The organism is Maribacter sp. UBA3344 (genome assembly GCF_002362375.1).
In the GTDB taxonomy this organism is placed as follows: domain Bacteria; phylum Bacteroidota; class Bacteroidia; order Flavobacteriales; family Flavobacteriaceae; genus Maribacter; species Maribacter dokdonensis.
Window position 1 is genome coordinate 29,138 of sequence record NZ_DERI01000029.1, and the last position, 57,671, is coordinate 86,808.

Consider the following 57,671-nt stretch of genomic DNA (forward strand, 5'->3'; position numbering starts at 1 on the left):
AGGAATTACAATAGTCTGAGTATTTGAATTTGTTCCACCAAATGTCAAGGTCTGGGTATCTTGAGGAACACTTGTATAATCGCTACCTTCTATGGTAGTCCCATCAACGGTATAATACTCTACCGTGAACTCGTCTTGAACATCTGCATTTAGTATGACATCAAGAGATACGGTACCTGCATCCTCGTTCACGTCAATAGAAGTGATATCGAATTGTACTCCATATAAGGAAGGATCGGCATCGTTATCAATAATGTTTACCGTAGCCGTATCATTGGCAAGAATACCTACGATAGGCGAAGAAATATCTTCAAGGATTACCTGGAAGTTCTCCGTAAACTCGATTAAGGTATCATCTATAATAGGAATAACAATAGTCTGAGTATTTGAATTTGTTCCACCAAATGTCAATGTCTGGGTATCTTGAGGAACACCTGTATAATCGCTACCTTCTATGGTAGTCCCATCAACGGTATAATACTCAACCGTGAATTCGTCTTGAACATCGGCATTTAATACAACGTCAAGAGATACGGTACCGGCGCCTTCGTTTACATCAATTGAAGTAACATCAAATTGTACTCCGTATAAAGAAGGATCGGCATCGTTATCAGTGATATTGATAGTACCTTGATTATCATTAATAGCGATCAAAGTAGTCGATAGATCAGAAAGGTCGACAAATAAACTTTCAGTAAATTCAATTAGCGTGTCGTCAATAATACTTACGGTTATAGGGTGAACTTCACCATCTGTACCGGTAAAAGTCAACTGACCAGCATTGGCGGTATAATCTCCAGGTTCAACTGCTGAATCATTATTAGTTGTGTAATCTAAAGTAAATCCGTCTTGAACGTTACCTGTCAATAAAACATTGATCGTTGCAGTACCTGCAGCTTCATCAACCGTAATATTGTCATTCTCAAATGAGATACCTGTAACACCTGGTATATTATCGTTATCGGTGATATTGATATTACCTTGGTGATCATTTATAGCAATTAGTGTAGTAGAAAGGTTAGACAAGTCAATAAACAATCTTTCAGTTGCTTCAATTAAATTATCATCAATGATACTTACGGTAATTGGCTGTGTTTCTCCATCTGTACCGGCAAAGGTCAACTGACCGGCAATAGCAGTATAATCTCCAGGTTCAACCGCTGAATCATTGTTGGTAGTATAGTCTAAAGTAAATCCGCCTTGTACATTACCCGTCAATAATACATTGATCGTAGCAGTACCTGCAGCTTCATCTACCGTAATGTCATCATTTTCAAATGAGATACCTGTAACGCCAGGTATATTGTCATTATCTGTGATATTGATATTACCTTGATTGTCGTTTATACCGATCAACGTAGTAGAAAGGTTAGACAAATTGACTAATAACGTTTCAGTAGCTTCAATGAAATTATCATCAATAATAGTAACCGTTATAGGTTGTAATTCGCCATCTGTACCAACGAAAGTAAGTTGACCGGAATTACTAGTATAATCACCAGGTTCAATTGCGGAACCATCGGCAGTGGCATAGTCAATAGTAAATCCGCCAGGTACATTTCCTGTCAATTGAACATTGATCGTTGCGGTACCAGCAGCTTCGTCTACGGTAATATTGTCGTTTTCAAAATCGATACCAGTGGTGCCAGGTATATTATCATTGTCTGTAATACTGATATTTCCTTGATTGTCATTGATAGTAATAAGTGTCGTAGATAGATTAGAAAGGTCAACCAACAATCTTTCAGTTGCTTCAATTAAATTATCATCTATGATACTTACGGTAATTGACTGTGTTTCGCCATCTGTACCAACAAACGTTAATTGACCGGCAGTTGAGGTGTAATCACCAGGAGCTTCCGAGGTATCGTCATTAGTGGTATAATCTACCGTAAATCCGCCTTGAACATTACCTGTTAACAATACATTTATAGTTGCGGTGCCAGCAGCTTCATCAACTATAATATTATCATTTTCAAATGAGATTCCGGTGCCGGGCACATGGTCATTATCTGTAATGTTAATATTACCTTGATTGTCATTGATTGCAATCAATGTGGTAGATAAGTTTGACAGATCTACAAATAACCTTTCCGTAGCTTCAATGATGTTATCATCTATAATGCTTACCGTTAGAGGATGGAATTCACCATCTGTACCTACAAAAGTTAATTGTCCTGCATTGGTAGTATAGTCACCTGGTTGTACTGCAGAATCATTGTTCGTAGTATAATCTAGGGTGAAACCACCTTGAACATTACCAGTAAGCAATACATTGATCGTTGCAGTGCCGGCAGCTTCATCAACTGTGATATCGTCATTTTGGAAAGAGATACCCGTAGTTCCCGGTATATTATCATTATCCGTGATATTGATGTTACCTTGATTGTCATTAATAACAATAAGGGATGTCGATAAATTTGAAAGGTCAACAAATAGTCTCTCGGTAGCCTCTATGATATTGTCATCGATTATGGTCACCGTAACTGGCTGAATTTCTCCATCTGTACCGGTGAAAGTCAATTGACCGCTTATAGGAGTATAATCTCCTGGTTGTATAGCCGTATCGTTGTTGGTTGTATAATCTACCGTAAATCCGCCAGGAACATTACCTGTTAATTGCACATTTATAGTTGCCGTACCTGCGGCTTCATCAACGGTAATATCATCATTTTCAAATGCGATACCCGTAGTACCCGGTATATTATCGTTGTCGGTAATATTAATGTTTGCTTGATTGTCATTGATGGCAATCAAATTAGTAGATAGGTTAGATAGGTTAACAAATAATCTTTCTAACGTCTCAATGGCACTATCATCAATAATTGTAACGGTAATTGGCTGTAGCTCACCGTCAGTACCTAGAAAGGTCAATTGACCTGAACTTGTAGTATAATCATCTGGTTGAACAGCAGAGTCGTCACTGGTGGTATAATCCAATGTAAAACCACCTTGTACGTTACCGGTTAAGAGTACATTTACGGTAACCGTACCAACAGCTTCATCTACGGTAATATCATCATTTTGAAAAGAGATACCCGTGGTTCCAGGAATGTTGTCATTATCGGTAATATTGATATTCCCCTGGTTGTCATTGATAGCAATTAAGGTTGTAGATAGGTTAGATAGGTCTACGAACAGTCTTTCAGTAGCTTCAATGATGTTGTCATCTATGATGTTGACCGTTACAGGGTGAATTTCTCCGTTGGTGCCGGTAAAAGTTAATTGACCAGAAGTTGAGGTATAATCACCAGGTTCAATGGCAGAATCATTGTTGGTGGTATAGTCTACCGTAAAGCCGCCTTGAACATTACCTGTCAATAGAACGTTTATAGTGGCTGTACCAGCATCTTCATCTACGGTAATATCGTCATTTTCAAATGAAATACCGGTAGTTCCAGGTATGTTGTCATTATCGGTAATATTTATATTCCCTTGACTGTCATTAATGGCAATTAAGGTTGTAGATAAGTTAGATAAGTCTACAAACAATCTTTCTGTAGTCTCAATAATATTGTCGTCAATAATAGCAACTGTAATTGGTTGTAGTTCACCGTTAGTACCGGCAAAGGTCAATTGACCTGAACTTGTAGTATAATCCCCTGGTTGAAAGGCAGAGTCATCATTAGTAGTATAATCTATAGTAAAACCGCCTTGAACATTACCTGTTAACAGTACATTTATTGTAGCTGTACCATCAGCTTCATTAACAGTGATATCATCATTTTGGAATGAAATACCTGTACCGGCGCCACCATCATTATCGGTAATATTGATAACTCCCTGGTTGTCATTTATTGCAATTAATGAAGTTGAAAGGTTTGAAAGGTCTATAAATAAACTTTCAGTTACCTCTATAAGCGAGTCATCATTAATGGTAACGGTTATGGACTGGGTTTCACCATCTGTACCGGTAAAGGTCAATTGCCCCGAGTTAGTAATATAATCACCAGGTTGGGTGGCCGTATTATCATTGGTTGTAAAGTCTAAGGTAAATCCTCCTTGAACATTACCTGTTAATAGAACATTAATGGTGGCAGTACCTGCAGCTTCATCTACGGTAATATTGTCATTTTCAAAGGAAATACCCGTAGTGCCCGGTATATTATCGTTGTCGTTAATGGTACCAATAGCAGAATTAGTTGGCTGTTGATCTAAGAACCCAACATTAATATTAGATTGAATATTGGATAATGTTATAGTGAAATCTTCCGACGGTTCAATAATGCTATCGTCTATGATCGGTACGTCTATATTAACTGAATTTGTAGTACTGTTGAATGAAATTGTACCCGTAGAAGACGTATAATCACCTGGTTCAATAGCAGTATCGTTACCTGTTGCATAATCAACGGTAACTGTTTCTCCAGGAGTAATACTACCTGTAAAAGTAGCTGTGAATCTCGCAAAAGTGTTAGTGCCTTCGGTGACGATTACATTGTTATTGGCGAAAGAAATACCGGTGCTACCAGGAATATTGTCATTATCGGTAATTTGAATAGTACCTTCACCATCATTTATGGTTGGGGTATTGGTTCCATTGGTAAGTTGCACTAAGAACTGCTCGGTAGTTTCAATAATAGTATCATCATTAACGGTAATGGTTACCTGTTTAATTTCGTTGTTGGTGCCATTAAATGAAATGGTATTGGATGCTGATACATAATCACCAGATTCAACCGCGGTATCATCTGCGGTGGTATAGGTTACCGTGAATCCGCCAGATACAGAACCGGTATGTGTAATTTCAAGAACAGCGGTACCTGCATCTTCATTTATAACAACATCATTAATGCTCAACCCAATTGGGTTTCCATTTTCACTAACATATATATACTGTGTATGGCTTGTTGAATTACCCGCACAATCATTGGTGGTCCAGGTTCTAATAATAGTGTAAGACGTACTTGTATTGTCACCGTCATAAGTTTCGTTGAATGTCACTGTAGAGTTAGAGTCACAATTGTCATTGGCAGAAAGTATCGGTGCCGTAGGTATATTGTCATGAGCGGCATAAGAATCTTGTGGTAAAGTTTCATTAAATGTAGGCGCCTCATTATCTTCAATAGTGATAACCTGGGTAAAAGTATCACTTACTCGACCACAAGCATCTGTAAATGTCCATGTATTAGTATACGTACCTTCAGTAGGGCAAGCTCCAGATTGTACAAAACTACCTGCTGTTTTATTCAAAGTAAAATCACAAGAAGCCGTTGCAGGTACCAAAGAATTAGCATTGTTAAGTGCTGCAATATTATCACAGGCAATAGTTCTGTCCAATGCATTAGGAGCCGTTGACCAATTTACCTGTGGGGGTTGTTGTACATCTATGATTGTAGGGGTATGTGTACCTATACCACAAGAATTTGTTGAAGATGAACTGTTAGTGGTAATAGGGTCACCACTAATAACTCCACTATATGTAGCCGTTGCCTGTAATTCAAAACTAGCAACACAGGCAGTTTCCAAAAAGTAACATGCTTCTATAATTTCAATATCGAAATCAATATCATAATTATCACCCATATTGGTAGTGCCATTTTGAGCCGTAAAGGTCAATGTTTTAGTAGACGGGTCATAAGAATGGGTAATTCCTGGAGGTAAAGTTCCTACCCCGGAGAAATCTGCTTCAACAGGAAGAACCGTGGTAATAACAAGATCTTGAATATCGTCATTGCCAACATTGGCAACGTTTAAAGTTAATGGTACAACATCACCAGCATTAAAAGGACCACTGGTTTTTGTATTTAAACTTAAGGCCCCTAGACTTGGTTTGTAAACATCTACACTTAATCCCATTAAATATAGACCGTAAGACTCTTGATCTGTAGTAATTTTAAATCGGGCAAAGGTTTGATCGTTATCAATATATCTATTGGCCGTATTGTCTAAAGGAAATACGGTAGCATCAAAACCTAAGGTATTTGTACTAGCAGCATTTCTGTCCTCGTAATTCAGACCGTCAATGGTAATACGACTGTTAAAGAAGTTGTCTTCATCTCTTAACGTAGTCGATAATTTTGACCAGTTATTAGAAGTATCAAATATTAATAATTGGTCACCTGAAAGATCACGGTCACCTTCTAACGCACCTAACATTACATTGGCATTGATATTACCGTTAGGTATGGTTTCAAAGCCGCTAAAGTTAAATTCTGTTTCACCCGCACCATTAGATGCAAAGGTGTGTACATAACCATCATAAAGGGTAATGTTTTTAGGGTCTAATGATACGTTTTCATAAACGAATACAATTTGCCATCCACCAGAGGTTCCGGTCACATTTGCAATACCGTGAGAACGTAAATCCATTTCAGTAGCCTTTACGTTTCCTACTTGATAGGTTCCAAAAGGGGTAGAAAGAGCATTGATGTCATCGGTAATATCCTTTATACATACATATGGGTCGTTTTGAAAATGATTATCACGACCTCTATAAATTACCTCATCTGCAGAAACCGTTGTATATGAAGATTGGCCTGGTAGCATTAATTTAACCTGGTTGTAATTCCAAGAAGGTTCTGTAGCACCACCACCAGTAGTACCATCGTATTCTTTATCTGCTGCAGCCCAATATAGATAAGCCTTTTTAATATTTAAACAGCTCAAAGAAGGCTCTGGGTTTGCTAAGTTCGCATTGGTAGAGTTGAACGTTGTTGGGTCTGAGTCTATATCTACAAAAACGTTGTTGTTGAAATCATGGTTACCATCTTCTCCATTGTAATTTCCTGTTGCATTTCTTGAAAGTACATTGTTTGCGATCATGGTAAAGTCTCCGTTGATACTTCCGGAATAGCGAATTTCAAAATCTTTTTTAAGGTTGGTGTCGTTTACAAATATGTTAACAACAGCTTCATCTTCAGATCCGTTAGAATCTACTATTTTATATCTAAAAGAATCGTTTCCGTTAAAAGATGGACTAGGTTGGTATTCAAAATAATCATCTGTAGCGTCACCAGGTGTACCATTGTCCCTAAGCGTTACCGTACCATTAATAGGGTTGTTTACCACTTGTAGAGGGTTTACGGCTGCAGGTCCGTCAAACCCATAATCATCATTATCTAGCACCGTAATATTTGCGGAAGCTTGGTTTTGGAATACAACAAAAGAATCATCTACTGCACTTGGTAAATGATTAATATCCCTAATAGTACCAATAGCTGTAGGGTTAGAAGCTGTAATTAAATTTGGGGAAATTGAGGTTATTGTCAATCTCAAGGTCTCATCACCTTCAATTATAGCATCTTGGATAATATCCACAGGAACTTGTAGTACTTCATCTGAAGTACCGGTAAAGTTAAGGGTACCTGTTGCCGAAGCGGTATAGTCACTACCATATGTGGTGGTATTGTCCGTAATTTCATAGGATGCTGTAAAACCTCCATTTATTGGTTTTCCGGTATACGTAACTTCAAAATTGGCGGTTACATTGAATTCGTCTACAGAAAAACCTGTAGCAGCCACTGTACCCGTATCATCATTGGTTATCGTACCAATTGCATCCGCATTGGATATACTGATTTTAGATGAAGATGGATTAGAAATCGTAATTCTCAAATCTTCATTGTTTTCAATGAAATCATCACCAACAACATTGATTTGAACTGAACGTACTTCGTTATTTACACCGGTAAAAGTTAAGGTTCCAGTTGTTTGTGGATCTGTGGTTAAAGTATAGTCAACACCAGAAGTTGTGCTAATATCGGTAATAGAATATGCCAGGGTAAACCCACCGTTTAATCTGTCTCCGGTATACGTAACATCAAAATTGATACCGTTGGTCTGTTCAACGATACTAAAACCAGCTACAGCAACAGAACCTCCGTCGTCATCAAGTATAATTCCTCTAGCTTGGTTGTTTAATAAGTTGATACCAACATTTGAACGTATGGCAACAAGATCAACAAAGAAATCCTCTTCGTTCTCAATGGTGTCATCGCTAATTATGGGCACAACTATATTTTGTGTTTTTGTTGTACTGGTAAATGTTAAGGTTTGTATGGTAGCGTGAGGAGTAAAATCTGTGGCATTTGCCGCACTACCGTTAGTTACAAAATAATCTACTTCAATAGTTTCGCCAGTGTCCACATCACCAATGAATTCAACGACGAATGTGGCATTTACATTATCACCAGTATCACCTTCTGTAACGGTAACCGTTAAATTCTGAAAATCAATTCCTTTAGTAGCGGTGTTATCGTTATCGGTAATAGCGCCCGTACCTGTTGGATCTACGATGTTAATTAAAGTAGTGGACAGATTAGAAAGTTGAATGTTCAAATCTTCCGTAGCTTCTATGAATGCATCTTCCAGTATGGTAACTTCAATTGACTGTTGATCGTTATTAGATGTGCCGGCTGGGAAAGTTAACTGTCCTGAAGCAAGTGTTGTGGTATAGTCTTTTCCGTCTGAAGCAGTACCGTCCGTAATATTGTATTCTACGGTAAAGGAATCTTGTACGGTATTTCCGTTATAAGTGATGATGAAGTTAGTACTTCCTGCGGATTCGTTAACCGAAAAGTCAGATGCACTTAAACCTGTGGTTGCCGTTTTTAAATCATTATCGGTAATAGTACCAATAGCATTTGCATCTACTAAATTAATAAGGCTAGTAGATAAATTCGTTAATTGAAAATTGATGGTTTCATCAGATTCAATGATGGTATCGTCATTAATGTTGATACTCACATTTTGTGAGTCACCATCATTGGTCCCTGCCGGGAATGTCAATTGACCTGTTAATGTAGGGTTTCCACTAAAATCTGTACCAGCTATAGCTGAACCATCCGTTATAGCGTAATCTACAGTAAAAGAATTTTGCAGTTCACTACCATTATAAGTAACCACAAAATTAGCAGTGCCATCATCCTCATCAACATTGATGTCAGCAACCGTTAAACCTGTGGTAGGTGTTTTAGAATCATTATCTATAATGGTACCGATCGCATTTGGGTCCACTAGGTTGATAAGATTGGTAGAAAGATTTGATAGTTCAATATTTAAATTCTCGTCACCTTCAATGATGAGGTCATTAATTATGGTAACATTTACAAGTTGAGTTGCACCGTCCGTAGTGTTGTTTGGAAAAGAAACCTGACCTGTTAATGTAGCGGTATAGTCATCTCCTTCTATTGCAGATCCATTGGTAATAGTATAATCTGCCGTAAAGCCAGTTTTAACGTTACCACCATTATAGGTAACTACAAAGTTTGCCGATGCAGTTGCCTCGTTGAAATCTACGTCTGCAATAGATAGTCCTGTCGTTGGGGTAGTATCATTATCTATGATTGTACCTGTAGCATCTGCCTTGATAATATTCAAAAGACTGTTTGAGATATTTGATATTTGAATACTAAGACTTTCATCACCTTCAATTACGGTATCATCTGTAATTGCTACTAAAAGTGATTGGGTGTTACCATCAGAAGTACCGGCAGGAAAAGTAACCTGACCAGTAAGGTTTACATTATAATCTGAGCCATGAGTTGTACTAATATCTGTAATGGCATAGTCTACGGTAAAGGAATCTTGTACTGTAGGTCCGGTGTAGATCAATATAAAATTAACGGTACCCACATTTTCATCAACGGAAAAATCAGCTATGGAAACACCTTCACCCGCAGCAGGGGCATTTATATTAGTAATGGTTCCCAACGCAGTATCGGTAATATCGCCTACATTGGTTGAGCCATTGGTCATGCCCAAGGTAAAAGTTTCATCACTTTCAATGATATTATCATCTATGGCCGGAATAAGGATATTTGTATTCAATGTATTACTAGGTACTGAAAAACCTGACAGGGCAGTATAGTCCGATGCTATTGTAGTAATATCTGTATACGTAAGGTCAAACGTCACTACTTCATTTACCGCATGAGATAAGCTAACGGAGAAATCCAGATCATTACCTTCTGCAACACTCGCGTCTGCAATGGTAACAACAGGTCTTATAAAAAGGTCTGCGGCATTAGAGTAGGTATAAGGAGTACATAGATTTTCACTATCATACGCGCTAAATCTATATTGATTTCCACTTTCAGAGCTTGTGATATTTGTCAAGGTCAATGTGGTAGTCGTGGAACCTGAATAAATACCGCTATCCGAAATAGGGTTCCAAGTGGTACCATTGTCCGTACTAACTTCCCATTGATAGGTAAGTCCGGTTCCGTTAACACCTGTTGTATAGGTAATAGTGTCGCCAAGGTTGGCAACTCTATCGTTTGGCTGTAATGTTATACTAACGGTTTGGAACGCTGTGGTAACCTTACTATCCGTACCTGTATAGCCACCTTGTGCTAAAACACGCCCTGTAGAAGGGTCTACTGTACCGTTGCTTACGGTTAGAGGACCGTTACCTAAATAACCATCGCCGTCAGGATCTGTATGTCCAGCCTCTACAGCATCGGGGCAACCGTCATTGTCAGAATCATTATCTAAGCTGTCAATAATGGAGTCGCCATCGGCATCACCGTTACCTTCGTTAATATCCGTAATACCGTCATTATCATCATCTTCATCCACTAAGTCATTTACGCCATCAAAATCAGTATCCAAGTCATCATCTGTAATTGTAATTTCACCTTCACCGGTTACAAAAACTATGTTTTGGGGAACATAGTTGGTCATGGTGTTGGCATCCGGGGAATAAGAAGGTATTACCGTGAAATATTCTGTGGATTCAATTACGGTATCATCGTTAATTTTAAAATTTCTATTAAAACTTTGATTATTAGACCCATTAAAATTAAGAAAGCCGATAGTTTCATCATAATCAGAAGGTTGTGTTGCCGTATTATCTGATGTAGCATAGTCAATTCTGAAATTATCTTGAACTTCGCCATTTAATGTAAAACTAATTCTGGCATTACCGACAGATTCTAATTCTGTAGTATTACTTAAATTTATGGTAGCGGTATCATTATCATGAATGCGAAGTGCAGAGCGTTCTGTATTTATGCTAACCCTTGAAGGACTAGAGCCATATTTGGTAGTCTCCGCTGCATTTCTAGATTTTACACCGTTGAACTCTTCAGAAGGTTCTACTATAGCGTTGTCTATGGTTGGTATGGGTATAATTATTTCAGAACCTGAAATAGAACCTGCAGGAAAAGTAGCCGTAGTGGTAAATGCGTTGAAATCACTACCATCACTGGCAAGACTCGTTGAACTTGGATTAGCCTCAACAGAAAAATCAACTGTATAAGCATCTTCAATACCTACGTATTGTTGACCGCTGGTATTAGTGCCATTTGATAATCGAAGAACATACTGTATTTCTCCGCCTTCCGTGATGTCATAGTTTCCACCAGTTATATAAGCAACATCAGTGTCTATTATTGTACCGGTACCCGTATCATCGGAAAAAGAATATGAGCCAGAGGGATCACTTAGCGTAAGTGTAAATTCTTGTTGGGTTGTTTCTACCCAATCATCGTTTAAAGCGGCAACGGTAAAAGTTGAGGTGGTACCAAAAAAACCTAGGGTTACTGAATTTGGACCGGAATAATCTAAAGGTAGTGCAGTATCTGCTACGTCACCATATGTAATATCAAATGTTCGGTTACCTATTATAAAGCTACTGGAAGTAACCGTAAAGGTCATGTTAGACCCCTCATTTGCACTTGCGTCTGAAACCGAAAAAGTTTGTGCCAAGCCATCTATTGATCCTATAAAGAACCACATGACAAATAAAAAAAATGTCGGTTTTATGAAAGTTGATCTTTCCATTATAAATTTTTATTATTTGTTAGAAGAATACCGTGCTTGAACACGTAAAAATTTTTAGCCGTATTTTGAGTGTTGGAGCTGCCGTTGGTCAACGGGATATCCATCGCTAGAAAAGAATTATTGTTTACCTTATAAACAGCATCACTATCTGCCTTTGTATTGGACAGATTGTTGACCCTTGAAAAAGATGTAAAGAGATGTTGTATTCCATATATTGGAAATACAGTTTTTTCAAAACAGCATTTGGGGGAGATGATGTTAGAAGTGTAAATAGACTTCATATTAATGGTTAAGTTTAATTCTTTATAGTTTACTTAACCAACATCAAAATAGATTACGAAGAATCGCAATCAATTGCTAAATAGAAGGTTAAGTTTTTTTATTAGAACAGATTTGGGATCTAATTCTGTTACAAAATTAGGACCTACCCGTCTAATAACTCAATTTTATAGTTTACCCGATGTTATTCGTCGACGAACCTACATTGACAAATTAACGGTGGTAGTTTTGGGATATTTAATTGTTGTTGTGAAGCAAGGTGATTTTGTGGTAAATAATATGTAGTCCTTTTCTTATTTTTTTTAAAAATATAAATTGCAAATTTTCTATTTGAATTTGTAGTTGTTTGATAATTAGTATTTTAGATTGAATTTTATTTAATAATCATCGTTGTGTTTTATGTAAGAATTGACTTGAATTACGATTTGAAATTGTTGTAGAGTGTTAAAATTGTTGTTAAAGATTTTATGATTATGTGATTGTGCATTTGGTCGATGAAATCAATGGGTTCAACCGATTGGAGTTAAAGTAGGGCAAGAATTTAGATGGGTAATTTTGGTGATTTAGGAAGATTTTCAAAAAACTTCTTAAATGCAAAAACACCTTTTCAAAAATGTTAAAAAGGTGTTTTTATTTATATAGGCGCTCTCGCGGAAAGTTAAATTTAACTACACAACAAAAATATAATTTGGCTTAGATAATAAGGTTGAATTCATATTATCTAATTATTAAAGTGCGTCTAAATTTTTCATTAAATCATTTGCTTTTAATTGTATGTCAGCTAAAATACTACCGTCCATTTTATCTAAAAGTGACAGCATCATTTTCATACGTTGGTTGTTTTTAAAATGCGCTTTCTTATCTGCTAAAAAATTCCAGTACAGCGAGTTAAATGGGCAGGCTTTGTCTCCTAATTTTTTTGTGTGGTTATAAGAGCATTTTGAGCAATAATTACTCATTTTATTAATATAATTGGCACTGCTAACGTACGGTTTAGTTGCTACTATACCACCATCTGCAAATTGGCTCATTCCTCTGGTATTTGTAATTTCAACCCATTCTATGGCATCTATATAAACACCTAAATACCATTGGTCTACCTCGTCTGGATCTATTTGCGTAAGTAGTGCAAAGTTTCCAATAATCATTAAACGTTGTATGTGGTGGGCATATGAGTGGTCTAAACTTTGACCAATGGCATGTTTTAAACAGTTCATGTTCGTTTTACCTGTCCAAAAGAAATGGGGTAGTTTGTTTTTATTTTCTAGCACATTTAAGCCCTTATATCGTGGCATTTCTTTCCAATAAATACCTCTCATATATTCTCGCCACCCTAAAATTTGGCGAACAAAACCTTCAACTTGAGAAATATGAATTACGTCCTTATTTTTATGATAATGAGCTTTGACCCGGGTAATTACCTCTTTAGGCGAAAGTATTTTGCTGTTCATTGCAAATGACAATCTAGAATGAAATAAAAACTTTTGGTCTTCATGCATGGCATCTTGGTAATCACCAAAATGTGGTAAGAGCTGGTCACAGAAATAAGTCAAGGTACTTAGGGCATCTACTTTGGTTACTGACCACGTAAATGCCGTGGGGTCAACATTACCAAAGGTCTTAACCTTAGCTTTGGAAAGCTCTTCTATAATTTCTTCAACGTTCCTTTTAAAAACTTTCTCATGGGGAATACTTGGTTGACCTTTCCATTTATTTCTGTTGCTTTGATCATAATTCCATTTTCCACCTTCAGGTTGATCGTTATTTATTAGGATATCGTGCTTTTTGCGCATCATACGATAAAAGCTTTCCATGATCATTTGTTTTTTTCCTTTGAAGAAATCCCTTAATTCAAATCGTGTCGTATAAAAATGTTCGGTATCGGCGTAAGAGGTAGCTATAGATAATGATTTACATATATTATTTAATTGTTCATCAAGTCTGTACTCATCAGGTAACTGATATTCAAATTTTTTGGCGTTTGATTCTTTGATGGTTTTAGTGATAATTTCCTCTAGTTGTTGAGGATTATTTGCATCAGTAAGTGAGAAATATATAAATTGATGACCTTTAGCGCTCAGTTCCTCTTTGAAATTTCGCATAGCTAAAAAAAACGCTATTACCTTTTGTATGTGATGTTTAACATAGTCGGTCTCTTGGCGCATTTCTGCCATAAGATATATGACATTATCATTTACTTCATTGAACCAAGAGTGATTTTGGTTTAACTGGTCACCAAGAATTAACCGTACAGTTTTCATTTCGTCTAATTTTAATTTTTAAAACAATGTTTCTTGCAGCCACAAACGTTGGTAACTACCGGCACTATCATAGCGATCAGCCTGACTTTTACTATTGAACTTTCTATCTCTGGGGTCATTACCAACGCCGCTATTGTACATCCAATTTCCATAGTTACTATGCACATCGTAATCTATGAGCATACGCTCAAAATATGCGGCGCCAATTCGCCAGTCTTGCTCCAATTCCTTAGACCAAAAACTGGCTACATTTTGTCTACCTCTATTGCTCATCCATCCGGTTGCCAATAATTCTTTCATATTTGCATTAATAAAAGGTTCTTTGGTAGTACCATTTATCCATTTTTCTAGTGCTACTGATGTTCTTTTCCATTCGTAAGGCTTTTGAAGTATACCTGTTAGTCCAAAGATTTTATCACCATGTTTTAAGGAGATATACTTAAAATAATCTCGCCAAATAAGTTCAAAGATTAACCAGTAGGTACTTTGGTTCTTTACAATTTCTTTTTCAAATTTTCTAACTTCCCAGTAGATGGTTCTGGGGGATATACTACCATTAGCTAACCAGGCAGAGAGTTTTGAACTATAATTTTCACCAATTAATCCGTTTCTGGTTTTTTTATAGACAGTTAGCTTTTGAGAATCCCAAAAATATTGTTCGATGCGTTTTTGTGCTTCATGTTCACCACCTTGAAATGGGAAGGCCGTATGCGTGTGTTGGGTGAAGTCATTAAAACCCAATTGATTTAAAGTAGGTATTTCTGTTTTAGTGCAGACCAAATTATTCTTAGACATTGCCTTAATAGGCATTTGAGGAGCTCTTACCTTGCAATGGATTTCGCAATCTTTTCTGAAGTTGGTGAATATGTCTGGTATTGATTTGAAACTTGTATAGGGAATATCATCTGGATGAAATAAAAATTGGTCGTACACTTCTTTGAATTGAATAGAAGGCGATATTTTATTCTTCACATTTTCAAGTACAAGCTGCTCATCTCTTGTCCATTCTTTTTGAAGAAATATGGTATCGATATTATGTTGTTCAATTAATTTAGGCAAGAAATCTTTAGATTGGCCCACATAAATGAAAAGGGCAATGTTAAGTTTTTCGAGCGCTGCTTTTAATTGGGTTATGGTTTCAAGTAAGAACTTGGTCCGGTACTTGCCCGTTCGTTTAAATCCGTAATTATCATAATCAAAAAAAATAGTTTCAAAACAATAGAAGGCAATAACTTTCTGTCCCTTCACGGCATCGTTCAAGGAGGAATTATCACCTATTCTTAGGTCATTTCTAAACCAGATTAAATTATTCATATTCTATTGTTTAAGTAGTTTACACTTTTTACTACAGTATTTTACATGGTCCCAATCTCTTTTCCATTTTTTACGCCATGAAAATGGCTTCTTACAGGTAATACATATTTTAGAAGGCAGCCGTATTCTTTTATGTGCCATTACAGTAATTTTTGTAAAGGCTTGTCCGGTTCGGCATAAGAAAACCTAGTTAAAAGTTTAGGTAGCGCATATGCATTTAAACCATTAGTCACTACAGCGTTATGTTTGTCTAATTGTAACCAGCCATCTTCATGTAAAATTTCATTAGGCAAATAAATATGTTCAATGGCACCTATGATCATCACACAGCCATTTTCTTCTATTCTATATTCATTAACATAACTACACCCCAGTTTTATAGCACTTTCATCTACATAGGGAGCGTGAAATTGGTCTAGGTAACTTTCGGTTAAATTTGTTTTTGAAAATTCTGAAATATGCTCTTTGTAGCTTGCTGCGGTTTGGTGAGCGCCTTCAATTATTTCATTGTTTACTTGGTTTACAGTAAAAAAGCCAGTCTCTTTAAAGTTTTTATAAGTATCTCTTGCAACTGTTAACGGACGTAAAATGAAACCTAGCATTGGCGGAGAACTGCCAATATGCACCACCGAGTTGAAAATGGCTAAATTACTAATACCCGATACTGATTTTGTCCCTAAAAGATTGGCAGATTTATAACCGGTACAACTATTGATCAAATGTGCCCTATATCTACTGGGCATTTCATGAATATCGTTTGAGGTAAAATGTTTCAAGATAAATTTATTTTGTTTAACAAAAATATTAAAAAATTAAACAAAAAATAACCTTATCAGATAAATGATTTGTTCAGTTTGTTGCGATAAAGCTTAAATTTTGGGCAATATTTCATATTTTTAACATTCACTTAATGTAGGCTTAAAGCCCAATACATGACCCAAGAAAAAAAGAATATTGCCATAATCGGCTCTGGATTAGTAGGATCTTTACTAGCTATTTACTTAAAGAGATACGGACATAAAATAACGGTGTTTGATAGAAGACCGGATATTAGAAATATTGAGTTTTCTGGTCGATCCATTAACCTGGCTATGAGCAATAGGGGATGGAATGCTTTAAAAACTGTTGGAATAGAAGAGGAGATAAAAAAAATAGCCATTCCTTTAGACAAACGGGCCATGCACGTTATTGGTAAAGAACAGTATTTTCAAAAATATGGTAAGGATGGTGAGGCAATTTGGTCCATATCAAGAGGGGTCCTGAACAAACGAATGATAGATTTAGCCGAAAATAATGGAGTAGACTTTCGTTTTGAAGAAAAGGTATGGGATATTGATCTGCCAAGGGCGGTTGTTTACACAGGTGAAAGTGAAAGGGGCGAGTGGAAAGAATATCCATTTGATTTGGTATTTGGTTGTGACGGGGCATTTTCTAGGGTGAGACATAAAATGCAACGACGTAGTAGGTTTGACTATTCGCAAGATTTTATTGATGTTGGATATAAAGAATTGACCATACCTGCTAATGCAGACGGTACACATAAACTAGATAAGCATTCTTTTCATATTTGGCCGCGAGGTAAATTCATGTTTATTGCTATGCCCAATTTAGATGGCAGTTTTACATGCACCCTTTTTATGCCATTTGAAGGGGAAGTATCTTTTGAAAGTATACAAACAAAGAAAGATGCTGTAGGCTTTTTCAATTCTTATTTTCCAAATGTAAAGGATGAAATTGAAAACCTTACCGAAGATTTCTTTAAAAACCCTACAAGTGCCATGGTAACTATGAAATGCTATCCTTGGACCTATTGGGACAAAGTAGCGCTGGTAGGAGATTCTGCCCATGCTGTGGTTCCCTTTTATGGTCAGGGTATGAATGCTGGTTTTGAAGATATTTATGTCTTAAATCAGCTTATTCAGGAATTTGGAGATGATTGGGAGTGTATTTTTACTACCTATCAAGAAAAACGCAAGCCAAATGCCGATGCTATAGCAGAGCTGAGTTATAGAAACTTCATAGAGATGAGCAGTAAAACTGCAGACGCTAATTTTTTACTTCAAAAGAAAATAGAAAAACACTTTTCTACAAAACACCCAGAAAAGTGGATACCTGCATATAGCAGGGTTACTTTTTCCAGTAGACCTTATGCAGAAGCATTAGCGGAAGGTGATGCACAGGAAGAAATAATGAAAGAAGTTATGAAAATATCGAATATTGAAGAAAATTGGGATAGTTTAGAGGTTGAGAACTTAATGTTGAAGCTGTTAGCCGGTTCCTGAGAATTTTATACGAATACCAATAAAAAAAGCCATCTTCTAAAGATGGCTTTTCTTTTTTTTTATACAATGTGCGCTATTATAATTTAGCGAACATTTTTTGCATTTTTTCACTTTCTTCTTCAGCTAAAACTGGGTCAACTAAAATACGACCACTATGCTCATCTGTAATGATTTTTTTTCTTGAAGCAATTTCAACTTGTACCTGTGGTGGAATTGTAAAGAAAGACCCACCAGATGCTCCTCTTTCAATTGGAACAACAGCTAAACCATTTTTAACGTTGTTACGGATACGGGCATATGCCTTAACCAAACGCTCTTCAATTTTATCTTGGAATTTAATAGACTCTTCCAACAACGCTTTTTCTTCTTTTTCCGTTTCAGCAAGAATAGCGTTTAATTCACCTTTCTTATGCTTTAAGTGTGCCTCACGCTCAGATAAACGTTCTTTGGTGTCAGAGATAACAGCTTTCTTTTGCTCTATTTGAGCTTTGAATTCTTTAATGTTCTTTTCAGCTAATTGAATTTCCAATTCTTGGAATTCCAATTCTTTACTAATAGAATTGAACTCTCTACTATTACGAACATTTTTTTGTTGCTCGCCGTATTTTTTAATTAAAGCCTTTGCTTCTTCAATCAGGTTCTTCTTAGCACCAATTTCAAAGTTTATATTCTCTAAATCGGTTTTAAGCTTATCCATTCTCGTTTTTAGGCCAAGGACTTCATCTTCCAAATCTTCTACTTCTAAAGGTAGTTCACCACGAACATTCCTTATTTCATCAACCCTAGAATCAATTAATTGCAGATCATATAATGCTCTTAACTTTGCTTCTACAGACGAATCTTCTTTTTTTGCCATATTAAAAATAATTGATGGGATTTGTTATACTTTCCGATAAATGGATTGCAAAATTAGGAATTTTTTTTGTAAGATAATCAACTAAAAGGTTTTTTGTAAACTGCTCAGTTTCAAAGTGTCCAATATCTGCCAAAATTATTTGATTTTCAGCCTCGTAAAATTGATGATATTTAAGGTCAGCAGTAACAAATACGTCTGCTTTGGCAGCTTTTGCCGCTCCAATGGCAAAAGAACCACTGCCACCTAAAACGGCTACTTTTTTAATGGGTTTGTTCAATAAATTGGAATGTCGCACCAATTTTGCGTTCATTTTGAGCTTAAGGTCATTTAGAAATTGCATTTCTGAAACCTCTTGGTCTAATTCGCCAATCATGCCCATACCAATATGTTGGTTGGTGTTTTCAATAGTTTGTATATCATAAGCTACTTCTTCGTAAGGGTGTGAGGTCAATAGCGCATTAATTATAACGGACTCCCGATCTTTTCCAAACACGCATGTGAGCATCACTTCGTTCTCGGTATGTGTAGTTCCAATTGTACCAATGGTGGGGTTTGCACCTTCATTGGCTTTATAGGTGCCATTTCCTTCAACCGAAAAGCTACAATTGGAATAGTTGCCAATGTTACCGGCACCTACCTTAAAAAGAGCATTTTTCACTTCTTCAATAGCATTTTTGGGTACGTACGTAGTTAATTTTTTTATCGTGTTCTTTTGGGGAAGTAGCACTTTTGTATTCGAAAGACCTAGTACCTCACATATTTTGGCATTGACTCCGTAACGGGCATTATCAAGTGCGGTATGGTTAGAATAAATGGAAATATCATTTTTGATAGCTTTAATGACTACACGTTCCACATAATCTTTACCAGTAATCTTTTTTAAGCCACCGAAAATGATAGGGTGAAAACTAACAATAAAGTTACAATTCTTGGCGATAGCTTCATCAACAACATTCTCTAAGGTGTCTAACGTAACCAATATTCCGCTCACTTCATTTGTTGCATTGCCCACCAATAGGCCAACGTTATCAAAATCCTCGGCATAGGGTAGTGGGGCAAATTCTTCTAATATTCGGGTGATGTCTTTTACAGTCATTTTATGGAAAAATAAGATATTCAAAGATAAATTATTATAATTTCGTTCTAATGCAGCTAATACGAAAACTTCTTTTTCCCATTTCACTCCTATACGGATTAATTGTTTTTTTTAGAAATCGATTATACGACATGGGTGTTTTTTCATCTAAAACGTTTGCTGTAAAAACAATCTGTGTAGGTAATTTAAGCGTTGGCGGTACTGGTAAAACACCTATGATAGAATTACTGGTACGTGAACTAGGTGAAAGTTTTAGAGTTGCTATATTAAGCAGGGGGTATAAGAGAAAAACTAAGGGATTTTTACTTGCCGGTAATCATACCAGTGTAGAGGAGTTAGGTGATGAACCGTTTCAATTAAAAAAGAAATTTCCAAAAGTTGCGGTCGCAGTTGATGCAGATAGAAGAAATGGAATAAACCAATTAATGACAGATATTGATCCCGATGTTATTTTATTGGATGATGCTTTTCAGCACAGAAAGGTAAAACCTGATTTTTCAATATTGTTAACGGCTTATGATAACTTGTATGTCAATGACTGGTATTTGCCTACAGGCGATTTAAGGGATTTTAAAGGAGAGGCAAACCGGGCAGACATTATAGTAATAACCAAATGCCCTTCAGATTTATCCAATTCCGATAAATCAACAATACTTTTACAACTTGCTCCCAAACACTACCAAAAAGTATTTTTTAGTTATTTGGATTATAATAGAGATTTAAAGGGTGTTGAAATGCCACTTGAAAGCTTAAAAACTAAAAACGTGACTTTGGTAACGGGTATAGCCAACCCGACTCCTTTAGAGATGTTTTTGAAATCATCAGGTATTACATTTGAGCATTTGAAATTCAACGATCATCACTTTTTTACCGATGCTGAAATAGAGGATTTAAAAAAGAAGGAAACGATTCTTACTACTGAAAAGGATTACGTAAGGCTAAAGTCAAAAATTCCAAACCTACATTATATTGAAGTGAAACATGAGTTTCTATATGATGGGAAAGAAGCTTTGAGGCAGGAATTACTGCAGTTTATGACAAAGAATTCTTAGGCTTTTTGTCAAAAATATTTTCACCTATTTTTTGGTAGAAAATCTCTGGCTTAAATGGTTTTGTAACAACATCATTACATCCGGCAGCATAAAAACTTTCTAAACTATCATCTAAAGAAATTGCGGTTAAGGCAATAATAGGAGTGTCTTGATTGAACTTTCTAATTTCTATGGTAGCTTCTTCACCACTAATACCTGGCATGTGTATATCCATTAAAATGGCATCATATACATTTTCTTTGGCAAGATCAACCGCTTCATGACCGTTATTGGCAATATCACTGGTCATATCTCTTTTGGTCAACATTTTTTTGGTAATGACCTGGTTGATTTTGTTATCCTCAACAATCAATAAATGAAGACCTTTAAAGTCATAGTCTTTAGGAGCAATTTCAAAAGCAACATCCTCGGCAAGATCATCAATACTCTTCATTTTAATCTCAAAGAAGAATGAGCTTCCTTCTCCTAAATTACTTTCTAGTTCAATTTGACTATTGAAAAGACCCAAAAGACTTTTTACAATGGTTAAGCCAAGTCCCGTTCCGCCATATTCCCTGTTTATTTGAATGGACCCTTGCTCAAAACCTTCAAAAATACTTTTCTGTTTTTCTTTTGATATGCCTATTCCATTATCTTTCACTTCAAAGTAAATGGTGACATCATCTTGATCCTTGTTCAAAAGTTTAGAAATCACCCTAACTTCACCTCCCTTGGTGAATTTAATCGAATTACCGATTAGGTTCATGAAAATCTGCGATAACTTTAATGGGTCACTAAGTAAATGGCTAGGTATTTTAGGGTCATACTCTAAAATAAGGTTGGTATTGTTAGATTTGGCACTTTGTCCTAGTGAATTAATTACTTCGTTAATTACCTTTTTTAGATTGAACTCCATATTCAAGGGTTCAAGCTTATTGGCGTCAATTTTATTGATATGTAAAATATCATTGATGAAATTAAGTAAGTAATCACCCGAAAATTTTAAAGCTTTTAAATGTTCTTTTTGGTGCTCTTCAGGGTTTTCTTCAAGTAATAAATGGGTGAGACCAGTAACAGCATAAAGTGGAGTTCTTAATTCATGACTTACTGTTGAGAGAAAGTTGGTCTTAGCTTCCATAGCTTGTACTGCACCATCTCTTGCTATTTGTAGTTCTTTGTTTTTAGTCTGTAAAAGATCGTTGGTCTTTAATTTTATTTGATTGTTTCTATAAAGTGTAACAGCCAATAATGATATGATAATTAAAAAAGCAGATGTTAAAATAGCCGTTAGTTCAGATCTGTTCTGAGATTCCGTCAGTTCTTCAATTTTCTTTTCTTGACGGGCAATCTCTTCAGTTTTATAATTATCCTTTATTTTATCTGCAGTTTTTGCTTCTATTTTATTCTTTTCAACATTGAAAATGGAGTCCTTCAATTGAACTAAATTTTGACTGTTTACCAATGATTTTTGGTATAGTCCTAATTTTTCATAAACCGAGGTCAAGAGAATATTTGCATCTTTAATGTCCTCTAGAAAACCATTATGTGTGGCAACTTCCAAGGCATTTTCGCCATTTTTGGCAGCTTCAGAAAAATTTTCCTGAATTAGATTTAGTTCGGCAAGGGTAAGATATGCTTGACTTGTTAAATATTCTTTTTCAAACAAGTCTGTATTGACCAAAAGTGAATTCAAATTTTTAGAGGCACTATCGTATTTTTCAAGACTTAAATAAACCTTTGCTTCTGTCAACAATAGATTATTGTAAAAATTACGATCGTTATTTAGCTGCTTGGCCTCGTTTAGCATAAATAGGGATTGAAAGTTTCTATTACTTCTATGTAGTAATATAGCTTCAATATACTTGTGCATGCCATCACCGTATGGGTAAGAAATATCTTTTAATAAAACGCTGGCACGATCCCAATAGAATTCTGTATCACCTTCTTTGTCAATTCTTAAATATAAAAGTGCCAGTTCATGAAGACTATCAATTAAACCTTTAATGTCTTCACGTTTTTCTGCTTCATTGGCAGCTGTGTTCAACGTTTCTAGGGCAAGGTCTATTTTGTCTTGATTTTTGAACTTTCGTGCTTGATCAAAATAAGGTTGAATATCTTTTTGGGAAATTGGGTCTTGGGCAAATACGACAGTAGTAGTCGCCAAAATTATAATGGGGACTAATAAAACTTTAATTACTTTATTTAAAAATAAAATTTTCAAATATACTTTTTAAAACTAATGAAGTTAATTAAATCTATAATTCTACTACTATAACCTGTTTCATTATCATACCAACCAATGATTTTAACCATTTTACCTATGACAGAGGTCATTAAAGAATCAAACGTACAAGAATAGCAACTATTGTTTATATCGATAGAAACTATTGGGTCGCTGGTATAGTGAACAATATTTTTAAACTGGTTTTTAGCCGCTTTTTCAAAAGTAGCGTTTATTTCATCAATGCTCGTTTCCCTTTTTACATTAAGGGTAATGTCTGTTAATGAGCCGTTTGGAACAGGTACTCTAATACCGCAACCGCCTATGGTATCCGCTAGTTCAGGGAATATTTTGGTCAATGCTTTAGCGGCACCTGTAGTTGTTGGCACTATAGATTGTGAGGCTGCACGGGCCCTTCTTAAATCTCTGTGAGGTTGATCGTGTAAACTTTGATCGGTAGTGTAGGAATGTATGGTGGTAATATATGCTTGCTCTATACCACAAAGATCATTGATCACTTTTATCATTGGTGCAGCATTATTGGTAGTACAAGATGCGTTAGAAATAATATCATCTGTTGCTGTCAATGAATTTTCATTGATACCAAAAACAACCATTTTAATATCATCTTCAGTTGGCGGTACAGAAAGAATTACTTTTTTAGCTCCGTTTTTAATATGGAAAGCAAGGGTTTCCCGATCCTTAAATTTTCCAGAACATTCTACCACTAAGTCAGTATTGGTTAACGCCCAATTTATTTTTGATGGATGAGATTGGTTGTGTAAAATTATGCGACCATCATTGACGATAATATGATTTTCATCACATGAAATATTAAGCGCCGAGGTACCATGAATACTATCATATTTTAGTAAATGTGAAAGTGTTCTGGCATCTGCCAAATCATTTATTGCTACAACATTTAAGTTAGGATGTTCTTGCAAAAGGCGAAATAGGGTTCTACCTATTCTTCCGAAACCATTAATGCCAATATTTAATTTCTGCATTGGTTATCGTAAGTTTTTATACTTGTGAAATCAGAAGTTTAATGGAAACCATGGGTTAACCAATAAACTTTGAAAATCTAGGAGCGGTTAAAAAAATAAATTAAAGAATGTGTTTATGTGCTTTGTAAGATGATCTTACCAAAGCGCCACTTTCTACATGTCTAAAGCCCATTTCTAGACCTATATCCTCATATTTTTTAAACTGTTCAGGGGTAATAAATTCTTTTACAGGAAGATGTTTTTTAGAGGGTTGTAGATATTGCCCAATAGTTACAACATCAACGTCTGCCTTTCGTAAATCTGCCAAAGTTGTTATAACTTCATCTTCATGCTCGCCTAAACCTAGCATAATACCAGACTTGGTTCTATTAATACCTTGTTTTTTTAGATAATTAAGAGCTTCAAGACTACGTTCGTATTTTGCTTGTATACGTACTTCCCTGGTCAGCCTTTTAACGGTCTCCATATTGTGTGATACCACCTCAGGGGCAACAGCGACAATTCTATCCAAATGCTTTTCTATTCCTTGAAAATCAGGAATTAAAGTTTCTAAAGTTGTTGTAGGGTTCATTCTTCTTATGGCCTTAACGGTCTCTGCCCAAATAATAGAGCCCATATCTTTAAGGTCATCTCTGTCTACAGAGGTAATTACAGCATGTTTGATTCCCATTATTTTAATGGACCTAGCTACTTTTTCCGGTTCTGCCCAATCTACGTTTTCAGGTCTACCTGTCTTAACACCGCAAAAGCCACATGATCTTGTACAAACATTACCTAAAATCATAAAGGTAGCCGTACCTTCTCCCCAGCATTCTCCCATATTAGGGCAACTACCACTGGTGCAAATGGTATGAAGATCATACTTATCAACTAAGCCTCTAAGCTGGGTATATTTTTTACCGGTAGGTAATTTAACCCGTAGCCATTTTGGTTTGCCTTTTGGTGGAGCAACATTTTCTTTTACAACTGTTGACATGCGATAATTTTAATACAAATATACGAACTATAAAAATGAGGATAAAGTAGAATTGTATTCTACACAAATGAAGGTGAAAAAATTACGTAATAACCAATATGTTATTTTTTTCTTGCTTCAATAATTTCTGAAAGTAGCTTTTTTGCCCTTAGTAACTTAACCTTTACACTATTAATAGGTTCATTTAATTGAGTTGCTATATCGGCATAGCTCAACTCGTTAAAATATCTTAAGTTGATTACCGCTTGATAATGAGGTTTCAATTTTTTGATATCCCTTAGTAAATCGGCTAAATTCTGTTCTTGAATAAGTTGATCTTCCATGGAAGGGGTAGCATCTAAAGCTGAAGTTATGGCCTCTGTGTTGCTATGGGAATCTAACAAACTCTTTTTTCGCTTTCTCACCAGATCAATATGTATATTCTTTGAAATGGTTATCAACCATGTCTTAAAAACATAAGCATCATTATAGGTGTGAATTTTATCGAACGCTTTTGAGAAGGTCTGTATGGTAATGTCTTCAGAGTCGTTCTCATTTTCGGTACGTTTTAGTTGAAATCCATACACATCGTTCCAAAACATATCCAATAAACGGCTGAACGCAATTTGATTGCCTTGTTTAGCTTTAAGAATTGTTTCTTCTAATTTGTCTGTGTTATTCAAATACCGATATTGTAAACTCCTTGTTTTAAGAAGTATGTGTACTTATTCTGAGATTAAATCTTTTTTACAATCTTGTTCATCTGGCATTTTGCCACACATACCACAAGCTTGCCCATCTTGATTTAGAAACGGACTTTGGCTGGCACATGTACCTGCAAACTTACCATCTTTTTTAGACCATATTTTAATAGCTATTCCTGCAAAAGCCAATGCTAATAACCCAATGGTCAATAATACTAGTTTCATATGCTGAATTTTATACAAAGATAAAAAATAAAGCCCCAAATATGGGGCTTTAAGAATACTTTATGTGAGTTGACCTAGTAAGCTATGTTGGCAACTATATTTTCTACAGTCGGTGCTTGGTTGTTACCTTTTTGTTCTATGGTAATGTAACCAACGGCATTTTCCGCGTATGGCAGTGCAAGCAACTTTTGTTGGTCTCCTGCTTCCTCTATAATACCCAGATTGATCATTTTGCCATTAACCTCTGCCCACATTTGAAAACACTGGCTTTCTGGAATATTAGGCAATTTGCTAACATTAATATAGGATAGTTTTTTAACAGGATTAATGTATGCCACGGCTTTAAGCTCCTTTGCTTTTTGATTGCCTTTTACGTTATACTTTTTAGTCTGTGGATTGTTAAGTACAATAAATTGGTTGCGTACGTCTTCCAATTGCTCTTTCATATTCTCCTCTAGTAATTTTATTTTATTGCTAACAACGCTGTTCTCTTCTTGTAAACTCTGGTTCTGATTCCAGAAGAAAGTTGAAATGCCAATAAATAGTATAGCGGTAATACTAGCTGCAATAGCATAGCTGTAAAATCTTTTTCTGCCTTTACGTTCCGCTTTAATTCTTGCGTTGATTTTATCCTTAAGTCCTTGTGGGGCTTCAATGGCGTGTAACTTAGCAAAAATCTCAAGGTTTTCCTGTAGCTCTGCATAGGTTTCCCTAACTTCAGGGTACATGGCAATGTAGCGCTCCACTTGTAAGCTTTCTAACTCTGTAGTGGTTCCTAAAAGATATTTTTCCAACAAATCTGAATCGAGGAAAATTTTTATTTTGTCTTTCATAATACAATATTTAATATCATGGCTATTACGGCAGGACCATAGATTTTGCCTAATTCGCGCAATCCTATCTTTAATCTAGATTTAATGGTTCCCAATGGTATATCCAACTCATCACTTGCTTCTTGTTGGGTCATGCCTTGAAAGAAAAGAGCTTCTAGTACAATTTGATATTTTTCTTCAATTTTGTCTAGATGTTCTTTTACATCCATTAATTCTGGTCTTGTGCTTTCAACACCTAAAGTATATACGTCTGAAACATCTATTTGGATTTCTTTATCACTTTTTGTGTTTACACTTCTTAATTTATCTATTGCAGTGTTACGTGTAATTCTAAAAAGCCAAGTAAAAAGTTTCGCTTTTTTAGGGTCGTATGAATCTGCTTTCTTCCAAATTTTCACAAACGATTCTTGAACCACGTCTTGCGCAAGTTCTGGATCCCGTACTACTTTATTGGCAACACCCAATAGGGTATCAGCATAGTTATCGTACAAAAGGGAAATCGCTTTTTCGTTTCGCTCTTGTAATAATTCAACAATATGATTTTCTAATAGAGTGCTCATAATTTAAAAAGATGTACATATTTTTTTATAATGGACATCCAAATGCTAAGATTGAACCGTATATGCTTAAACGCTAAATTATAAAATTGATTGTTAAAGTGGCGTTTTCTAAAAATATATATTGAATAAGTGGTCAGCTGGTAACTGCCCACTTTGTTTTTGGTTGGTTTGGTTTGGTAATAACCCCTGTAAATTTTACAGGGGTTATTTTATTAGATTAACCTCTGGACTTATTTCAATTTCGAATTTTCCTTTGACCTCTTTAATAATTTTTGCTGCAAGATCTAGAATGTCTTTACCGGTGGCATTATCATAATTGACCAGTACCAATGCTTGATTTTTATGTACGCCGGCATCGCCAAAACGTTTTCCTTTAAAGCCACATTGTTCTATTAACCAGCCTGCAGGAATTTTAAAACAGTCATCTGATACTTTGTAAAAAGGTGCCTCTGGATATGTTGTGCTGAACCGGGTGAAAATTTCTTTTGTGACAATCGGATTTTTAAAAAAACTACCACTATTTCCTAATTCTTTTGGGTCTGGCAACTTACTTTGGCGAATTGCTATTACGGCATTGGAAATATCTTTTATTGTAGGATTTGAAATAGACTCCTTAAGCAATTGATTTTCTATAGCACCGTATCCAGAATTAATATTATGGTTCTTTTTTGTAAAGGAGAAAGTTACCGATGTAATTACGTACTTGTCTTTGCCTTCATTTTTAAAGAACGAATCTCTATAGCCAAATTGACATTCCTCCTTAGAAAGAGTTACCAATTGTTGATCTTCTATTCTGACAGCTTCACAACTTACAAAACAATCTTTTAATTCTGCCCCATAGGCACCAATGTTCTGGATAGGAGCCGTACCGGTATTACCAGGTATTAAAGACATGTTTTCTAAACCACCAAAATCATGGTCAATTGCCCACATTACCATATTGTGCCAATTTTCTCCGGCCATTACTTTGACGATCACATTATTGTCATCTTGTGAAACTATCTGCTTGCCCTTTAAATTAACGTGTATAAAAAGAGCATCAATATAGTCTGTAAGCAACATGTTACTACCACCACCAATAAGAATTTTTCTTGGATACGAGTTATTCTCTAAAATATCCTGTAATTCTTCAATAGTGGTTACTTCCACAAAGTATCTAGCCGTGGCATCAATACCAAAAGTATTGTAGTTCTTTAAAGAAAAGTGGTCATAAATGATCATTAACCCTTGTAATTTTTAAGTGCTTCGCTTAAAATGTGTACTGCACGTTTTAGACTTTCTTTATCCAGAACGTAAGCAATTCTAATTTGTTTTTTACCCAGACCTTTTGTAGCGTAAAATCCAGCTGCAGGTGCTACCATGACAGTTTCGTTATTTAAGCTAAAGTCTTCTAATAGCCATTGCGCAAAATGGTCGGCATCTTCAATAGGCAATTCGGCAATACAATAAAACGCACCTTTAGGTTTGGCAATCTTAATGCCTTCTATTTTTTCAAGTTCAGTAATAAGAAGATTTCTTCGGGCAACGTATTCTTCTTTAACTTCGGCAAAATAACTATCAGGAGTGTCCAAAGCTGCCTCGCTAGCAATTTGTGCATAGGTTGGTGGTGATAATCGCGCTTGTGCAAATTTGAGAGCCGTTGCAATAAAGTCTTTGTTTTTAGAAACTAAATAACCAATTCTAGCTCCGCACATACTATATCTTTTTGAAACGGAATCAATGACAATGGCGTGTTCTTCTAAGCCTTTTTCCTTTAAAATTGAAGTGTGTGTCTTGTTGTCATACGTAAACTCACGGTATACTTCATCAGCAACCAAGAATATATTATGCTTTTTAACCAGTGTTGCTAATTTTTGTATTTCTTCTTTGCTATATAGATATCCTGTAGGGTTACCTGGGTTGCAAATTAAAATAGCCTTGGTTCTTGAGGTAATCAATTTCTCGAATTCCTCGATTGGAGGAAGGGCAAAATTATCTTCAAGCTTAGAAACGACAGGAACCACAGTTACGCCACAGGCAGTTGCAAAGCCATTGTAATTTGCATAAAAAGGTTCTGGAATTATAATTTCATCGTCAGTATCTGCAATGGTATTCATGGCAAAGGACAAAGCTTCAGATCCACCAGTGGTCACTATAATTTCATTGGCATTTACCGGAATATCATTTTTGATGTAATACTGGGCAATTTTGCTTCTAAATTCTTCAGAACCTTCGGTACGGCTATATTCCAAGACATTAATGTTGTTGTTCTTTACGGCATCTAATGCTTGTTGAGGGGTCTTTATGTCCGGTTGTCCAATATTTAAATGAATGACTTTAATCCCCTTCTTTTTAGCGCCTTCAGCGAAAGGAACTAGTTTTCTAATGGGTGATTGGGGCATGGTAAGCCCTTTATTTGAGACAGATGGCATATAATTATATTTTACGCAAAAGTGATAAATGATAATGGTACTTACAATTAAATTGTATTTTATTTAAACTTCTATGTGCTGTTAAATATAGCGATCGTATTAAAAATTTACGTATCTTAAAAAGGCTTAACTAATTCATATAGATTATGTTACGTAGATATATTCTTTTTTTGATTCTTTTTGCGGGTTGTGCAGGTTTATCTGTAAATGCACAAACATACCAATTACCAAAGGGCAAGAAGTTTCAAAAAGTAAAATTTCAGCTTATTAATAATCTTATGATTATTCCTGTAGAGGTAAACGGAACTGAATTGTCTTTTGTGTTAGATTCTGGTGTGGGCACGCCCATACTGTTCAATTTGGCGGATCAGGATTCCATTCAGCTGAATAATGTTACGGAGATAACCATTAACGGTTTGGGGGAAGGTGATCCCATTAACGCATTAAAGTCTACCAATAATAGGGTGGAACTGGGTGGTGTAAAGAACCTTTATCAAAATATTTATGTAGTGATGGATGCTGGAATTAATTTTTCTCCAAGTCTGGGTATTCCTGTGCATGGTATTATTGGGTATGATTTATTTAGGGATTTTGTTGTGGATGTCAATTATGTCAAAAAGACCATTAAGTTTTATGATCCAGCGCTTTATACATATAAAGCGTCTAAGCATACTAGGGTAGTGGACATGTCGGTAATTAGAAGAAAAGCATATTTAGATGCTCATGTGATGATCAATAAAACCGATGAAATTCCTGTTAAGTTATTGTTGGATACGGGTAGTAGTGATGCGGTTTGGTTGTTTGAAGATGAGAGAATTCAACTTCCAAAAAAACACTATCAGGATTTTCTTGGCAAAGGTTTGGCGGGAGATATTTTTGGAAAGAGAACCAAAATAAATCATTTAAAGATTTCTGATTTTATTTTGAGCGATGCCAAGGCAGCATTTCCTGATATGGAAACATTTAATACTATTGCTGATTTTGGTGGTAGAAATGGCAGTCTTGGCGGGGAGATTATAAAGCGCTTTCATGTGGTGTTTGATTATGCTAAAGAAAAGCTCATACTAACCAAGAATTCAAACTTTGGTAAACTATTTCAGTATAATATAAGTGGTATTGATCTTCAACATGCCGGTATGCGGTATGTTTCAGAAAGAATTACCGATGCTAACGGTGTTGTCCATAGTAATGCAAAATCTTATGGAGATGTTCAAATCTTGCTTCAAGGAGCTACAAGGTTGAGTTTGGTGCCAGAGATAATTGTATCGGGAATTCGTCAAGGGAGTCCGGCACATTCAGCAGGCTTGCGTGAGGGTGATGTAATTTTGGCTGTAAATGGTAAGCGTATTCATAGATACAAATTACAAGAGATCATGCACATGCTTAATGTAAAGAAAGATAAAAGGATAAAAGTTTTGGTAGAGCGTTATGACAATGATTTGTTGTTCAGCTTTGAGTTAAAACCCCTTTTTGATGATCAATAAGACAAAAAAAGCCCAACTGAAAAGTTGGGCTTTTAATTTTACAACAGTAATTTTTATTTGGTACCGGTAGAAGCTTTTACTTCTCCTTTGATCTTTAAAACTTTTGTTGGCGTATCTGCATTAGATATTACCGTAATCGCTTTACGAATAGGTCCAACTCTGTTAGTATCATACTTAACTTGAATTTCACCTGTTTTACCTGGTAAAATTGGGTCTTCCGGTTTTTTTGGAATTGTACATCCACAGCTAGAACTTACTTTACTTACAATAAGCGGAGCAGTACCGGTGTTGGTAAATTCAAAAACTCTAACTCCGTCAGAACCTTTTGCTATTTCACCATAATCAACCGTTTCTGACTTAAACTCTATTTTGGCCGCAGTGTCTTGAGCGGTCAAGCTAAATCCTAGTAAGCCTACAAATAATACAAGTACTATTTTTTTCATCATTTTTAATTTTGGGTGGATTTCAAAATTAAATCTTTTCAGATCAACCTCAAAATCCTTTTGTTATACTCTAACGTTACTTATTTTTGTTTCGTATTTAATTTTAGGTAAAATTTAGCTGAAATGACCGTTAGAATGTCAGTTCGGCTTTATTTTTAATAACCACATATTTATTTATTCAAAAACTGTTCCAAATATGGAAATTCCTTCAAAATATAATCCGCAGTCCACAGAATCTCAATGGTATGAGTATTGGATGAAAAACGGATATTTTCATTCGGTTCCCGATGATAGGGAACCTTATAGTATTGTAATACCACCACCAAACGTAACCGGTATTCTTCATATGGGGCATATGCTGAACAATACTATACAAGATGTATTGATCAGAAGAGCTCGTTTATTAGGTAAAAATGCATGCTGGGTACCTGGTACGGATCACGCATCTATTGCTACAGAGGCAAAAGTGGTGGCTAAACTAAAAGAGCAAGGTATCAATAAAAATGACCTTACAAGGGAAGAGTTTTTGAAACATGCTTGGGACTGGACACACCAGTATGGGGGTATCATACTAGAGCAGTTAAAGAAATTGGGCTGTTCTTGTGATTGGGACCGTACAGCGTTCACTATGGACCAAGAAAGATATGATAGTGTTATAAAAGTGTTCATAGACCTTTATAATAAAGGGTTGATTTATCGCGGTTATCGTATGGTAAATTGGGATCCAGAGGCGCAAACAACATTGTCTGATGAAGAAGTGGTATATGAAGAAAAACAAGGTTTGTTGTACTATTTGTCATATGCCATAGAAGGTTCAGATGAAAAAGTGACCATTGCTACCACAAGACCGGAGACTATTTTGGGTGATACAGCTATATGTATTAACCCTAACGATGAGCGCTTTACCCATTTAAAAGGTAAAAACGTTATTGTGCCTATTTGTAATAGGGTAATACCTATTATAGAAGACGAGTACGTTGATGTAGAGTTTGGTACCGGTTGTTTAAAGGTGACACCTGCGCATGACATAAATGACAAAGCGCTAGGCGAAAAGCATAACTTGGAGACTATAGATATCTTTAATGATGATGCCACCTTAAATAGTTTTGGTATGCATTACGAGGGTAAAGATCGTTTTGTAGTTAGAAAAGAAATCTCAAAAGAATTGGAGGAAAAGGGTATTTTGGTAAAAACCGAAACCCATATCAATAAGGTAGGTACCTCAGAAAGAACCAAAGCTGTCATAGAACCTAAACTGTCTGATCAGTGGTTTTTAAAAATGGAAGATTTGGCAAAACCCGCTTTAGAAGCAGTGTTGGAAAGTGGAGATGTAAAACTGCATCCAAAGAAATTTGAAAATACATATCGCCATTGGATGGAGAACGTTCGTGATTGGAACATCTCTAGACAATTGTGGTGGGGACAACAGATACCGGCGTTCTATTTTGGCGACGGTCAAGAAGATTTTGTGGTTGCCGCTAATTTAAAGGAGGCCTTAGAACTGGCAAAGGAGAAATCTGGCAATTCAGATTTGCAGGAAAGTGATTTAAGACAAGATGCCGATGTGCTAGATACTTGGTTTTCATCTTGGTTATGGCCAATGAGTGTATTCGGAGGCATTATGGATCCGGATAATGAAGAGGTGAATTATTACTATCCTACCAACGATTTGGTTACGGGTCCGGATATTCTATTCTTTTGGGTAGCTAGAATGATAGTTGCCGGGTATGAGTTTAGAGGTAAGAAACCTTTTGAGAATGTTTATTTCACAGGCTTGGTAAGGGATAAGCAACGTCGCAAGATGTCTAAATCTTTGGGGAACTCGCCAGATGCCTTAAAATTAATTGAAGATTATGGAGCGGATGGCGTACGTGTTGGTTTATTGTTAAGTTCGGCAGCAGGTAACGATTTAATGTTCGATGAAGATCTGTGTCAGCAAGGAAAAAACTTTGCCAATAAAATTTGGAACGGTTTCCGATTGGTTAAAGGTTGGGAGGTTGCAGATATACCACAGCCCGAAGCATCAAAACTTGGTTTAGAGTGGTACGAGTCTAAACTGAACAAGACTTTACTAGAGATAGAGGATCACTTTAGCAAGTTCCGTATTTCCGATGCTTTAATGTCAATTTATAAATTGGTTTGGGATGATTATAGTTCTTCTTTATTGGAGATTATTAAACCTGCATACCAACAACCTATTGATAAAATTACTTTTGATAAGGTAATTCAGCTATTTGAGCAGAACTTGAAATTGTTACATCCGTTCATGCCATTTTTGACCGAGGAGGTGTGGCAGCATATTTCAAAAAGGAGCGAGAGCGAAGCATTGGTGATTGCAAAGTGGCCAACAGTAGGTAAAATAGATGAACAATTATTGGAAGAGTTCGATTTTGCCGCTGAGGTTATTGCCGGTATCAGAACTATAAGAAAGAACAAGAATATTCCTATGAAAGAAGCAATGGAATTATCTGTTTTAAATACCGAAAAGGTGAGCGATCGTTTTGATGTTGTTATATCAAAACTTACCAATGTTTCTGATATTGCTTATACAGAAGAGCAGTTAGAAGGTGCATTGACATTTAGGGTAAAGAGTAACGAATACTTTGTACCTATGGAAGGTGCTATAGATATTGAGGCTGAAATTGTGAAGATTAATGAAGAGTTGAAATATACCAAAGGATTCTTACAGTCTGTTCAAAAGAAATTATCTAATGAGCGTTTTGTCAATAATGCCCCTGAAAAGGTAATAGCAATTGAGCGTCAAAAATTAGCTGATGCCGAGGCTAAAATTGAAACTTTAGAAAAGAGTTTAGCAAGTTTAGGCTAATATTCTTTAATAAATAACAAAGCCTCATTCCTATTTTTGGGAGTGAGGCTTTTTCTATTGTTAAAATCATGGACACACTCAAGTGCTTTTTGTAATTTTAAATAGAACCAAAAAGCTTTGAAAATGAAATCATTAAGAAAAGAGGATATTAAACAAGAAGTGTTTGATCTTTACGATGCCTATGCGCATAATAAACTAGAACGGCGAGACTTTGTGCAAAAACTATCAATGTATGCGGTAGGTGGTATTACGGTACCTTCGTTAATGAGTTTTTTAATGCCTGATTACGAAACTACGTTATTGGTTGATAAAAACAATCCTGATCTTGATTCTGGTTTTATTACCTATGATTCGCCAAAAGGCGGTGGGGAGATTAAGGCATTACTATCACAACCAAAATCAGCTGACGTAAAGTTACCGGGTATAGTGGTGGTACATGAAAATAGAGGTTTGAATCCGTATATTGAGGATACGGCAAGAAGAGCTGCTCTAGCGGGTTTTATCACGATTGCCCCAGATGCTTTAAGTCCGTTAGGTGGTTATCCGGGAAATGATGATGAAGGTAGGGAAATGCAACGGAAAAGAGACAGAAATGAAATGCTTGAGGATTTTATTGCAGCATTTAATTATTTAAAGAATCATGAAGGGTGTACAGGTAAGATAGGGGTTGTAGGTTTTTGTTTCGGTGGATGGATCTCTAATATGATGGCAGTGAAAGTGCCGGAATTGGCAGCTGCTGTTCCATTTTATGGCGGTCAGCCTACGGAAGGAATAGAAGATATAAACGCTCCTTTATTACTGCAATACGCAGGTTTGGACGAACGTGTAAATGCCGGATGGCCTGAATATGAAAAAAAGCTTAATGAGCTGGGTAAAGAAAATACAGCCTATTTCTATCCGAAAGTTAATCATGGTTTTCATAATACGTCTACTCCAAGATATGACGAACCGGCAGCAGAATTGGCATGGTCGCGAACCATTGATTTTTTTAAGGAAAATTTAATGTAAGTGGTTGGTTTTTAATACTTATAGTGAAGGGTGTTGATGGTATGGCGCTGATTTAGAGCTAGTAATCTATTCGTTTGAGTTAAGAGAACAGAGGTAATCCCATTAAATTTACCATATAAACAATCTAAAAACACACATTATGAGAAGTCTATTATGGTTAGTAGCAGTTATTTTAATTATTATATGGTTATTAGGAATGCTAGGAATTGTTCCTGGACTTGCAACCGGTAGTTTGGTACATATTTTATTGGTGATTGCAGTTATTGTAATTTTATACAACATTATATCTGGTAAAAAAGTCCTATAAATTCATTACATTAAGTAAATAATATACAGACCCTTGAATTTATTCAAGGGTTTTTTTATGCGTATATAGTATCTTTAATACTATGATACGACCATATATACTAGCAGAAACAAACTGGAATCATTTAAAGGATGAAAATATAGAACTGGCGGTATTACCGTGGGGTGCAACAGAAGCACATAATTATCATCTGCCATATGGCACAGATAACTACCAAGCTGAAAATATGGTTGAAGCTGCTGGTAAGAGGGCATGGGAAAAGGGTAAAAAAGTAATTATTTTGCCCACCATACCTTATGGTGTCAATACAGGGCAAAAGGATATTTATTTAGATATGAATTTAAATCCTTCTACCCAATTGGCAATATTGAAAGACTTGGTAACCGTGTTAGATAGACAGGGAATTAGAAAGCTATTATTATTTAATGGGCATGGTGGTAATAACTTTAAACCGATTGTTAGGGAACTGGGTTTAATGTTTCCGAAGATGTTCATCAGCTTCTGCTTTTTTCCACCAATGTTAGATAAATCTAAATATTTCAAGGAAAAAGGTGATCATGCAGATGAGATGGAGACTAGCCTAATGCTTTATTTAAGACCAGAACTGGTATTGGCGAAAGAAACATGGGGTAGTGGTAGTGCTAAAAAATTTAAGATCAAAGCTTATAATGAGGGTTGGGCTTGGGCAGAACGCCAATGGTCTAAAGTTAGTAGTGACACAGGGATAGGTAATCCGGAGTATGCAACTGCTGAAAAAGGACAACGTTTTTTTAATGATGTATGTGAAAAATTAGAAGATCTTATCTGTTCTCTTTGTGATGCGGATTTAGAAGATTTATATCATTGATTTTTAATGGCAATCAATTGTTCTGACGATGGTTCCGTACTGGCAGTTTTTTCAAGATTGTTATTCAAATCTATTTTTAAGGATAAAAGGGCACTCAAAATGATTATATTCTTAACTATATATTGCCCTGCCAAGGTAAAAACCAATTCACCTTTGCCAAAAATTTCTTCTGGTAATAAAAATAAAGGAGTAAACGTGAAAAGTATGTGAACTATAGCTATACTGATAAAAATCCTGGGTTTCCAGTTTGCAATGAGAAAGACGCCTATTAAGGTTTCAACAACTGCTAATACAATTAAGCTTAAGGAGGAATGCAAAATTCCAAAAGTCAAAATTCCGATTGTATTGGTGGCTAAATCTTCGGCCGGACTTAGATTGGGTATAAATTTTATAAAGCCAAAAAATAGATAAACAAGTCCTATGGAGATTCTGAGAATGTTGAGTTTTAATTTTTCTAGTTGTTTCATTTGGCACGTGTCATATGTTTAAAAAAAATTTTAAACTCTACTGCAACAACTATAAATTTAAATTAAATTTTACAAAAGGTCATTGTCCTGTCTTCAATTCTTTCGTAGCTAATTCAATATAAGCTTGCATAGCCTTTTTTTTGCTCATATTCTTGGCTTGAAAAAGGGCGTTTGCCTTAAATGCATTTATCAAGGGAGTTTTACTGCCTGGGTTTTCAAAATTAGCATTCGCTATTTTGTAATAGGCATAAAGTTTTAAAAGAACATCTGCAGGTATAGGTTCAGTATAGTTATTTACCAAATCAACCGTCTTCTCAAATTCAGTATGTAAGTTCGTCTTTTTCATTTGGGTCAATAAAAGTAGCAATACACGTGCCGGCGCCTTTAACTTTTTGGTTAAGTTTTACATTAATTTGGCAGTCTAGTGGTAAAAACAAATCTACTCTTGAGCCAAACTTGATAAAACCGGCATCGTCACCTTGCTGCACACTTTCACCTTCTTCAGCATAATTTACAATTCGCCTGGCCAATGCACCCGCAATTTGTCGGTAAAGAATTTCTCCGAATTTAGGTGTTTTTATGACTACCGTTGTTCTTTCGTTTTCTTCGCTTGATTTTGGGTGCCATGCTACTAGGTACTTACCTGGGTGATATTTTGAGAAAGTAATACTACCGCTTGCAGGGTATCTGGTAACATGTACGTTAACGGGAGACATGAAGATAGATACTTGCCTTCTCTTATCCTTAAAATATTCTTTCTCTTCTACTTCTTCAATAACTACAACCTTGCCATCTACAGGAGACAAAATTTCATTAAAATCTTTTTTGGCCAGTCTTTTAGGGTTTCTAAAAAACTGTAGTATAATTATCAAGATAATTAAGCCAAGTATTTGTACCGTTAGCTTCAGCCATGCTATATCAATAAAGAAATGGGCCAATAATATACTAACCCCAACAAGTAAAAAAGAAAACAATATTATTTTTTGTCCCTCTCTATGAAACATAACTAAAAATATTTAAAGTTAAATATGCAAACGGTGCTGCAAAAACCAAACTATCCAAACGATCAAGCATACCACCATGACCTGGTAATATGGCTCCACTATCCTTAACGCCAGCTGTTCGTTTGAATTTAGATTCTATTAAATCTCCTAAACTACCCGCAACAACTATAACAGTAGCAAGTATCATCCATTGAATAGGACTAATTAGCTCCTCAAAAGTTGCCATAAGATAAGCTGCTGCCAGTGCAAATATAAAACCTCCTAAAGTACCTTCAATAGTTTTTTTAGGAGAAACTGATGGAAAAAGTTTAGTACGCCCAATACTTTTCCCAACTAAATATGCAAATGAATCATTTACCCATATCAATATAAAAATGCCCATGATCAATAATTTGGCAAATGCATCATTTTTATAAGGTATCATAGTAAGAAAAATACATCCTCCACCAATGTAAAACAATCCTACTATAAATTTTAATGGAGTGTTGAGTACTAAAGGTTTTTTTGTAAAAAGGTTGATCAATAGAAATATATCTACTACTATAGTAATTAGCATAAGTATATTAATAACCTGCTGGTCTTTTACCAAATATATAAATGCCCACCAAAGCGCTAAGTATGCTGCAAATATGTGATATCCTTTAAGACGAACCAATTTTTTATACTCGTAAAGGCATGCTAGTCCAAAGGTCATAAATAGAAAATCGAACGCATCGGAGCTTAAAAACACTGCTGACAGCAATAAAATGATATATACAGCCCCAGTTAATGACCTTCGTAAAATTTCTTTCATACTATAAATCTTCCAGTAGTAAAAGATAAAGATTTTTAGTACTACTACCATACGTTAGAAAATCATCTGAATTTTCTGCGGTAGCTTTAAAGTGTTTTAAAGTGGTTATGTTGGCCGGTATTTTTTGGCCATACTTCTTTTTTATGGTCTTAAGACCTTCTCCAATAGATTCTACCAATTGACTTGTAGTCGCAAAAACAACTACGTTACTTGGTAGTTCATTAACCTTTTTTTCCAGTAATTGGTTAGAGCAAACTAAAATACTACCATTTTGTGCAATTAAATGTTCGCAGGTAGTAAAGAATACTTCGCTTTGTCTAGCATTGTCGGTAAAGGAAATAGGTTCTTTAGAAAATTTTTGGGCTAGCCTTTCATTGAGAACAAAGAAAGGCTCATTCTCCCAATTATTTTCAGTAACTATGTTCTGTATGGCTCGTGAAACCTCATTGTCAGAATCGCAATAGATAAATTTACCTCCATTCTGTTTAAAATGAATAGTAAATTTTTCATCAACAGGTATATTTAAATCGGGCATATGGTCACCACGCGTTTCTGCTGTTTCTTTCGAAACTTTCTTCTTGCCGCCACCAAATAAAATATCTAAAAACCCCATTTATACTATTGAACTAATTGCTTATCTAAAGTACTGCAATTTTACTTATTTTCAGTAATTTCTTGCTGCTCTGTAGAATTATTATCCTCTTCTTCTTTAAGTTTCTTTTCGTTTTCTAACGCTAAAATATCTTTTTCAAAATTTCGCTTACCAAAGATTTTTTCCAAATCTTCCTTAAAGATAACCTCTTTCTCCAACAATCGTTCTGCTAAAGTGGTTAGTTTATCTTTATTGTCCGTTAAAACTTTAATGGCACGTTGATACTGTTCTTCAATAATTTTTGAAATTTCGGCATCTATTTTACGAGCGGTGTCTTCGCTGTATGGTTTTGAGAATCCATAAGAATCTTGACCTGATGAATCATAATAAGTAATGTTTCCTATTTCATCATTAAGTCCGTAAATAGTAACCATTGCCCTAGCTTGTTTGGTTACTTTCTCCAGGTCACTCAAAGCGCCTGTGGAAATTTTGTTGAAAATCACCTTTTCAGCAGCTCTACCGCCCATAGTTGCACACATTTCATCAAGCATTTGTTCAGGCCTAACGATCAAGCGCTCTTCAGGTAAATACCAAGCTGCTCCTAAAGATTGTCCTCTTGGTACAATAGTAACTTTTACTAACGGTGCAGCGTGTTCTAGCATCCAACTTGTGGTTGCGTGACCAGCTTCGTGGTAAGCAATGGTTTCTTTTTCACCAGGTGTTATAATCTTATTTTTCTTTTCAAGACCGCCAACAATTCTATCTACAGCGTCTAGGAAATCTTGTTTGGTTACCGCTTTCTTTTCATTACGAGCAGCTATTAAAGCGGCTTCATTACATACATTGGCGATATCAGCACCTGAGAAACCAGGTGTTTGTCTTGCCAAGAAATCTAAATCTAAAGTCTCGGCAGTTTTAATAGGTCTTAAATGAACTTCAAAAATTTCCTTACGCTCACGAATATCCGGTAGGTCAACATAAATCTGTCTATCAAATCTACCGGCACGCATTAATGCTTTATCCAAAACATCTGCACGGTTGGTAGCGGCAAGTACTATTACATTGGTGTTAGTGCCAAAACCATCCATTTCGGTCAATAACTGGTTCAATGTATTTTCACGTTCATCATTAGATCCCGTGAAGTTATTTTTTCCTCTGGCTCTACCTATAGCATCAATTTCATCAATAAATATAATTGCTGGAGATTTGTCTTTAGCTTGCTTAAACAGGTCACGTACTCTAGATGCACCTACACCTACGAACATTTCAACGAAATCTGAACCGGATAAAGAGAAGAAAGGTACCTTAGCTTCACCTGCAACGGCTTTGGCTAAAAGTGTTTTACCTGTTCCTGGAGGTCCTACTAGTAATGCACCTTTTGGTATTTTACCACCTAATGATGTATACTTATCCGGATTTCTTAAGAATTCTACGATCTCTTCAACTTCTTCTTTTGCACCTTCTAAACCGGCAACGTCTTTAAAAGAAGTTCTTGTATCTGTCTTTTCGTCAAACAACTTCGCTTTAGATTTTCCGATGTTGAAGATCTGTCCACCGGCACCGCCTCCGCCTCCGCCAGACATTCTACGCATTAGATAGATCCAAATACCAATAATCAATACAAATGGTAATAAGGATAAAAGGAAATCTAAAATGGCTGTAGATTCTTTTCCAAATTCAATAATGGTATCTAAGTTGTTCTCTTTTTTGATTTCAGTTATTTCATTTTGAAATATTTGAAGATCACCATAGTCTAATGTATACTGAGGTACATTGCCAGATGATGGAAGAAAAGACTTCTCGTTTACATCTTTATGTACTTCTTTTGCGATAGCCTCATCGGTTAAAAAAACCTTAGCTTGATTGGTATTGGTGATGATCAATATCTTTTTTACATCACCATTTCTCAAATACTGCTGTAATTCTGAAGTAGTCGTTTTTTGTGTGCTAGCTAGGTCATCACTATTGAACAGTTGAAATCCAATAAGTAATACTGCTACCAATCCGTAAATCCACCAAGAACTAAATTTTGGTTTTTTCGGATTTGTTTTGTTTTCTTTTGCCATTTTAATTTTTTATTGATTAACGCTACTTTCTATGGTCGTGAATTTTGCATCACCCCATAAACCTTCTATGTCATAAAATTCTCGAACTTGCTTTTGGAATACGTGGACTACTACGTTTACATAGTCCATCAATACCCATTCGGCATTGTCCTCGCCTTCTACGTGCCAGGGTTTATCTTGAATCGCTTTACTTACTGTTTTTTGGATAGAACCTACGATCGCATTTACATGCGTATTGGACGTACCGTTACAAACTATGAAGTAATCACAAACGGTGTTTTCAATTTCTCTTAAATCTAATAGATTTACATTTTGTCCTTTTACTTCGTCAACTCCTTGTATAATTAATGCAATTAACTCATCTGCGCTAGTTTTATTTTCCTGCATTCAAAAATTTTAATTTTTACAAAGTTATTATTTTTTTGTTCTTTTAGGTCTAGTTTTTAACAATACATTAAAGATTCACAATAAGAACTGTAAATGCAAATAATCAAACTTGATGCCACGCAATCTACAAATACCTATTTAAAAGATTTGTCATTTAAAAGGGAGTTAGGTGATTTTACTGTCGTAACTACCAAAAATCAAACTTCAGGTAGGGGGCAGTTAAATGCGAAATGGGAATCTGAGCCTGGTAAGAATCTAGCATTCAGTATATTGAAAAAGAATTTGGATATTCCTATTCAACGAGTATTTCTTGTAAGTGTTTGTGTTTCATTGGCTATAATAGAGAGCTTAAAAGATTTTGATATACCTGATTTAAGTATTAAATGGCCAAACGACATTCTGTCAGGTAATTACAAAATCGGCGGTATTTTGATCGAAAATATCATAACTGGTTCTAAAATAAAGCGGAGTATAATTGGTTTTGGTTTAAATGTGAACCAAAAATCATTTAAAAGCGCACCACATGCCTCTTCATTAAATGCGATAACGGGTACTGATTTTGATCTTGATGAAATTTTTTATTCTCTGATAGAACATCTACATCAAAACATGATCAAACCTTTTCAATTAATGGAAAGTGAATTATATGCACAGTATCATGCCCATTTATTTAAAAAAGGGCAAATGAGTACGTTCAAGATTCACGATGACGAACAAATTACCGGTACAATTGAAAAAGTTTCTATTGACGGTAAATTGGTAGTGAAACTAGTAAATGGTGATTTTCAAGAATTTGGCTTAAAAGAAATACAGTTACTGTATTAGATTTTTGACAAATTTGTTGAAAGCGTATTTATGAAATTGGTAATTGGTGATTTGATCATCATGGCCATCATGGCATTAAATTCACCTTTGAAGCTTAAAATAACTTCACTTTGCTGACCATCAACTTCTTGGATGTCTGCCGTTAAGGTGAATGGCAATTTATCACTGGCCGCACCTAAAATTATTTGTTCAAAAGGAGTTTGCTCTTTTTTTTCCAATACAATTTCGGGCATGCCTTTTAAGGCAAAAAGAAATCTATTTTCATTAAGTACTTCGAACTTATCAATGTTTTCTGGCATTAACTGTCTAAAATTAGATAGTTCGTTCAAAAAGTTAAAAGTATCTTCTTTACTTTTTGCTACTTGTGCCTTAGGCGTTTCTATAAACATATATTATTTATTTGTCCATTTAGAAGGGTCTTTCCTCCATTCCATTAAAGTTGCTAATTGCTCTTCTTTTACATAACCAGTGTCAGAAGCTTGTTCAATTAAATGAGCGTAATTGCTTAACGTGTGCAACTCTGTATTTTCTTCTTTAAAATTAGAATCGGCAGTTTCAAAACCATAGGTAAAAATAGCCAACATACCTTTAACTTTGGCATCTATTGCTTTTAGTGCCTTTACGGCATTTAGGCTGCTTTTACCGGTACTGATTAAATCTTCGATCACAACCACCGTTTGGTGTGCTTCTAAATGACCTTCTATTTGATTTTGGCGCCCGTGCGATTTAGGCTCAGGACGTACATATACGAATGGTAGGTTGAGTTTGTCCGCTACCAAAGCACCAATGCCAATTGCCCCGGTGGCAACCCCAACAATACAATCTGGCTTGCCATATAATTGTTCAACTTGCTTAGCCATTTCATCACGAATATAGTTTCGGATGATAGGGTAAGAAAGTAAAATCCTATTGTCGCAATATATAGGAGATTTCCAACCCGAAGCCCATGTAAAAGGATTTTCGGGTTTCAATTTTATTGCATTAATTTGCAAGAGAAGCTCTGCCGTTTTTTTTGCAGTGTTTTTGTCTAAAACCATGACGCAAATGTATAAAGTTTTTGTTAATGAATTGCCTTTGATTTTAACAAATAAACTCTCCGATACCACAAAGGGTGAGTATTTTTTGTTAAATAAGGAGTCTATTGAAGAGGCTATAAGTTCATTGAGGAAGGGGAAGTTGGAGGAAGCGTTCATATACCACCCAAACCACGATGAAATTTTAAAAAAGTTTACGCAAGAAATACCACTGGTTATTGCAGGAGGTGGTGTTGTGTACAATAAGGAAAGAAAAGTTCTTTTCATTTATAGAAATGATAAGTGGGATTTGCCAAAAGGAAAACTTGATAAAGGCGAAACAATTGAAGAGTGTGCCATACGTGAAGTAGAGGAAGAAACAGGGGTCAAAGGCCTCCGATTGGATAATTACTTGCGCACTACATATCATGTTTTTAGACGTAATGGTATTACCAAACTCAAACAAGTATTTTGGTACGAAATGAGTACCGATTATGAGGGTAAATTAAAACCTGAAAAAAAAGAAGGCATTTTTAAAGTTAGATGGAAAGGTCCTGAAAAAATTAAAAAAGCCTTGGAGAATTCTTATGTGAACATAAGAATTCTATTTGAAGAAGATTAAATTCAGTAAGTTATTCTATAGATCGGATATTGCATGTAAGCCTCCTCATAGTGTTTACTATGTTTAAATAACCATTTTAGTTGTAGGTACCAGTTGTTCTTAAAATCTAAGTCTTCTATCTTTTTATTTTCAAATTCAGATTTTAGTATGGTATCATTGTTTAGCATCTCTAAAGCGGTGTCCTCAAAAACATAAGGAGAAAAACCTTCTTTTTGTTGTAGAATAGTATCAAAAAAGTTCCAGTTAAAAAATGAATCTACGGCACTAGGCTCCAACGTTTCAATAATATACCTAAGACCGGGTTGATTTACTGGTATTACAATATCACCAGCTTTAAATTCTTTAGTAATATTGGTCACGTTTACAGAAGTATTATAATGAGGATAATGACCTTCGTAAGGTGATGTATACGTACTGTAATCGTCAATTTGATATGATTCGACCAATATCGAGGAATCTTGTTTTAATTCAGTGTACGAAATTTTATTCAAATCCAATCTTTTAATAACATTGTGCCACTGCTTTCCTAGTACGTATGCTTTTGGTATTTGGATGGAGTCAGATGCCTTAAAATAATCTTGATAAGTTATTTCAGTTTCTATAGGTACTTCTCGGTTATATTTTAGTCTGTTAAAACCTGTAATTTCACTAGTTAATGTATCGGCCTTAAACCCTTTAAATATAAAATTTGAAGCTTTAGTTGTATCTACTTGCCATTGAGTAGGGTAGTAATCATTCTGCTGAAAAGCGTTTTTTGCAGCATTTCTCATTTCTTTTATTTTGCGACCATCTTTTTCTGATATTGCAATCATGTTCAACATGAGTTGGTACGTTCCCGCTACACGTTGATCGTAGGGTTTTAGCATATGTGTCTCTACCATCATACCAACGGTATTCCATAGCGTGGTGTACCCCGTAGAGTACCTAGGGTTGTCCAGAAATTGCTGAAATCCCTTTTCTGGTGGTGAGTTAAATACATTTACATAGGGCGTAATATCCCACCCGTTGTTCAATAAAGAGTCTTGTAGTTGGGGCATTAGGTCATCATGAACATATTTACCCAATTTTCCTCCTAATTTGTTGTGCTGGGTAAATAAATGGGTAAGGGTGTATTGATAGTCCGCACCGTTGCTAACATGGTTATCTATAAAAACATCTGGATCAATTAGATGAAAAATCTTGGTAAAGGTTTCTGTGTTTTTGGTATCCGTTTTTATAAAATCCCTATTAAGGTCATAGTTCTTGGCATTACCTCTAAAACCATATTCAACCGGACCGTTTTGGTTGGCACGTGTGGTACTGTTCCTATTAAGGGCGCCACCAACATTATAAACAGGTATGGTAGCAATAATGGTTTCTTTGGGCGTTTTAATTTCATTGCTTGCCAAATCTCTAAAAAGTAACATGGTAGCATCTATACCATCACTCTCCCCAGGATGAATACCGTTATTGATCAATAACATGGTATTGTTCGTCGCTAATTTTTTGAAATCGAAATCACCTTTGCTACTAAATGTTACCACATGTAGCGGCTTGCCACTATCAGTAGTGCCAATGGTCTGTATGTTTATAGTTGAAAATTCTTTGGCAAGTTTTATGTAAAAATCTATTACCTGTTCATAGGTAGCCGTTTCGGTTTTATTGGAAGTTTCAAACGGTGTAGGAAAATCTGTTTTAGTATCTTCAATCTTATTCTCGCAAGAAATCAATGAAAAAAACAATAATAGAGGTAGGATCGCTTTCATGAACAATCAATTAAATTGGTTTAAAGGCCATTAATTGATTGTAAAAATAAGGATTACTTTATTGGTTTATGCAACTTGGGTAATTTCTACAATTTTATTTCTATCAATGGGTTTTTGGTTAAAAGTTATGAGATGATGACTTTTACCTTTAAAATATTCCCATTGTTGTTGGTCACGAGGGTCAATTGAAGAGGTAACAATATTAATTCTAATTTTATCGGTAATGGGAAGATTGATGAAAGCTTCTAAAAACTCCCATCCATCCATAATAGGCATATTGATATCTAAAAATATAATTTGCGGAATTTGTTGTTCATTATTAAAAAAATTGATCATTGCGTCTATGGCAATTTTGCCATTTGCATATGATGCAATGGTATTACAATCTACGCTAGAAGAGATTAATTTTCGCAAACCAAAAACGGTAATTGCGTCGTCATCTATAATAGTGATATCACTAATTTTTTTCATTAAAGAAAATTTTAAATTCTGTTCCTTCTCCTTCTACACTACTAACTTCAACTTTACCGTTCATAGCGTCAATTTGGTTTTTGGTTAGGTATAGTCCTATACCTCTGGCATCTTTATGGTCATGAAAGGTTTTATACATACCAAAGAGTTTTTTGCCATATTTCTCCAAATTTATTCCTAAACCATTGTCTTTTATGGTCAATATTGAATAATTATCTTTTTTCTCTGCACTTAATTCAACCTTGGCTTCTCTTTCTGGGTGTTTATATTTTACCGCATTAGAAATAAAGTTGGTTAAAATGCTATCTAAATATGCCGGTACTGAACTTACCGTGAAATCTTCCGGTATGTTATTTTCAATAATGGCATTATTGTTTAAAATAAGTGAAGATAAACCTTGCTTAGCATCTGTTATCTTTTCATTTAAATAAAGTTCTTTAATTTCTATATTGGTGTTTGTATTTATTGAAACTACTTCATTTAAATTGTCTAAGGTTTCAAGTAAGCTATTAGAGGCCTTGGTCAACATTTCTACGATCTTTGTCTTTTCATCTTCATCTTTTTCGTTTTCTAAAAAGTTCAGCAGCATTGAAAAATTTGCCGAGTGAGAACGTAAATTATGTGAGACTATATGTGCAAAGTTCAGTAGTTTTTTGTTTTGTACCGAGGCAATGTTTATAATGTTTCTTAACTCTTTTTCCTTTTCTTTAAGTTTTGTAATGTCTAAACTAATGCCAACAATGCCATAAGCTATCCCTTTACTGTTTAATAATGGAATTTTAGAACTAAGAAAAGATGTAGACTTGCCGTCTAAAGTTGTTTTTTTTGTTTCCTTGCCAATAATAGGTTCAAGGGTATTCATTACTTTTAAATCCTCTTCTCGTATTTTTTCTGCAGCTTTTAAGGGGTACAGATCAAAATCATTTTTACCAATAATTTCTTTAGGGTCTTTTACGCCTAGGTATTCGCATTCCGCTTTATTGATCAATACCTTTCTGGATTCTGTATCCTTAATGTATACGTTAACAGGTAAATTGTCAATTAGCGTTCTTAACAGTTTTTCATTATCTATAGTTTTAATGTTTGCTTCAACCTGCTCATGTATATCTTGAAAAGTACCTATAAGACCAACCATTTCACCTTTATTATAAATAGGTTTCCCCCCGGCCATTACCCATTTTTCTTTTCCGGCAGCTGTTATGATCTGCAATTTTAAATTACTCCAAGCCTTCCCTTTATTTTGTGCTTCGTACAAAGCCATTGATATAGTATTTCTACTATGTCCCTCTTTGTAATAAAATAAGGCATTTTCAATGTTCGGAGAAAAATTTTGCGGTACCTCGTGTATGGCTTTGGTAGTTTCGCACCAAATAAGTTGATTTTCGGCAATGTTATACTCCCATCTACCAATTTTGCTAATTTCTGCTTGTTGTTGAAGAAATAGTTCTTTCTTGTTCAATTCAAGCTCATTGTTTACTGCATCGGTAATGTTACTTAATTGAATGATGGCCCCAACGATATTTTCATCAACATCATACCAAGGCGCATTGCTCCACTCGAACCAAAGCTCTTGTCCGTCGCAATCAGTGGCTTTATGAATGCCCATTGGCTGAGGATTACCGTTAAAACAATTTTCTATTACCATTTTCCATTTATGGCTTAAATCGGGAAAAACGTCAAATAAGCTATCAGATTTACAGCACTCATTATTTTTATTAAAAAGACTCGTCCATTTGTCAGAAGTCTGAACAATATTAAAATTAGTATCAATGAAGGCTGTTGGTGCCGGCAATTGTCTAATTAAGTACGAGGCATTTGATGTTAGGGGAACTTTTACCATACCGATGAAATTTCTTACGAATTTAACGGGAATGACATATTTAACTATATAATTGTTGTGAATGCTGCCATTTACGTTGTAAAAGATTTAAAAAACTACTTTTTAATTATGTTTTTACTTTTTGTTAAAATGAAACCTAAAAATAGAACCTTGCCCAGGTGTGCTTTCTACAGTGATTTTACCGTTCATGGCTTCCATTTGGTTTTTTGTGATGTAAAGACCAATACCTCTAGATTCTTTGTTTCTATGAAAGGTCTTATAAAGACCAAAAAGTTGGTCTCCATACTTTTCCAAATCTATCCCCAATCCGTTATCCTCAACGCTTAAAGTGGTATAGTTTTTATCTTCCTGTACGCTTAAAATTATGATAGGTTTTTTTTCTTCACACCTATATTTAATAGAATTGGTAATGCAGTTGGTCAAAATACTATTTAAATAGGCGGGTAATGCCTTAATGGTCGTATCATCTGAAATTTCATTAATGATTTTGCCGTTGGTCTGTTTAAGTAACCCAGCTACATTTTGCTCTACGACAAAAACACTTTCATTAAGGTTTAGTGACTTTTTTTCATTGTTTACATTTGATTTAACCGCTACAATCTCCCTTAGACCTTTAATTGTTTCAGATAAATTGTCAGATGCGTTAAAAAGCATTGTCATATACTTATTTCGCTGGGTTAGGCCTTTCTCGTCATTAAGAAAGTTTAAGAGCAACGAAAAGTTAGTAGCGTGTGTTTTAAGGTTGTGAGAAACCATGTGGGCAAAATTAAGAAGTTGATCATTTTTTTCTCTTGATGCCGAAATGGTATTCTTTAATTTTTTTTCTAATTTGGTTTGTGTGGTAATATTTTCTACAGTGCAGAGAATACTCTTTTTATTGTTTTTACCCACAACTAAATTACCTGTAACCTTTAAATTTAAATGATGTTTTAGTTTATTGGTGAAGGTGAATTTAACAGGCTTAAATGCGCCGTTTTCTTCTAATTGATCTGTTAAACTTTCTAATTTTCCGGTGACTGAAGAATTAACGAATTTTTTAAAGCTCTTGTTTAAGAAAGTGGCCTTCTCAAATCCAGATAATTTTAAAAATTGATGATTGACATTTATAAATCTTCCGGTTTCATAATCAACAATGGCAAGCCCTTGTGGAATTTTTTCAAATAATGGGTATTCATTAAGTTCGTCTTCTAATTTTGAAAGTCGAATATCAATTTGGTTTTCTTTGTCAACCTTTTGAATGGTTCCTATAATTCTAATGCATTTACCATCTTTAAACTTTGGTCTACCAATGGTGTTAACCCAAATAATATTTCCATTCTGTTGTTTAAGTTGAGCATTTATATTCCAAGGTTTACCTAGGTTAATAGCCTCATCCACTGCTTTTTGAATTATATTTTTAGAATCATCTACATAAAAATCAATAGCCTTTTCCAAAGTTGGTTCAAAGTCGGTTTTTACACCATATATTTTATTTACAATTGGTGTCCAGTGTAAAGAGTTGTTAATAATATCAAGCTCCCAACTGCCAATTTTTGCGACAGAACTTTTATTATTAAGTAACAGTTTTGTTTTATTCAGTTCCCGTTCTAATTCTTCTGTTTTTGAAATGGGCTCAACTTTAATGATCACACCAATTATATTTCCATATCCATCTTTCCAGGGATTTAAGTGCCATATGGAATCTTCGGATGAATAATGACAATCTTTAGCGTTGTATTTAAATTTAATATCCCGCAAACCGTCTAAACTATATTTTAAACGGGTAGAAAGGTCTTGAGACAGTTCAGGAAATAAACTTATAAAGTTTTCACCTTCTATTTGGTCAAGATCCAATTGAAAATTGGCAAGCCACCTAGGTGAAGCACTCATTAAATTAAAACCAGTATCTATTATAGCAATAGACGATGGAATTTGGTTGATCCAATCTAAAGAAAATGATGAACTATTTTTTGATTTAAGCATGGTTGGAAAGAATTTTCCTACTAAATTATAAGAATATTCTAACCTTGCCTCGTAAATTGTTGTGTTTTTGCGAAAAAGTGTGGTTGAGGTAGCCTTTTATGTTGTCAGGCCGATGAAATGCATCTATTTTCTTACAGAATCGGGTACTAGACCTGTATAATCGCCTCCATTGCGTATTACGTCTCTTACAATAGAAGAACTAATGTACGATTTGCCCGATGAGGTCAATAAAAACACGGTTTCTATCTCAGATAACTTTCTATTTGTATGGGCTATGGCCTTCTCAAATTCAAAATCTCCAGGATTACGTAATCCCCTTAAAATAAAATTAGCATCTACTTTCTTACAAAAATCTACTGTGAGTCCTTCATACGACTTAACGGATATAGATGGTACATCTTTGAAAGCTTCCTCAATAAATTTTATACGTTGTTCTAGACTGAACATGTATTTTTTGTCTGCATTTTTTCCTATAGCAATAATTACTTCATCAAATAAAGTAATACCTCTCATAATAATATCATGATGACCTAAGGTCAATGGGTCAAAAGAACCAGGAAAAATTGCGCGTCTCATAAATTGGTTTTACTTTCTAAATATAGGTAATTTAAGACAATGCCTCTGTTATAGCATGTTCAAATAACATGCCTAGGTCAATACCTGCCTCTTTTGCTTGTTGAGGTAAGATACTTTCAGTGGTTAAACCCGGTGTAGTGTTCATTTCCAATAAATAAGGCTCGTCACCAATAAAGATGAATTCACTTCGGGAAAAACCGGTCATTTTTAAAACATCGTATATTTTCTTGGAGGCTTGAGTAACATTTTTCAATTGTGTATCATTAATTCTAGCAGGGGTAATTTCTTGTGATTTACCTTCATACTTGGCTTCGTAATCAAAGAAATCGTTTTCAGAAACAATTTCGGTAAGAGGGAAAACAGTTGTTTCTCCCTTCAGTTTTAAAACACCTACGGATACTTCGGTTCCTTCAAGAAAACCTTCAATAATAATTTCATCGTCTTCTTTGTATGCTGTTTCAATGGCACTTTTTAGGTCTTTGGCTTCATATACTTTGGTGATGCCGTAACTACTTCCAGATTTGTTCGCTTTAACAAAACAGGGAAGTTTTACTTTTTCTATGATCTCATTTTCATTGATATCATCGCCTAAGTTTAAGTAATAAGATGGAGCTGCTTTAATGCCGTAAGGTTTAAGAACACTTAATAGATCTCTTTTATTAAAGGTAAGGGCGGCCTGGTAAAAATCACATGAAGTATGTTTTAGTCCTAAGAGTTCAAAATAGGCTTGCATTAAGCCATCTTCACCTGGTGATCCGTGAATAGCATTGAAAATACAATCAAACGTTATCGATGTGCCATTAAGGGGAATGGAAAAATTATTTCGGTCAATGGGGGTTTCCTTTTCATTATCATCGACATGAACCCATTTATCCTTAAAAATATGAATTCTATAAAGGTTGAACTTTTCTTTATCTAGGTAATTATAGACCACATTACCACTTTTAAGCGATATTTTATATTCACTAGAATAGCCGCCCATTATAATTGCAATATTTTTTTTCATCTATTTGGTCAGTTAAGAATGCTTTAGCAAAGATGAAGCATTGAAATAAAATATAAAAGAAAACCTTTAGCATTCATCTAAGGGAATTTATTTTTATGGATATGGTCTAACTATAGATCTATGCGCATGAATTGGTACGGGGGCATTTACTATATTTGTCGGGTCAAATAATATCTATGAGGAATTTTTTCAATTTTTTAAAAAGCAAAACCTTTTTAATTCAACTAGGTCTTGCGGTACTGGTATTGATAATCACCATTTTTCTTGTGTTAAGGTACTTGAACAGTACTACTAATCATGGTGAGTTTGTAGAAGTGCCAGACTTTTCTAAGAAGTCTGTCATGGAAATGAGAAAATCTATTGAAGAGGCCGGTTTGCGATATGAAGTGTTGGACTCTGCAAATTACAATCCAGATTATCCTAGATTTTCAATCATAGAACAAAACCCTACGGCAGGATCAAAAGTAAAGGAAAATAGAAAGGTGTATTTTACGGTAAATCCTTCTGGATATAAGAAAGTTACCGTTCCTCAAATAATTCAAGTGACCAAGCGTAATGCCTCTTCAATGTTAAAGGCAGTTGGTTTAGATGTACAAAGGGTTACCTATATAGATGAGTTGGGTAAAGATATGGTGTACCGTATAAAATTTAAGGGTAAGGATATTAAGCCGGGCGATAAGTTGCCAAAAACATCTAAGATAGAATTGATCTGTGGAAATGGTAGTATTACCGAAAGAGCCATTATTAAATCTGAATCAGAAGATTAGATGGAAGAGAACATGGAGCGCCCTGAGAATGAAGATGGCGAACTTTTTGAACATCATAGAGTTGTAGCGTCTAAAGGTCAAGTACCTTTAAGAGTGGATAAGTTTTTAATGAATTTTATTGAAAATGCTACACGAAATAAAATTCAACAATCTGCGAAAGATGGTCATGTTTGGGTCAATGATCAGATTGTAAAATCTAACTACAAGGTAAAGGCAGGTGATGAGGTAAAGGTCCTTTTTGAGCATCCACCGCATGAGTTTTTATTGGTTCCGGAAGATATACCTTTAGACATTGTGTATGAAGATGATGTATTATTGGTGGTGAATAAACCTGCAGGCATGGTTGTACATCCCGGGCATGGTAACTATTCAGGAACCTTAATTAATGCCTTAATACATCATACTGATAATTTGCCATCTAACAGTAACGAGAGACCCGGTTTGGTGCATCGTATAGATAAAGATACATCGGGCTTACTGGTCGTAGCAAAAACCGAAGCTGCAATGACCCATTTGGCCAAGCAGTTTTTTGACAAGACTTCAGAAAGGGAGTATATAGCTTTAGTTTGGGGTAATATTGAAGAAGATGAAGGCACTGTGGAGGGTCATGTAGGTAGAAACCCTAAAAATAGATTGCAAATGCATGTTTTTCCTGAAGGGGAAGAAGGTAAAGAAGCAGTTACCCATTTTAAGGTCTTGGAAAGATTAGGTTACGTTACTTTAGTATCATGTAAACTAGAAACGGGTAGAACACATCAAATTAGGGTTCATATGAAATATATAGGTCATACCCTTTTTAATGATGAGCGTTATGGTGGTGAAAAAATATTAAAGGGAACAACCTTTACAAAGTATAAACAATTTGTGGAAAATACCTTTAAACTATTGCCTAGACAGGCATTACATGCCAAAACTTTAGGTTTTGTACATCCTGTTACGGGTGAGCATATGAGTTTTGATTCTGAAATACCAGATGATATGGCCAATGCAATTGAAAAATGGCGTAGCTATAGCAAGAACAGTACAGCATAAGATTTTTCAATACCACTATTTAAACTCTTTTATATCTTTTGTAGGTCTTCAAGTTGATCATGTTTATTTTTGGAGAATTAAAATTGCATTATGAAAATTGTTATTTCTCCGGCAAAGTCATTGAACTATGAAAGTGACTTGCCAACAACTAAATATACATCGCCAGAATTTATTGAAGATGCTGAAAAGCTGAATAAAATATTAAAGAAGAAAAAGCCAAAAGCACTTTCTGAATTGATGTCCATTTCAGATAACTTGGCACAATTAAACTGGCAGCGTAATCAAGATTTTACTACACCGTTTACACCTGAAAATGCCAGACCGGCAATTTATGCCTTTAGCGGTGATGTATACCAAGGCTTAGATGCTTATACGTTAACCGAAGAGAAGATTGAAATTTTACAACAATCGCTCAGAATTCTTTCGGGGCAGTATGGTATTTTGAAACCTCTAGACCTTATGCAACCTTACCGTTTAGAGATGGGAACATCTTTAAAAATTGGAAGAAAGAAAAACCTATATGAATATTGGGGAGAAAGGCTTACCAATCATTTGAACAATGAAATGGAAGAAGGAGAGCTATTGGTGAACTTAGCCAGTAACGAATATTATAGTGCATTAAAACCGAAAAAAATTAAAGCAGATATTATTACTCCGGTATTTAAAGACTGGAAGAATGATAAGTTAAAGATAATTAGCTTTTTTGCCAAAAAAGCTAGGGGTTCTATGGTAAGGTATATTATTGATACAAATGCAAAAACTCTTGAAGATATAAAAGGTTTTAATTTAGATGATTATCAGTTTAGTAAAGAGCATACTTTAAAAGAAAATCAACCCGTTTTTATTAGATAAAATATTATTATCTCTTTTTCGTTCTAAAGTTATAACAATACGTCTATGAAAAGGGTTTATTTGCTATCTGTAATTATCGTTGTCCTATTATTCTCGTGTACTGATAGGGATGATGAGGTTAATCTTGTCAATATTCGTATTCATAATAACACAGAACTTTTTTTTAGTGAAGTAAGAATTGCGGATAAAGATACTGTGTATGAGAATATTGCGGCAGATGAGTTTTCAACTTATATGGAGTTTGAAACTGCATTCGCCAATCCTGCAATAGCGATACTTACAGATTCAACAAGTCTTAACTATTTTCCAACAGATGTTTTATCAGATTCCTTACCTATTGGTTTTTATACCTATGAAATATCTTTGGATGAAGATAACCAAGTAGATTTAACCTTTAGAATAGACGATTAGAACTATTTCTTTTTACTGATTTTTATTTTTTCTTCTACGGTAGGTCTCTTTTTAATTTTACGAGGTCTTCTTGCCCCGTAAGAATTATTAGATATTTTTCCTTTTTTAGATTTTCTGTCTCCTTTACCCATAATATTGTTCTTTCTATTAAAGTAAGTAATTTAGTCATGATCGGTCATTTTAATAGGCTCAAGAGAATAAATCACTAATGCAAAAGATTTTTAAGCATATTCACCCATATGAACCATTTATTGACGATTCTACTGAAAAACTTATAGTGGGGACCTTACCGCCACCTCGTTTTACTACTGGTGATTTAAAAGAAGGAGATGTAAACTTTTGTTACGGAAGCAGGGACGGGCAGCTATGGCCTATTTTAAATAAAATCTTTGATCTTAATTTGAAATTTGAAACCACTAGTAAAGCTATTGATCAGCGCAAAATATTTTTGAAGGATAGAAAAATTGGCATATGCGACATAGTAGCTTCTGCAGAAAGAGAGAAAATTGATGCTTCTGATTTAGGTATGCAGAATATAGCATTAAGAAATGTTCTCGGGTATCTAGAAAAATATCAAAAAATACACACCCTTTTATTTACAGGTGGTAATAGTAAAAATGGACCGGAATATTTTTTCCGAAAACATTTAAAGGAAAGTGCGGTAGCATTAAAATTGATTTCTAATGAGGTGCCTAGAATTCATGAGTTTGTACACCCAAGTACTAATAAACTCATAATAACGGTTTCGTTAACGGCACCTTCTGGTGCAGCAAATAGGGCAGTAGGTAGTTTGGATTTGTATAAGAAAATGAAAAGTGAAAATCCTAAATTCAATACTATAGACTTTAGAGTGTTACAGTATAGAAAATATTTTTAATAGAAGAGATGGTTCTGTAAGTGGATAAACTAAAAAGAGTCTTGCTTTTAAGACAAGACTCTTTTACGAGAACACTATATGAAAATGAAAATATTTTTTTGCTTATTTACACTGTAAAGATATATAGGCACTACTGTTTTTTGGAATATTTGTTGTCAATACAGACAATTTTGTGGTATACTTCTAGGAATATGATATTTCACAAAAATCATTCTCTAAATTCTCTTGGAATAGCGATATTTATGTTCGAAATTTAAAGAGTTTGTCGTAATGGTACGACTAAAAGTTTTTTAATATATGCAACAAAAAGAAAGATTAGCAGAATTTAAGAAATCTGTTCAAAATAAATTTAATGTTTACAATAGTCTATTCTTAAACCTTCCCTATGAGAATATTGAAAATGTAGGTATGTTGATTCCTTTATTACTGAATCAATCTGAAAAGGGATTAAGTGACGGACTAAACCCAAAAGAAATTCTTGAGAATTTTTTCGAGAATTTTGTAGAAATAAAATCAGAAAAAGAACAAATAGACTTTATGTTTCGCATCATACAGTATGTAGAAAGACAAGTTGTTCTTTATGATAGTGTAGAAGATGCGGCGTTCCCAAAGTTACACAAGCATTCTAGTTCATTGTCATTAAAAGATTATTTTCAGTTGGTTGAAAAAAATAAATCTTGGGATACTATTTGGGACAAGTTGAGTACGTTCAGTGCACGTATAGTTTTAACGGCGCACCCAACACAATTTTATACTCCGGCGGTTTTAGATATCATTACAAACCTTAGAACTTTAATATTAGAAGATAAAATTGATGAAATAGATGTAGGTCTTCAACAATTAGGCCTTACGTCTTTGATCAATGCAAAAAAACCGACACCATTAGATGAAGCCAAAAATATAATCTACACGCTAAGACATGTATATTATGATGCAATTGGTGATATGTATGCTTATATCAAGGGTAGTACAGGGTCAAAGAATTTTGAAAATCATGACATTGTCAAGTTAGGTTTTTGGCCTGGCGGTGATAGAGATGGAAATCCGTTTGTAACTGCAGATATCACCAGAGATGTAATGAACGAGCTTCGTTTAACGTTAATGAAGTGCTATTATAATGACCTTAAAGGTTTGGTGCATAAACTCACCTTTAAAGATGTACAAGAACCGTTGCAGAAGCTTAGGGGTAATTTATACACGGCCATGTTCGATAGTTCTAAGGATATTGGTTATGAAGATTTAATTGTTCCTTTAGAAGAAATACAATCCATATTAATAGAAAAATACCAAAGTCTTTATCTAAAAGATTTGGAGAAATTTATTGATAAGGTAAAGATATTCAAGGTGCACTTTGCTACAATAGATATACGTCAAGACCATAGTATGCATACCAAAGTTATGGTAGAAGTATTAAAAAAGAATGGTTTTATAAATGATGAGCTAAGTGAGTTATCTGACGAGGAATTATTGGATATTCTTTTGCATAAGAATTTAAATTTGGTAGCAGATGATTATGAAGAAGATATTGTAAAAGATACTATTAAGAATATACTTCAATTACAAACCATACAGGCTAAAAATGGAGAAGAAGGATGTAATAGATACATTATCAGTAATTCTGAAGATAAGTATTCCATTTTGTTTGTTTACGCACTGTTTAGATGGTGTGGCTGGGCAGACAAAGA

At 35.1% G+C, this 57,671-nt stretch carries 49 protein-coding genes (1 of these 49 cut by a window edge); 15 read left to right on the forward strand and 34 right to left on the reverse strand.

What is annotated here, in order from left to right; translation table 11 throughout:
- The 6 genes from B2Z27_RS17540 to B2Z27_RS17565 all read right to left on the reverse strand — a co-directional run.
- Window positions 1-11,727, reverse strand: an 11,727-nt coding sequence (locus tag B2Z27_RS17540) for a Calx-beta domain-containing protein (protein WP_286814655.1), incomplete at its 3' end; no start/stop codon positions are given.
- Window positions 11,727-12,008: a hypothetical protein gene (locus B2Z27_RS17545; RefSeq protein ID WP_286814656.1), complete on the reverse strand. Its 282-nt coding sequence runs from the start codon at window positions 12,006-12,008 to the stop codon at window positions 11,727-11,729. The genes B2Z27_RS17540 and B2Z27_RS17545, both read right to left, overlap by 1 nt.
- 726 nt (window positions 12,009-12,734) lie before the next feature.
- The gene (locus B2Z27_RS17550) at window positions 12,735-14,267 is read right to left on the reverse strand and encodes a cryptochrome/photolyase family protein (RefSeq protein ID WP_286814658.1); all 1,533 of its coding nucleotides are present in this window, start codon (window positions 14,265-14,267) and stop codon (window positions 12,735-12,737) included.
- A gap of 18 nt (window positions 14,268-14,285) precedes the next feature.
- Complete coding sequence (locus B2Z27_RS17555) at window positions 14,286-15,581, reverse strand: DASH family cryptochrome (protein ID WP_286814659.1); 1,296 nt, start codon at window positions 15,579-15,581, stop codon at window positions 14,286-14,288.
- Window positions 15,582-15,584: 3 nt separating this feature from the next.
- Window positions 15,585-15,722: a DUF2256 domain-containing protein gene (locus B2Z27_RS17560; RefSeq protein ID WP_286814660.1), complete on the reverse strand. Its 138-nt coding sequence runs from the start codon at window positions 15,720-15,722 to the stop codon at window positions 15,585-15,587.
- Window positions 15,722-16,357 (reverse strand): flavin reductase family protein, encoded by a 636-nt coding sequence (locus tag B2Z27_RS17565; protein ID WP_286814661.1) that lies wholly within the window; start codon window positions 16,355-16,357, stop codon window positions 15,722-15,724. The genes B2Z27_RS17560 and B2Z27_RS17565 overlap by 1 nt, the downstream gene beginning before the upstream one ends.
- A gap of 156 nt (window positions 16,358-16,513) precedes the next feature.
- Between B2Z27_RS17565 and B2Z27_RS17570 the strand changes: the two genes are divergently transcribed.
- Complete coding sequence (locus B2Z27_RS17570; RefSeq protein ID WP_286814662.1) at window positions 16,514-17,863, forward strand: FAD-dependent oxidoreductase; 1,350 nt, start codon at window positions 16,514-16,516, stop codon at window positions 17,861-17,863.
- A gap of 76 nt (window positions 17,864-17,939) precedes the next feature.
- Here the strand turns inward: B2Z27_RS17570 and B2Z27_RS17575 are convergent, their stop codons facing one another.
- Window positions 17,940-18,719, reverse strand: coding sequence for a zinc ribbon domain-containing protein (locus B2Z27_RS17575; protein ID WP_058105943.1), 780 nt, complete (start codon window positions 18,717-18,719; stop codon window positions 17,940-17,942).
- A 1-nt stretch (window position 18,720) separates the two neighbouring features.
- Window positions 18,721-19,815 carry a Nif3-like dinuclear metal center hexameric protein gene (locus B2Z27_RS17580; protein WP_286814663.1) on the reverse strand — a complete coding sequence of 365 codons (1,095 nt, stop codon included), beginning with the start codon at window positions 19,813-19,815 and terminating at the stop codon, window positions 18,721-18,723.
- 50 nt (window positions 19,816-19,865) lie between these two features.
- Between B2Z27_RS17580 and lpxK the strand changes: the two genes are divergently transcribed.
- Window positions 19,866-20,867: a tetraacyldisaccharide 4'-kinase gene (lpxK, locus tag B2Z27_RS17585; RefSeq protein ID WP_286814664.1), complete on the forward strand. Its 1,002-nt coding sequence runs from the start codon at window positions 19,866-19,868 to the stop codon at window positions 20,865-20,867.
- On the opposite strand, the gene B2Z27_RS17590 is transcribed toward lpxK, so the two are convergent.
- The 9 genes from B2Z27_RS17590 to B2Z27_RS17630 form a co-directional block, all read right to left on the reverse strand.
- Entirely contained in the window at window positions 20,848-23,067 is a 2,220-nt protein-coding gene (locus B2Z27_RS17590) for a hybrid sensor histidine kinase/response regulator (RefSeq protein ID WP_286814665.1), read from the reverse strand. The genes lpxK and B2Z27_RS17590 overlap by 20 nt on opposite strands.
- Complete coding sequence (gap, locus tag B2Z27_RS17595) at window positions 23,064-24,074, reverse strand: type I glyceraldehyde-3-phosphate dehydrogenase (RefSeq protein ID WP_286814666.1); 1,011 nt, start codon at window positions 24,072-24,074, stop codon at window positions 23,064-23,066. Before gap ends, B2Z27_RS17590 begins: the two co-directional genes overlap by 4 nt.
- 100 nt (window positions 24,075-24,174) lie before the next feature.
- On the reverse strand, window positions 24,175-25,050 hold the full coding sequence (gene lipA, locus B2Z27_RS17600; protein WP_058105947.1) for a lipoyl synthase: 876 nt from the start codon (window positions 25,048-25,050) through the stop codon (window positions 24,175-24,177).
- Window positions 25,051-25,151: 101 nt separating this feature from the next.
- Complete coding sequence (locus B2Z27_RS17605) at window positions 25,152-25,712, reverse strand: RNA polymerase sigma factor (RefSeq protein WP_058105948.1); 561 nt, start codon at window positions 25,710-25,712, stop codon at window positions 25,152-25,154.
- A gap of 42 nt (window positions 25,713-25,754) precedes the next feature.
- On the reverse strand, window positions 25,755-25,958 hold the full coding sequence (locus B2Z27_RS17610) for a hypothetical protein (RefSeq protein ID WP_058105949.1): 204 nt from the start codon (window positions 25,956-25,958) through the stop codon (window positions 25,755-25,757).
- A 74-nt stretch (window positions 25,959-26,032) separates the two neighbouring features.
- The gene (locus B2Z27_RS17615) at window positions 26,033-26,791 is read right to left on the reverse strand and encodes an anti-sigma factor (RefSeq protein ID WP_058105950.1); all 759 of its coding nucleotides are present in this window, start codon (window positions 26,789-26,791) and stop codon (window positions 26,033-26,035) included.
- The gene (locus B2Z27_RS17620; protein WP_058105951.1) at window positions 26,788-27,351 is read right to left on the reverse strand and encodes an RNA polymerase sigma factor; all 564 of its coding nucleotides are present in this window, start codon (window positions 27,349-27,351) and stop codon (window positions 26,788-26,790) included. The genes B2Z27_RS17615 and B2Z27_RS17620 overlap by 4 nt, the downstream gene beginning before the upstream one ends.
- A 204-nt stretch (window positions 27,352-27,555) precedes the next feature.
- On the reverse strand, window positions 27,556-28,572 hold the full coding sequence (murB, locus tag B2Z27_RS17625) for a UDP-N-acetylmuramate dehydrogenase (protein WP_286814668.1): 1,017 nt from the start codon (window positions 28,570-28,572) through the stop codon (window positions 27,556-27,558).
- Entirely contained in the window at window positions 28,572-29,762 is a 1,191-nt protein-coding gene (locus B2Z27_RS17630; protein ID WP_286814669.1) for a pyridoxal phosphate-dependent aminotransferase, read from the reverse strand. The genes murB and B2Z27_RS17630 overlap by 1 nt, the downstream gene beginning before the upstream one ends.
- Before the next feature lie 146 nt (window positions 29,763-29,908).
- On the opposite strand from B2Z27_RS17630, the gene B2Z27_RS17635 reads away from it, so the two are divergent.
- Window positions 29,909-31,246, forward strand: a complete 1,338-nt coding sequence (locus B2Z27_RS17635) for an aspartyl protease family protein (protein WP_286814670.1) — start codon at window positions 29,909-29,911, stop codon at window positions 31,244-31,246.
- A 53-nt stretch (window positions 31,247-31,299) separates the two neighbouring features.
- Here B2Z27_RS17635 and B2Z27_RS17640 read toward each other — a convergent pair whose 3' ends face one another.
- On the reverse strand, window positions 31,300-31,692 hold the full coding sequence (locus B2Z27_RS17640; RefSeq protein WP_082643031.1) for a DUF1573 domain-containing protein: 393 nt from the start codon (window positions 31,690-31,692) through the stop codon (window positions 31,300-31,302).
- A 193-nt stretch (window positions 31,693-31,885) separates the two neighbouring features.
- Between B2Z27_RS17640 and B2Z27_RS17645 the strand changes: the two genes are divergently transcribed.
- The 4 genes from B2Z27_RS17645 (at window position 31,886) to B2Z27_RS17660 (ending at window position 36,678) form a co-directional block, all read left to right on the forward strand.
- The gene (locus tag B2Z27_RS17645; protein WP_286814672.1) at window positions 31,886-34,516 is read left to right on the forward strand and encodes a valine--tRNA ligase; all 2,631 of its coding nucleotides are present in this window, start codon (window positions 31,886-31,888) and stop codon (window positions 34,514-34,516) included.
- Window positions 34,517-34,639: 123 nt separating this feature from the next.
- The gene (locus B2Z27_RS17650; RefSeq protein ID WP_058105956.1) at window positions 34,640-35,524 is read left to right on the forward strand and encodes a dienelactone hydrolase family protein; all 885 of its coding nucleotides are present in this window, start codon (window positions 34,640-34,642) and stop codon (window positions 35,522-35,524) included.
- A gap of 139 nt (window positions 35,525-35,663) precedes the next feature.
- Window positions 35,664-35,831: a lmo0937 family membrane protein gene (locus tag B2Z27_RS17655; RefSeq protein WP_210706612.1), complete on the forward strand. Its 168-nt coding sequence runs from the start codon at window positions 35,664-35,666 to the stop codon at window positions 35,829-35,831.
- A gap of 82 nt (window positions 35,832-35,913) precedes the next feature.
- On the forward strand, window positions 35,914-36,678 hold the full coding sequence (locus B2Z27_RS17660; protein WP_286814673.1) for a creatininase family protein: 765 nt from the start codon (window positions 35,914-35,916) through the stop codon (window positions 36,676-36,678).
- Here B2Z27_RS17660 and B2Z27_RS17665 read toward each other — a convergent pair.
- The 7 genes from B2Z27_RS17665 to rsfS all read right to left on the reverse strand — a co-directional run bounded on the left by B2Z27_RS17665 (window position 36,672) and on the right by rsfS (window position 41,987).
- Window positions 36,672-37,145 (reverse strand): hypothetical protein, encoded by a 474-nt coding sequence (locus B2Z27_RS17665; RefSeq protein ID WP_058105957.1) that lies wholly within the window; start codon window positions 37,143-37,145, stop codon window positions 36,672-36,674. The two genes, B2Z27_RS17660 and B2Z27_RS17665, sit on opposite strands and share 7 nt — an antisense overlap.
- Before the next feature lie 79 nt (window positions 37,146-37,224).
- Window positions 37,225-37,491 (reverse strand): acyl-CoA-binding protein, encoded by a 267-nt coding sequence (locus tag B2Z27_RS17670; RefSeq protein ID WP_099192401.1) that lies wholly within the window; start codon window positions 37,489-37,491, stop codon window positions 37,225-37,227.
- A complete protein-coding gene (locus tag B2Z27_RS17675; RefSeq protein ID WP_058105959.1) occupies window positions 37,466-38,149 on the reverse strand; it encodes a phosphatidylserine decarboxylase family protein in 684 nt (227 codons plus the stop codon). The genes B2Z27_RS17670 and B2Z27_RS17675 overlap by 26 nt, the downstream gene beginning before the upstream one ends.
- Window positions 38,139-38,942 carry a phosphatidate cytidylyltransferase gene (locus B2Z27_RS17680; RefSeq protein WP_058105960.1) on the reverse strand — a complete coding sequence of 268 codons (804 nt, stop codon included), beginning with the start codon at window positions 38,940-38,942 and terminating at the stop codon, window positions 38,139-38,141. The genes B2Z27_RS17675 and B2Z27_RS17680 overlap by 11 nt, the downstream gene beginning before the upstream one ends.
- A 1-nt stretch (window position 38,943) precedes the next feature.
- A complete protein-coding gene (locus tag B2Z27_RS17685; RefSeq protein WP_091602316.1) occupies window positions 38,944-39,555 on the reverse strand; it encodes an LUD domain-containing protein in 612 nt (203 codons plus the stop codon).
- A gap of 41 nt (window positions 39,556-39,596) precedes the next feature.
- Window positions 39,597-41,600 (reverse strand): ATP-dependent zinc metalloprotease FtsH, encoded by a 2,004-nt coding sequence (gene ftsH, locus B2Z27_RS17690; protein WP_058105962.1) that lies wholly within the window; start codon window positions 41,598-41,600, stop codon window positions 39,597-39,599.
- 9 nt (window positions 41,601-41,609) lie between these two features.
- Window positions 41,610-41,987, reverse strand: coding sequence for a ribosome silencing factor (rsfS, locus tag B2Z27_RS17695; RefSeq protein ID WP_058105963.1), 378 nt, complete (start codon window positions 41,985-41,987; stop codon window positions 41,610-41,612).
- Window positions 41,988-42,080: 93 nt separating this feature from the next.
- Between rsfS and B2Z27_RS17700 the strand changes: the two genes are divergently transcribed.
- Window positions 42,081-42,812 carry a biotin--[acetyl-CoA-carboxylase] ligase gene (locus B2Z27_RS17700; RefSeq protein ID WP_286814674.1) on the forward strand — a complete coding sequence of 244 codons (732 nt, stop codon included), beginning with the start codon at window positions 42,081-42,083 and terminating at the stop codon, window positions 42,810-42,812.
- On the opposite strand, the gene B2Z27_RS17705 is transcribed toward B2Z27_RS17700, so the two are convergent.
- Both B2Z27_RS17705 and pyrE read right to left on the reverse strand, forming a co-directional pair.
- Entirely contained in the window at window positions 42,809-43,201 is a 393-nt protein-coding gene (locus B2Z27_RS17705) for an orotate phosphoribosyltransferase (protein ID WP_074669776.1), read from the reverse strand. The two genes, B2Z27_RS17700 and B2Z27_RS17705, sit on opposite strands and share 4 nt — an antisense overlap.
- Window positions 43,202-43,204: 3 nt before the next feature.
- Window positions 43,205-43,849 (reverse strand): orotate phosphoribosyltransferase, encoded by a 645-nt coding sequence (pyrE, locus tag B2Z27_RS17710; protein ID WP_058105966.1) that lies wholly within the window; start codon window positions 43,847-43,849, stop codon window positions 43,205-43,207.
- 7 nt (window positions 43,850-43,856) lie between these two features.
- Between pyrE and B2Z27_RS17715 the strand changes: the two genes are divergently transcribed.
- Window positions 43,857-44,447 (forward strand): NUDIX hydrolase, encoded by a 591-nt coding sequence (locus B2Z27_RS17715; RefSeq protein WP_058106014.1) that lies wholly within the window; start codon window positions 43,857-43,859, stop codon window positions 44,445-44,447.
- A gap of 2 nt (window positions 44,448-44,449) precedes the next feature.
- Here the strand turns inward: B2Z27_RS17715 and B2Z27_RS17720 are convergent, their stop codons facing one another.
- The 6 genes from B2Z27_RS17720 to B2Z27_RS17745 all read right to left on the reverse strand — a co-directional run bounded on the left by B2Z27_RS17720 (window position 44,450) and on the right by B2Z27_RS17745 (window position 52,047).
- Complete coding sequence (locus B2Z27_RS17720) at window positions 44,450-46,192, reverse strand: M14 family metallopeptidase (RefSeq protein WP_286814677.1); 1,743 nt, start codon at window positions 46,190-46,192, stop codon at window positions 44,450-44,452.
- A gap of 66 nt (window positions 46,193-46,258) precedes the next feature.
- Window positions 46,259-46,663 (reverse strand): response regulator, encoded by a 405-nt coding sequence (locus tag B2Z27_RS17725; protein ID WP_074669774.1) that lies wholly within the window; start codon window positions 46,661-46,663, stop codon window positions 46,259-46,261.
- Window positions 46,650-48,503 (reverse strand): PAS domain-containing sensor histidine kinase, encoded by a 1,854-nt coding sequence (locus B2Z27_RS17730; protein WP_286814678.1) that lies wholly within the window; start codon window positions 48,501-48,503, stop codon window positions 46,650-46,652. The genes B2Z27_RS17725 and B2Z27_RS17730 overlap by 14 nt, the downstream gene beginning before the upstream one ends.
- A gap of 114 nt (window positions 48,504-48,617) precedes the next feature.
- The gene (locus B2Z27_RS17735; protein WP_286814680.1) at window positions 48,618-50,465 is read right to left on the reverse strand and encodes an ATP-binding protein; all 1,848 of its coding nucleotides are present in this window, start codon (window positions 50,463-50,465) and stop codon (window positions 48,618-48,620) included.
- 123 nt (window positions 50,466-50,588) lie between these two features.
- Window positions 50,589-51,041 (reverse strand): pantetheine-phosphate adenylyltransferase, encoded by a 453-nt coding sequence (coaD, locus tag B2Z27_RS17740; RefSeq protein WP_071340074.1) that lies wholly within the window; start codon window positions 51,039-51,041, stop codon window positions 50,589-50,591.
- Window positions 51,042-51,072: 31 nt separating this feature from the next.
- A complete protein-coding gene (locus B2Z27_RS17745; RefSeq protein WP_286814682.1) occupies window positions 51,073-52,047 on the reverse strand; it encodes a D-alanine--D-alanine ligase in 975 nt (324 codons plus the stop codon).
- Between the two features lie 176 nt (window positions 52,048-52,223).
- Between B2Z27_RS17745 and B2Z27_RS17750 the strand changes: the two genes are divergently transcribed.
- The 4 genes from B2Z27_RS17750 to B2Z27_RS17765 all read left to right on the forward strand — a co-directional run bounded on the left by B2Z27_RS17750 (window position 52,224) and on the right by B2Z27_RS17765 (window position 55,109).
- A complete protein-coding gene (locus B2Z27_RS17750) occupies window positions 52,224-52,814 on the forward strand; it encodes a PASTA domain-containing protein (protein ID WP_058105973.1) in 591 nt (196 codons plus the stop codon).
- Window positions 52,815-53,846, forward strand: coding sequence for an RluA family pseudouridine synthase (locus B2Z27_RS17755; protein ID WP_058105974.1), 1,032 nt, complete (start codon window positions 52,815-52,817; stop codon window positions 53,844-53,846).
- 90 nt (window positions 53,847-53,936) lie between these two features.
- The gene (gene yaaA, locus B2Z27_RS17760) at window positions 53,937-54,698 is read left to right on the forward strand and encodes a peroxide stress protein YaaA (protein WP_286814683.1); all 762 of its coding nucleotides are present in this window, start codon (window positions 53,937-53,939) and stop codon (window positions 54,696-54,698) included.
- A gap of 45 nt (window positions 54,699-54,743) precedes the next feature.
- On the forward strand, window positions 54,744-55,109 hold the full coding sequence (locus B2Z27_RS17765; RefSeq protein WP_058105976.1) for a hypothetical protein: 366 nt from the start codon (window positions 54,744-54,746) through the stop codon (window positions 55,107-55,109).
- Window positions 55,110-55,111: 2 nt separating this feature from the next.
- Here B2Z27_RS17765 and B2Z27_RS17770 read toward each other — a convergent pair whose 3' ends face one another.
- Window positions 55,112-55,240 carry a 30S ribosomal protein THX gene (locus B2Z27_RS17770; RefSeq protein ID WP_071340068.1) on the reverse strand — a complete coding sequence of 43 codons (129 nt, stop codon included), beginning with the start codon at window positions 55,238-55,240 and terminating at the stop codon, window positions 55,112-55,114.
- 86 nt (window positions 55,241-55,326) lie between these two features.
- On the opposite strand from B2Z27_RS17770, the gene B2Z27_RS17775 reads away from it, so the two are divergent.
- Both B2Z27_RS17775 and B2Z27_RS17780 read left to right on the forward strand, forming a co-directional pair.
- Window positions 55,327-55,986 (forward strand): uracil-DNA glycosylase family protein, encoded by a 660-nt coding sequence (locus tag B2Z27_RS17775; RefSeq protein ID WP_414673359.1) that lies wholly within the window; start codon window positions 55,327-55,329, stop codon window positions 55,984-55,986.
- Window positions 55,987-56,283: 297 nt separating this feature from the next.
- A protein-coding gene (locus B2Z27_RS17780; protein ID WP_058105978.1) for a phosphoenolpyruvate carboxylase crosses the window boundary here: on the forward strand, window positions 56,284-57,671 show its 5' portion. It continues 1,159 nt past the right edge of the window; 1,388 of the gene's 2,547 nt are visible here — the first part of the coding sequence; the start codon lies at window positions 56,284-56,286; the stop codon falls past the right edge of the window.

Coding starts and splice junctions, on each gene's coding strand:
- murB (WP_286814668.1), bottom strand. CDS start 28,572: ATGATCATTTATGACCACTTTTCTTTAAAGAACTACAATACTTTTGGT.
- B2Z27_RS17725 (WP_074669774.1), bottom strand. CDS start 46,663: ATGAAAAAAATTAGTGATATCACTATTATAGATGACGACGCAATTACC.
- B2Z27_RS17765 (WP_058105976.1), top strand. CDS start 54,744: ATGAAAAGGGTTTATTTGCTATCTGTAATTATCGTTGTCCTATTATTC.
- B2Z27_RS17720 (WP_286814677.1), bottom strand. CDS start 46,192: ATGAAAGCGATCCTACCTCTATTATTGTTTTTTTCATTGATTTCTTGC.
- coaD (WP_071340074.1), bottom strand. CDS start 51,041: ATGAGACGCGCAATTTTTCCTGGTTCTTTTGACCCATTGACCTTAGGT.
- B2Z27_RS17645 (WP_286814672.1), top strand. CDS start 31,886: ATGGAAATTCCTTCAAAATATAATCCGCAGTCCACAGAATCTCAATGG.
- B2Z27_RS17770 (WP_071340068.1), bottom strand. CDS start 55,240: ATGGGTAAAGGAGACAGAAAATCTAAAAAAGGAAAAATATCTAATAAT.
- B2Z27_RS17610 (WP_058105949.1), bottom strand. CDS start 25,958: ATGAAACTAGTATTATTGACCATTGGGTTATTAGCATTGGCTTTTGCA.
- rsfS (WP_058105963.1), bottom strand. CDS start 41,987: ATGCAGGAAAATAAAACTAGCGCAGATGAGTTAATTGCATTAATTATA.
- B2Z27_RS17755 (WP_058105974.1), top strand. CDS start 52,815: ATGGAAGAGAACATGGAGCGCCCTGAGAATGAAGATGGCGAACTTTTT.
- B2Z27_RS17555 (WP_286814659.1), bottom strand. CDS start 15,581: ATGAATAATTTAATCTGGTTTAGAAATGACCTAAGAATAGGTGATAAT.
- lipA (WP_058105947.1), bottom strand. CDS start 25,050: ATGTCAACAGTTGTAAAAGAAAATGTTGCTCCACCAAAAGGCAAACCA.
- B2Z27_RS17715 (WP_058106014.1), top strand. CDS start 43,857: ATGTATAAAGTTTTTGTTAATGAATTGCCTTTGATTTTAACAAATAAA.
- B2Z27_RS17630 (WP_286814669.1), bottom strand. CDS start 29,762: ATGCCATCTGTCTCAAATAAAGGGCTTACCATGCCCCAATCACCCATT.
- B2Z27_RS17670 (WP_099192401.1), bottom strand. CDS start 37,491: ATGAAAAAGACGAACTTACATACTGAATTTGAGAAGACGGTTGATTTG.
- B2Z27_RS17545 (WP_286814656.1), bottom strand. CDS start 12,008: ATGAAGTCTATTTACACTTCTAACATCATCTCCCCCAAATGCTGTTTT.
- B2Z27_RS17685 (WP_091602316.1), bottom strand. CDS start 39,555: ATGGGGTTTTTAGATATTTTATTTGGTGGCGGCAAGAAGAAAGTTTCG.
- B2Z27_RS17560 (WP_286814660.1), bottom strand. CDS start 15,722: ATGGCACATAAAAGAATACGGCTGCCTTCTAAAATATGTATTACCTGT.
- B2Z27_RS17730 (WP_286814678.1), bottom strand. CDS start 48,503: ATGGTAAAAGTTCCCCTAACATCAAATGCCTCGTACTTAATTAGACAA.
- B2Z27_RS17620 (WP_058105951.1), bottom strand. CDS start 27,351: ATGAGCACTCTATTAGAAAATCATATTGTTGAATTATTACAAGAGCGA.
- B2Z27_RS17640 (WP_082643031.1), bottom strand. CDS start 31,692: ATGATGAAAAAAATAGTACTTGTATTATTTGTAGGCTTACTAGGATTT.
- B2Z27_RS17655 (WP_210706612.1), top strand. CDS start 35,664: ATGAGAAGTCTATTATGGTTAGTAGCAGTTATTTTAATTATTATATGG.
- B2Z27_RS17680 (WP_058105960.1), bottom strand. CDS start 38,942: ATGAAAGAAATTTTACGAAGGTCATTAACTGGGGCTGTATATATCATT.
- B2Z27_RS17550 (WP_286814658.1), bottom strand. CDS start 14,267: ATGAAAACTGTACGGTTAATTCTTGGTGACCAGTTAAACCAAAATCAC.
- lpxK (WP_286814664.1), top strand. CDS start 19,866: ATGCAGCTAATACGAAAACTTCTTTTTCCCATTTCACTCCTATACGGA.
- B2Z27_RS17635 (WP_286814670.1), top strand. CDS start 29,909: ATGTTACGTAGATATATTCTTTTTTTGATTCTTTTTGCGGGTTGTGCA.
- B2Z27_RS17570 (WP_286814662.1), top strand. CDS start 16,514: ATGACCCAAGAAAAAAAGAATATTGCCATAATCGGCTCTGGATTAGTA.
- B2Z27_RS17700 (WP_286814674.1), top strand. CDS start 42,081: ATGCAAATAATCAAACTTGATGCCACGCAATCTACAAATACCTATTTA.
- B2Z27_RS17675 (WP_058105959.1), bottom strand. CDS start 38,149: ATGTTTCATAGAGAGGGACAAAAAATAATATTGTTTTCTTTTTTACTT.
- B2Z27_RS17735 (WP_286814680.1), bottom strand. CDS start 50,465: ATGCTTAAATCAAAAAATAGTTCATCATTTTCTTTAGATTGGATCAAC.
- B2Z27_RS17705 (WP_074669776.1), bottom strand. CDS start 43,201: ATGTTTATAGAAACGCCTAAGGCACAAGTAGCAAAAAGTAAAGAAGAT.
- B2Z27_RS17580 (WP_286814663.1), bottom strand. CDS start 19,815: ATGACTGTAAAAGACATCACCCGAATATTAGAAGAATTTGCCCCACTA.
- B2Z27_RS17660 (WP_286814673.1), top strand. CDS start 35,914: ATGATACGACCATATATACTAGCAGAAACAAACTGGAATCATTTAAAG.
- gap (WP_286814666.1), bottom strand. CDS start 24,074: ATGCAGAAATTAAATATTGGCATTAATGGTTTCGGAAGAATAGGTAGA.
- B2Z27_RS17650 (WP_058105956.1), top strand. CDS start 34,640: ATGAAATCATTAAGAAAAGAGGATATTAAACAAGAAGTGTTTGATCTT.
- pyrE (WP_058105966.1), bottom strand. CDS start 43,849: ATGGTTTTAGACAAAAACACTGCAAAAAAAACGGCAGAGCTTCTCTTG.
- B2Z27_RS17575 (WP_058105943.1), bottom strand. CDS start 18,719: ATGGCAAAAAAAGAAGATTCGTCTGTAGAAGCAAAGTTAAGAGCATTA.
- yaaA (WP_286814683.1), top strand. CDS start 53,937: ATGAAAATTGTTATTTCTCCGGCAAAGTCATTGAACTATGAAAGTGAC.
- B2Z27_RS17745 (WP_286814682.1), bottom strand. CDS start 52,047: ATGAAAAAAAATATTGCAATTATAATGGGCGGCTATTCTAGTGAATAT.
- B2Z27_RS17615 (WP_058105950.1), bottom strand. CDS start 26,791: ATGAAAGACAAAATAAAAATTTTCCTCGATTCAGATTTGTTGGAAAAA.
- B2Z27_RS17750 (WP_058105973.1), top strand. CDS start 52,224: ATGAGGAATTTTTTCAATTTTTTAAAAAGCAAAACCTTTTTAATTCAA.
- B2Z27_RS17665 (WP_058105957.1), bottom strand. CDS start 37,145: ATGAAACAACTAGAAAAATTAAAACTCAACATTCTCAGAATCTCCATA.
- ftsH (WP_058105962.1), bottom strand. CDS start 41,600: ATGGCAAAAGAAAACAAAACAAATCCGAAAAAACCAAAATTTAGTTCT.